Below are 50408 nucleotides of genomic sequence, written 5' to 3'. Positions count from 1 at the left end.
CCCCGCAACCAAAAAAAATCATTGACTTGAATTGAATGTTATAGTAAAATAATATTCGTCTTGTTGAAAAATGTTTGTACAATGGTCCCGTGGTGTAGCGGTTAACATGCCTGCCTGTCACGCAGGAGATCGCCGGTTCGATCCCGGTCGGGACCGCCATATGTTGTGGCTCAGTAGCTCAGTCGGTAGAGCAAAGGACTGAAAATCCTTGTGTCGGCGGTTCGATTCCGTCCTGAGCCACCTTATTATTTTATAAAAGTTAATGGCGGTTGTGGCGAAGTGGTTAACGCATCGGATTGTGGTTCCGACATTCGTGGGTTCGATTCCCATCAGCCGCCCCATAATGTGCGGGTGTAGTTTAATGGTAAAACCTCAGCCTTCCAAGCTGATGTCGTGAGTTCGATTCTCATCACCCGCTCCATTTTTTTATCTAAATGGGCCTATAGCTCAGCTGGTTAGAGCGCACGCCTGATAAGCGTGAGGTCGATGGTTCGAGTCCATTTAGGCCCACCATATTGTTATTCCGCAGTAGCTCAGTGGTAGAGCTATCGGCTGTTAACCGATCGGTCGTAGGTTCGAGTCCTACCTGCGGAGCCATTTTTGGGGAAGTACTCAAGTGGCTGAAGAGGCGCCCCTGCTAAGGGTGTAGGTCGCGTAAGCGGCGCGAGGGTTCAAATCCCTCCTTCTCCGCCATGTTGATTTTAAATAAATTATATAATCTGGCCCGTTGGTCAAGCGGTTAAGACACCGCCCTTTCACGGCGGTAACACGGGTTCGAATCCCGTACGGGTCATCAAGCGTTATGAGAATTTCTCATGGCGTTTTTTTATTGTTTAACCGAGTCATACAGCTAACTAATATAGGAGATCCCGAACCCGCAAACACAAGAAAAAGAAAAAACACCTGTTGCCAGGTGTACTAATCTTGGGGTATGGTATCTTCTTCAATTTTTTGGGCTGGGTTGTCTAAATCAACATCAGAAAAGATACCGGGGGATATCCCGCGAAACATATCAAAAGCAAGGATTTTATCGTCTGGCGCATCAAATAATGGAGCTTCACCGTTAAAATCTTCAACATCTTTTTTTCGTGTCATCTTTTTACACCTCCATTATTATCCTCCCAGTTCTTGCTTAAAATATTCTTTTAATTATTATCCCCATTCAGAAGATTACCGAGACCTCCTAGAATACTTCCTTCACCAGTGCTGCCACCATTTTTTGGCGCACTCGCAAAGATTCGGTCTGCAAGACGGCTGAACGGTAATGACTGTACCCAAACCGTTCCAGGGCCTCTAACAGTTGCGTAGAATAAACCTTCACCCCCAAAAAAGGCTGTTTTAATTTTACCTACATACTCGATGTTATAATCGACATCCCTAGTCATTCCCACAAGGCAGCCCGTATCGATTCTTAGGATTTCACCAGGTTGGAGTTCTTTTTTATGTATGGTACCGCCTGCATGTAAAAACGCTAAACCATCTCCTTCTAATTTCTGCATGATAAAACCTTCTCCTCCAAAGAATCCAGTTCCTAATTTTCGTTGGAAATCAATTCCGACTGAGACCCCTTTTGCAGCACACAAAAAAGCGTCCTTTTGGCAAATTACTTTGCCATCAAGCAAACTTAAATCAACAGGAATGATTTTACCTGGATAGGGTGCAGCAAAGGAAACATGTTTTTTGCCCATGTTGCTATTAGTAAATACTGTCATAAATAAACTTTCTCCTGTTAGAACTCTTTTCCCTGCCCCTAATAGTTTTCCTAGAAGACCACCACCAGAAGAACCTGAGCCGTCGCCAAAAATCGTTTCCATCGAAATGCCATCCTCCATCATCATCATAGCACCTGCTTCCGCAATGACACTTTCACTTGGATCTAATTCGATTTCAACAAACTGCATATCGTCTCCATAAAGTTTATACTCAATCTCATGTGCGTTCATTTCTATCTTCCTTTCGATTTAAATAAATACAATGAAGTAATTCGGCATTTATTAGTATCTTCCTTTTAACAATGCTAAGAGAATGAAAAAAATGTTAATTCTACTCAATGACAAACTAAGATAAGAATACTATAATATATTTAGAATTTTCTTGAAATAATGTATTTTAAAGGGGGATTATATGAGTTCGGAAGTCGTAGTGAAAAGACAGTTATGGCCGAGGAAGAAACGCTTTAGAGTTATATTACTGACAGGAATAGTTATCATACTCCTTCTTTTAGCATGTATTATAGTAGGTTATTTATTTTTGAAAAAAAGTTTACCGGTGATTGAAGGACAGATTCAAGTTGAGGGTTTAACTGAAGATGTTGAAGTTACTCGCGATAATAATGGGGTCCCACATATTGTAGCAAAAAACACCCATGATCTGTATTTTGCGCAAGGATATGTTACGGCGCAGGATCGTTTATTTCAAATGGATTTAAGTCGTAGACAGGCTTCTGGAGAGCTTAGTGAAGTGATTGGTGCCTCGCTCGTGGACCAGGATAAATACTTTAGAACACTTGGTTTACGAAGAGCTGCTGAAGCCTCATACGAAGCTTACTCTACCGAAGCAAAAGATGTGCTTCAATCTTATGCAGACGGGGTTAATGCTTTTATTAAGGAAGCAATCGAGAAGAATACACTACCCGTAGAGTTTTCACTAGCAGGATATGAGCCGTACATGTGGAGTCCAATCGACTCGCTCACAATAGGAAAATATATGGCTTACGACTTAGGTGGACATTATAAAGGCCAAGCATTCCGTTACTATATGGCACAGCATGTTTCAGAAGAAAAATTGCTAGAGTTGTTTCCTACATACCCTGAAGACGGTGCAACTGTTATACAAGCAATGAAAGAAAACTCGATTGATATTTCTAAAAGCATTGCAACTGCTCCCTTTCCAAATGAGTTTAATGGGAGTAATAACTGGGTTGTTAGTGGTGAAAAATCAGAATCAGGAATGCCAATTCTAGCGGATGATCCACATCTAGCATTAGCGACTCCATCGATTTGGTATGAAACTCATTTGCAAAACGATGAGGTAAATGTAAGTGGTGTGATTTTTGCAGGTGTCCCAGGAATCATATTAGGTCGTAATGAATATATTGCTTGGGGAGTAACGAATGTGGGACCAGACGTACAGGATTTATATATTGAAAGAAGGAATCCTAATAACCCAAATCAGTTTGAGTACATGGGGGAATGGGAGGATGCGACAATTATTGAAGAAACAATAGAAGTAAAGGATGAGGAAGCAATTCCTTATCAGGTTCAGGTTACTAGACACGGCCCAATTATTTCTGAATTTACCCATGACCACAAAGAGGAAACAGCTTTAGCATTAAGATGGACTGCACTTGATGCTTCGACTGAGCTAGAGGCCGTGTTAATGTTTAATAAGGCAAGAAATTGGGATGAATTTAAAGAAGCTCTTACATATTTTCATACCCCTGCTCAAAACTTTGTTTTTGCCGCTATAGATGGAACAATCGCTTACCGGGCAAACGGGTTAATTCCAATTCGAAAAAATGGAGATAGTTCCGTTCCAGTTCCAGGATGGACAGATGAGTACGAATGGGAAGGGTATATTCCTTGGAATGAACTCCCTACCGTTGTGAATCCGAAGGAAGGGTTTATTTCAACAGCAAATAATAAAATCGCGCCAGACGACTATCCATATCACATTACGAATACGTGGGCACAGCCTTACCGTCAGCAACGAATTCAAGATGTTTTATCTAGTAAAGATATTTTAACGGTAGATGATTTGCTGCAACTTCAATTTGATCAACATAATTTGCAGGCTGAAGAGTTTGTTCCAATTTTTCTAGATGTGTTATCGAACAATTTCGACCAGTTAAGAGAAATTGATAAAACTGTATTAGCCGATTTTCAAGACTGGGATTTTGTGGACAGTATAGAAGATGGAGAGCCATTGGTATTCCATCAATGGATGGATGAATTTGCAAATGTGCTATTTGAGGAATCTGTTCCACAGGAAATTGATAAATTGTTTGAAGGAAAATCTCAGATAGTTGACCAAATGATTCGAGATGCAAATAATGGACATGAAAGTATTTGGATTTCTGAAGCTGGCGGTTTAGAGCATGTAACAGTTGAGTCTTTTAAAAGAGCTGTAGATTTTGCAGTTAAAAAACAAGGAAATAATCCAAATAAATGGGCCTGGGGTAAATTTCATCAGGTACCGTTTAACCATCCATTATCAGCAATTTCACCGTTAAATTATTTATTTAATAACAATGAAGCTGTACCTATGGGTGGGAGTGGGATTACAGTTGCAGCTGCAAGCTTTAATCATCATTCAGGTGCAATTACCCACGGAGCGGCTTGGAGGTCAGTCATTGATTTATCAAACATGAGTGAAAGCTATAATGTGGTTGGCCCAGGTCAATCCGGTCATGTATTAAGTTCTTTTTATCATGATCAAATTTCTGATTGGACTACAGGTAAGTACCATATCACATATACTGATAAGAGATATAGGATTAAAAGCTATACGCTTGTTTTACAACCTGCCAACTAAAAATAAAAGCAGTGGTTTCTCATTCCACTGCTTTCTAAAATTAATCTTCAGCTTCATCTTGTGTATAGGGTTCTTTTTCATAGGGAGGGAGGTCACCGAACATCGTCATAATTCCTTCTTCATCTAGAACCTCTTCATATTGTTCATGCTGGTTATTTGGATAGATGATAATTTCTTTTCCTTCGATATCTGTTGCAACAAAGTTCTCATAATCCTCAACATATCCAACATTTTCATCTGCTTCGATAAATGCTTCATTATAGTTATCAACCGCATCAGTAAAATCTGAAGGTGATTCAGATGTTCCATACCTTGCAACATCCTGCCAGGAATCCTCTGCATCAAAAGCTACATTGTCTTCCTCATCAACAAACTTGCCGAATGGAGGCATTAACACACCCTCTTCAATTGGTCGATTATGGGAAACGACCTGGTTTGGACTATGTTCCACACAATAGGTAGTGGTCGGAATCGCATCTAGACGATCAAGAGGTATGTCTTTACCGCATTTTTCACACTTTCCATAACGTCCCTCATCAATCGCTTGCAATGCGTATTCAATGTCTTTTAACTGTTTTTCTATATGTTCATTAAGGGCAATGTCTTTTTCTCGTTCGTACAATGCAGATCCCTCGTCTGCAGGATGATTATCATAAAGGGAGAGTTCTCCCATGGATTCATGCCAGTGACCCTTCTCTAAATCAAAGTGGTCCCCATCATCCAATTGTTCTTCAACCTCTTTTTTTGCGTTTATCAACTGTGAACGGAAGGTTGATAATTGCTCATTTGATAACATTGTAAGCACTCCTTCCAAAATGATTTCGTAACGAATCTTGTTATGTATTATTTACATAAACACGAAAATCATAAATGTAAAAAAGTGCATGTATGAGGACAAAGAAAAAACACGACATAAAAATCGTGTTTTTAAAAGAAATAACTGATAAAGATTCCAATGGATAAAAGGAATCCAAAAAACGTATTTGTTTGGGCGGTTGCCTTCATAGCTGGCATCATTTGAATTGGCTCTGATTTACCAATAAATCCAATTATCGCTTGAACAGCTTTTGGAACACTTGCCAGTACAAGAAGGCTCCACCAAGATGCTATCCCAAGAAACGCCATTGCAATAATCCAAACATATGAAATAATAAACAATCCTGCTAAAAACTTAATCGCGTTATCTCTGCCTAATAAAATCGGTAAAGTGCGACGTCCGTTCTTTTTATCGCCATCCAAGTCACGAATATTGTTTGACATGTTAATTGCACCAACAAGAATCATAATCGGAATTGAGATTAAAATACTTGTTGTCGTAACAGTGCCCGTTTGGATGAAAAACGATATTAAAATAATAATCATGCCCATAAAGAAACCAGCCGCTAGCTCTCCAAATGGTGTAGATGAAATCGGAAATGGACCACCAGTGTATAAATACCCAACTGACATACAAATAGTCCCAACTAATGCTAACCACCAGCTGCTATTCATACAAATATAAACACCCAAAAGAGTGGCAATCCCCATAAACGTAAACGCCAAGTTAAGGATCACCGTTGGCTTTACTCCATCTCTAACAATCGTACCGCCAATTCCGACTGATTCAGCAGTATCGAGTCCGCGCTTGTAATCAAAATACTCATTTATCATATTAGTTGCTGCTTGAATAAGTAGACAAGCGAGTAACATTGTTAAGAATAGCGCCATATTAATAGATGTTTCTAATAGAGCAAGAACTGTCCCTAAAATAACTGGCACAAATGATGCAGTGAGTGTATGTGGACGCATAAGTCTCCACCATACTTGAAAACCACTGGAAGGCTTTTTCGAAAGCTTCTGATTTGACTGAAGTTGTGTTTGCATAAGACCTCTCCTCTCACGAAAAGCTCATTCTATCCACAGTACAGTTTAGTGAATTGGACAAGTACTGTCAATGGTTTAAAGTAACAAATGAGATTTAATCATACTTTTAAACGCAAACTAACATTTCTTATATAATAGGAAGAAAGTGGTCAGTTTATAGTTAGGTATGGTAGAATCAAGTTTGTTGACAACTATTACTGATGAGGAATATCGTAGAGGCTTTGTTGAATAAAGTAAACAATTCATTTTAATGATATAATATATATATTTGGTATTTTTATTTAAAATTTATATGTGATAAATTTTCGGGGGGATAAAAGTTGGTAATGATACACCAAAAGGGATTGAATGATTACATAGAAAAAGGAATAAACCGTTCAAAGGAGCTTTCTATGCCTGTTCTTATTAGTCAGGTAAAAGAAATTGAGAACATAGACCCCCTATTGTTCTTTTCTGCTGGAAAAAGAGAACCTTTTGAAACGCGTTGTTTCTGGTCAAATCCTACAAACGATACGATTATAGTTGGACTTGGGGAAGCCTATACAATTCGCGATAACGAGTCTACTGAGCGTTTTGAAGCTATTGAAAAAAAGTGGAAAAGACTCGTACAACATACCACCATTGTTGATAATTTTGCACCGTATTCTACTGGTCCTATATTAATGGGAGGATTTTCATTTGACCCATTAAAAAAGAGAACTGAGCTGTGGGCTCATTTCGATGATGCAAAATTTGTATTGCCTTCAATCATGCTTTCTTCCTATAAAGGAAGAACTTATTTAACAACAAATATCATTTGTGAACCTATGGGTACATCTATTGTTGAATCCGATTTGGAACAATTGGAATGGCTGCTTGAGGAAAGTCATCAATATCAAAGTATTGCCTCGTTTACAAAAGAGGAAGTTCAACCACAGGAATGGATGGAATCTGTTCGAAATGCAACAAAAAAGGTACAATCCGACGAGGTTGAAAAGGTTGTATTAGCAAGAGAGATTAAACTGCATTTTGACGACCCAATTGAAGCCGACGCTGTCTTGGCACGTTTAAAAGAAGAGCAGCCGATGAGCTATTTATTTGCAATTGAATATGAAAACTCATGCTTTATCGGAGCGTCTCCCGAACGGCTTATTAAGAAAAAGGGAGAGGATTTCTTAACAACTTGTCTTGCAGGTTCCATTCGCCGCGGTAAGACACCTACAGAGGACGAGCAGTTAGCAAATGAGCTACTAGGTGACCCTAAAAATCTATATGAGCATGACGTCGTCGTCCAAATGATTAAACATGAAATGAAAGAGTCTTGCACAAGTATCTCTTCACCATCAGAGCCGGGTATTTTAAAAATGCGAGATATCCAGCATTTATACACTCCTGTAAAAGGAGTGGCAAAAGAAGACGTGTCATTACTTACTGTTGTGAATCGATTACATCCAACACCTGCTCTGGGAGGTCAGCCTAAACAAAAAGCCTTTGAAATTATTCGTGAGCTTGAAATTCTCGATCGTGGTTGGTACGGAAGTCCGGTGGGATGGTTAGATACGAATGATAATGGGGAATTTGCCGTTGCTATTCGTTCTGGTTTACTAAATGGTAATAATGCATCCTTATTTGCTGGCTGCGGTATTGTAGGAGATTCTGAACCAGAAAGTGAATATACAGAAACGATGATTAAGTTTAGACCGATGCTATCTGCATTAGGAGGATTAGATAATGAATAATCAGGCATTAACTCGGTATGTAGCATCATTTGTTGATGAATTAGTGCGTGTGGGGGTTACAGAGGCCGTAGTAAGCCCTGGTTCACGATCAACCCCGATGGCGATTTTAATGGCGGAACATCCTAAAATGAATGTTACAGTCAATATTGATGAACGTTCGTCTGCCTTCTATGCGCTTGGAGTGGCTAAAGCAACGAAGAAACCTGTAGCGATTTTATGTACATCTGGTACAGCAGCAGCGAATTATTTTCCGGCAATTGTGGAGGCCTATTATTCAAGGGTTCCACTTATTGTGTTAACAGCAGATCGGCCGCACGAATTACGGGATGTAGGAGCACCTCAAGCGATTAATCAAAACCAGTTATATGGAAATCATGCGAAATGGTTTGTTGAAATGGCACTGCCAGAAGAGTCAGAGCAAATGCTATCTTATGTTCGAACAATGGCAGGAAGAGCTGCGGGTACTGCGCTAATGGCACCAGCAGGGCCTGTTCATTTGAACTTTCCTTTCCGTGAACCTCTTGTACCGAACTTAAAGTTAGAAAACTTGTGGGGGACAAAAGAAAACCTACGTAAAAATGTGAATGTTGTCGTTGGAAAACCGAAAATGGATGAAGAGCAAGTTCAACTTATCTCTGAATTAGTTAGCAGTAAAACGAAGGGAATCATTGTTTGTGGTTCACATGATGATGAAGAGTTTGGACATGCAGTCGCAAGCTTAGCAGAAACACTTCAATTTCCTGTCCTGGCTGATCCACTATCACAACTAAGAAGCGGCGAACATCCGAAATCACATATTATAGATGGATATGATGCTTTTTTACGAGATGAAGGTTTCCGAGAAGCATTTACCCCAGATATTATTATTCGTTTCGGGGCAATGCCTGTTTCTAAAGCGCTTCTTCAGTATATTCAAAAATATAAGAATACAACTCAAATCATTGTAGATGGGGATGGAGGCTGGAGAGATCCAACCTTATCAGCAAACGATATGGTGTATTGTGATGAAACCTGGTTTTGTCAGATGATTATTGGACGGACTGAGAAACGTACAGATTCAACTTGGGTACATTCATGGATTAAGATTAATGACCTCGTAAAAGCAAATGTGAACGCGGTACAAAAAGAAGAAACCTTATTTGAAGGAAAGGTATTTACAGAACTTCAGGAACTTCTTCCAGTTGGTTCAACCTTGTTTGTTGGGAATAGTATGCCAATACGTGATCTGGACACCTTCTTTACTAATAATGAAAAGTCGATACATGTTTTAGGAAACCGCGGTGCAAATGGAATCGATGGTCTTGTATCAACCGCGATGGGCATTAGCTCACAAAATGAACATACTGTTTTAGTCATCGGTGACCTGTCCTTCTATCATGATTTAAATGGATTATTGGCTGCAAAGCATCACCACCTAAATATTACGATTGTTTTAATCAATAATGACGGTGGTGGTATTTTTTCTTTCTTACCACAATCACAAGAGGAAAAGCATTTTGAAACTCTTTTTGGAACTCCAATTGGTCTCGATTACGAACATGCAGTAAAAATGTACGGTGGGAAATTTACGAGTATTATGGATTGGCCAGAGTTCAGTAAAGCCATCACTACTTCATTTGAAGAAAAAGGATTACATGTTGTAGAGGTAAGAACAGACCGCCAAGAGAATGTCATGATTCATCGAAAAATGTGGAATAATGTTTCCCAGGAAATAAATGAAACGCTAAAAAGGGAACATTAAAAATGTTTATTTCGACAAATGGGGTTACCTACCATGTTAAAGTAGTGGGTGAGGGAGTACCAATTGTATTCCTCCATGGTTTTACTGGGAATTTGACAACTTGGAATCAAACATTAGAGATACTTAAACAACATTTTCAATGTGTTCTCATCGACATAATCGGGCATGGGGAATCTGATTGCCCCGATGATTTTGCTAGATATCAAATTGAAAAAATCGCTCATGATATCATGCATATATTAGACGTTTTGGAAGTCACGAAAACACATATTTGCGGTTATTCAATGGGAGGAAGATTGGCTTTGGCATCGGCCATTCTTTATCCTACTAGGGTTGATAGCCTTATTTTAGAAAGTAGCTCACCAGGGCTAAAAACTGAGGAAGAAAGAGTTGCCCGAAGAAAATCAGATGAACAATTAGCAAATCGAATTGAACAAGCGGGAATTGCCCGGTTTATTGATTTTTGGGAGAACATTCCCCTATTTTCTTCACAAAAATCACTATCAAAAGAGAAGCAATTAGAAATTCGTAGACAGCGTCTTGAAAACAATCCAATCGGGTTAGCTAACAGCTTAAGAGGGATGGGGACAGGTGCACAGCCCTCATACTGGGATAGACTTAATGAGCTAATATTCCCAACTTTATTGTTATGTGGAGAGCTTGATCAAAAGTTCTGTCAAATTGCAGAAGAGATGAGTTCAAGCATTCAGAAAGCAAAAGTTGAAAAAATAGTAGACGCGGGACATGCAATTCATGTGGAACAACCGCATTTTTTTGGTAAAATAATAAGTGAGTTTGTTTCTGATCATTTTTCGATCTGATCAAATATACATACAAACATATATAAAAGGAGGACAAGCTAATGGCTGCAGTTGAATGGGTTGCAGAACGTAAGTATGATGAAATCTTATATGAAACATACAATGGCATTGCAAAAATCACGATTAACCGTCCGCATGTTAGAAACGCATTTACTCCGAAAACAGTGGCAGAAATGATTGATGCCTTTGCTTACGCAAGAGATGATTCAAACATTGGTGTTATCGTTCTTGCTGGTGCAGGAGATGAAGCATTCTGTTCCGGTGGAGACCAAAAGGTTCGAGGACATGGTGGTTATGTTGGGGATGACCAAATTCCACGTTTAAATGTTCTTGATTTACAACGTCTTATCCGTGTTATTCCAAAGCCAGTAGTTGCAATGGTTTCAGGCTATGCTATTGGTGGAGGCCATGTGTTACATGTTGTTTGTGACTTAACAATTGCTGCAGATAATGCCATTTTTGGACAAACTGGTCCGAAGGTTGGAAGCTTTGATGCTGGTTATGGTTCTGGATATCTTGCACGTATCATCGGTCATAAAAAGGCACGTGAAATCTGGTACCTATGTCGTCAATATAATGCACAACAAGCATTAGACATGGGTCTTGTAAATACAGTTGTTCCTTTAGAACAGCTTGAAGAAGAAACAGTTAAGTGGTGTGAAGAAATGCTCTCAATGAGTCCAACAGCCCTTCGTTTCTTAAAAGCAGCAATGAATGCTGATACAGATGGATTAGCAGGTCTTCAACAAATGGCTGGCGATGCTACTCTTCTATACTACACAACAGATGAAGCAAAGGAAGGGCGCGACGCATTTAAAGAAAAGCGTAAGCCAGACTTTAAGCAATTCCCACGTTTCCCTTAATATTTTATTTTCAGCTTGATGAGAAATTCATCAAGCTGTTTTTGCATTTTAGTTCTACGCAAGGAGATTTGAAAAAGATGAATTCTACAGAAATACCAAATTGGCTTAAGCAACGTGCGTTTTTAACACCTAATCGAATTGCCATAAAAACCGAATATGAAGAAATCTCATTTTTAACTTTACATAAAAATGTAGTAAAAAAGGCTAATCAATTATCTTTTACAGGGATTCAAAAGGGAGATTTTGTCTCTATCCTCATGAAGAATAGCATAGAGATGGTTGAAGTTATTCATGCACTAAAATATATTGGCGCGGTTACGGTACTCTTAAACAATAAATTAACAAGCAGCGAGCTAGAGTACCAATTAAGTGACTCTGGAACGAAATGGATCATAACTGAAGATGCATTGATTGAGAAAGTAAATGAAATTAGCATCGAAAAAGTGTTGGTTAAAGAACTAGAACAATTCCCTGAAAAACAATGCGAGATTCAAGAGGACTTTTCATTGGACCAAATAGATACAATTATGTATACATCAGGGACTACCGGGAAGCCAAAAGGAGTGATTCACACTTATGGCAACCACTGGTGGAGTGCGGTTGGTTCTAGTTTGAATCTAGGGCTGCGTCATGATGATTGTTGGTTACTAACGGTGCCTATGTTTCATATTAGTGGATTATCGATTTTATACCGAAGTGTTATTTATGGAATTCCTGCTGTCATCCATGAAAGCTTTGAACCGAAAAAAGCCAATGAAGCAATCATGAATCAAGGTGTTACCATAATGTCTATTGTGAGCGTTATGCTAGCAAGGATGGTTGATGCACTGGGAGATGGAACATATCCGGACAGATTTAGATGTATGCTTTTAGGGGGAGGACCAGCACCGAAACCTTTATTAGAAAATTGTATTGCGCATAATATCCCTGTTTTCCAAACGTATGGGATGACCGAAACAGCATCACAAGTAGTTACTTTATCTCCTGAGTACAGCATATCAAAGCTTGGTTCAGCAGGAAAACCTCTTTTTCCAGTACAAATTAAAATTGAAAAAGAAGGTTCACTAGCTAAACAAAATGAGGTAGGGGAAATAGTCGTAAAGGCACCAAATGTAACGAAAGGCTATTTGAATCGACTGGATGCAACAAGAACGTCCATTGTTGATGGATGGTTATATACAGGGGATATTGGCTATTTAGATGAGGAAGGCTTTCTTTTTGTGAAGGATCGTCGCTCTGATTTGATTATATCAGGGGGAGAAAATATATATCCGGCCGAACTAGAAGCGGTTTTATTGGCACATCCGGACGTTATAGAAGCGGGAGTAACAGGCGTGGATGATAAAAAATGGGGACAAGTACCAGCTGCTTTTGTCAGGAAGGAAACAGAGAGCAGTGTAACCGAAGCTGAAATCATTGCATTTTGTTATGAAAAACTGGCTCGGTTTAAGGTTCCCAAATCAATTTATTTTGTCGATCATCTTCCACGTAATGCTTCTAATAAATTAATGCGCCGTAAATTAATTGAGCTATTAAGGGATGAAAATAATGATTAAAATAAATAAGATTACACTCCATCTCATTGAACAAGAGCTACTCTCGCCATTTATAACAAGCTCGGGGAAGGTTGGCAGAAGAGAGAGCATACTTGTTGAAGTGGAGGATATTGATGGAGTTGTTGGTTGGGGAGAGGTTGTTGCTTTTTCGTCACCATGGTATACCGAGGAAACGATAAAAACTTGTTGGCATATGCTTGAAGACTATTTAGTGCCGAAGATTTTAAAAGAAGAATATGAACACCCAAATCAGCTACAGAAAAGCTTTCAATTTGTAAAACGTAATCATATGGCTAAGGCCAGTCTTGATATGGCGATTTGGGATTTATATTCCAAAAAACAAGGAATCTCGCTATCTAAAGCTTTTGGAGGAACGAGAGAGTTTATTGATTCGGGCGTAGTTGTGAGCATTGATTCGATTGATCGGGTTTTGCGTAAAATGGAGGAGCATGTGAAATCGGGCTATAAGCGTATCAAAATAAAAATCAAGCCTGGGCAGGACTATGAGCTTCTTAAACAAATTAGATGTCATTTTCCTACCTTGCCGTTAATGGTGGATGCCAATTCTTCCTATACACTAAAGGATATTAGTAAACTCCAAGCATTGGATGAGTTTGATTTAATGATGATTGAACAGCCATTAGCGGAAGATGATATGCTTGACCATGCGAAGCTGCAGAGAGAACTTTCCACACCGATTTGTTTAGATGAAAGTATTACGTCAGCTGAGGATGCAAGAAAGGCAATTGAAATGGGGAGCTGTAAGGTAATCAATATTAAAATTGGGCGAGTAGGCGGTATCACCGAGGCACTCAGGATACATGATATTTGTAAATCACATGATCTTCCTGTGTGGTGCGGAGGGATGCTTGAAACCGGAATATCAAGAGCCCATAATATTGCCTTAGCAAGTCTTCCTAATTTCTCGATTCCTGGAGATATCTCAGCATCCTCAAGATATTGGACGAAGGATGTCATCATTCCGGAAGTTATGATAGAAAATGGCTGCATTGCCGTTCCAGATGAACCTGGAATTGGATATCAAGTCAACCGTGATTGGATTGAGCAAATAACCAAGCAAAAGAAGATGATACAATAGTTTCAGTCCGGCAATGCACCTTTTCAATTATTTGATAAATAATAATAAACTTAAAGCCATGACAGCCATCCCTGCAATTAATCCGTAAATGGATAAGTGTCCACTGTCATAACGTTTGGATGCTGGAAGTAATTCATCCAGTGAAATAAACACCATAATTCCTGCCACAGCGGCAAAAATTATCCCGAACATCACATCATTTAAAAATGGCATTAATATCACGAATGCAACGATTGCCCCAACAGGTTCAGCTAAACCAGAAAGGAAAGAGAGCTTAAAGGCTCTTTTTTTATCCCCTGTTGCAAAATAGACCGGTACGGCAACAGCAATCCCTTCAGGTATATTGTGAATCGCTACAGCGACTGCAATGGCGATTCCAAGCCCCGGGTCTTGAAGAGCAGAGGTAAAGGTAGCAATTCCTTCTGGAAAATTGTGAATGCCGATTGCGAGTGCTGTGAATGTTCCCATTTTTAATAATGCAGGGTCATTGACTTTAGATGAAGCGAGATTCATATCTTCAACTTTTTTTACCTCGTGCGGGTTGCTACTTTCAGGTACAAATTTATCAATTAACGCAATTAATAGCATTCCTCCAAAGAAGCCCAATACTGTCATCCAGTTTCCCATGTGATTACCTAATTCAGATGTTAAGGCAATTTTTGCTTTGACGAAAATCTCGACCATCGATACATAAATCATGACACCTGCTGAGAAACCGAGTGTCCAGGACAGAAATTTTGTATTTGTTCTTGATGTGAATAGGGATATTAAACTGCCGATTCCGGTTGCAAGACCGGCAAATAATGTTAAACCAAAAGCGAGTAATAAATTATCATACATCGCTATTCTCCTCTCAAGCTTTCTTTTTTTGTCTAAATGAATAAATGTTTCCTTTGTGCAACTTTTAAAAGTATCATATGTTCATTTTTTAAATTTGTCAATTATTTTAATTCAAAAAATTCGACATGTTAAAAAGAATATGCGCGTTTAATTACAAAATAAAAGACAGCTGAGTAATCAGCTGCCTTGGTAAAATATCTTTATATTTCGCCTTCTCGAACGAAGGTTTTACAATCGGTTTCTGTTTGTTCTGATGCCGTTTTCCCTGAGTGGCTAACGACATAAATTGATTCAGCACTGCATTTATTCCCTTTTGCCCAGTAGTGACAATTATTCACTTCACATAACACATCTTGTGCCAATGTACTACACCTCTTTAGTAAGAATATAGTCAAGCATCCTTATTTTCTCCACGAAAAGAGGCGTAGATTCAAGTAACATATCCCAAAGATGGTTTTAACTATATTCAGAAGTGATTGAAATTATGGAACTCAGACTAAGAACGCCACATCCTGATGTCTTCGTCTTTATCACCCACTTCCTGTGGGCCTAAATAATCGGGCGCAAATACGCTAAGGCGTATTTGATTTTAATGCCGTTTTTAATGTTTTTAAATTTTGCCTCATTAAGCTAAAATAATCCTCTTTGCTTTCAATTTCCTGTTTTGTAACGGCCTCTAAATTATGAAGGGTTAAACTTTCTGTCCCAGTTTCTTTTTGAACCGTTTCGGCAATTTTTGAGGATATATTTTGTTCGAAAAGGATATATTTAAGATTGTGTTCCTTTACTACTTCAATAATCTTTTTGAGTTCTTTTTGAGATGGCTCATTCGTTGGGGAATATCCAGTGATACTAATTTGCTTGATCCCATAACGTGCTTCCCAATACCCATAGGCAGAATGGGCAACTAAAATTTCTTTACGCTTAGCGGATTTGGCAACTTCCATGAATTCCTTATTTAGCCCTTCTAGCTGCTCTTTTAATGCATTGAAATTTTTTTCGTACTTATCTTTACCAGAAGGATTTAAATCAGTAAGGGCATTTTTAATATTTTCAGCAATTTGAATGGAGTAGATGGGATCCAACCAGATATGTGGATCGATATTACCATGATTATGCTCATCATCGTGATGGTCATTGTCTTCCGTGTGTAAAAACTCAATTCCAGATCCTGCTTCAATTAATGAGACTTTTTCGTTTTTCAGTGTTTTTTGGGCAGTTGTTACAAAGCCCTCTACACCAACACCTGTATATATAAAAGCATCTGCACTCGCAATATCCGTCATATCTCTTGGAGTAGGCTCAAATGAATGGGCATCTGACCCCGGTGGGTAAACACTTTTCACAGAAACATCCTCGCCACCTATTTTTTGTGCGAAATCCGTTAACGGGAATACAGTTGTATAAACTGATAGTCTACCTTCTTCATTTGCAACATTATTTTGATCTGCTCCGCAAGCCGAAAGTATGCTGATTAATAAAAGGAGCACAAAATAGCCGCTTGTTTTTTTCATGTAAAGACTCCTCTCAAGTACCAATAAGGCAACAGTTTAAAATCCTTTCATATTATATCGTAATTATTACGATTTGAGAACAAAAAACTTTTTCTAGTATTTTTAGTATCTCAGCCTAACTAAAAACCAATTACAAAAAAGTTATTAATAAAGACCAGTTTTTGATAAAATAAAATGAAATAAAAGAAAAAGGTGATAAAATGTCTCTGCTGGATAATATATTGGACTTCAATAAAGAGTTTGTAGAAACAAAGGAATATGAAAAATATCATACAACAAAGCTTCCAAATAAAAGAATGGTAATCGTTACATGTATGGATACTCGACTCATTGAGTTGTTACCAAAAGCAATGAATATGAAAAATGGAGATGTAAAAATTTTAAAGGTTGCTGGCGCAATTGTTTCTCATCCGTTTGGAAGTGTAATGAGAAGTATTTTAGTTGCTGTTTATGATTTAAATGCAGATGAAATTTGCATCGTTGGTCACCATGATTGCGGAATGAGCTCACTTGATGCAGATTCGATTATACATAAAATTAAAGATAGAGGCGTTACACAAGCAAAAATTGATACGATAAAATATTCAGGAATTAATCTCGAAGAATGGTTTCAAGGTTTTAGCAGTGTAGAGGATAGTGTCCGTCATAGTGTCGAAATGGTTGAAAATCATCCACTTCTCCCAAATGGAGTTCCAGTTCACGGGCTTGTTATTAACCCTGAAACCGGAAAATTGGATGTTGTTCTTAATGGCTATAAATAAAATCAAGAGGTCTTGTTGACCTCTTTTTTGAATTTTAGATGTTAAAACAATGCTGTCATTGGTTAATATGGATAATAGCTGAATGTCATAAAAAAGACACAGGAATAAATGGTCAATTGTTGTACCATGTAGTTGAGGTGAAGGTAATGAGAAAAGGTATCCTATTTCTTTTCATTGCGGCATTAATAACGCTTGCAGCATGTAATAATGAAACGGACACGAAAAACACGAATACGACAGAATTAATCCCCATTACAGTTGATGTAAAGATTGATCCTGAAAAAATAAATCCCGGCGAAGAGGTAACTCTCCATGCATTTGTAACACAGGGTGAAGAATCGGTAGAGGATGCGGATGAGGTTCAATTTGAAATTGTTCAGAAAGGTAGTGAAGAAAGCGAATTTCTAGATGGAAAGCATACTTCTGAAGGAGAATACACAGCTGTTAAAACATTCGATACAGATGGTGTCTATTTTGTCACAGCACATGTAACTGCTAGAGGCATGCACACAATGCCGAAGGTTGAAGTCGTAATTGGCAATCCAGATGTTAGTGAAGAGCCTGCGGAAGAAGGAACAGAAAACAGTGACCATCATGAAGGTGAACATCATCATGGAAATGGACAAGTTACAATCGATTTTCCATTACATGCTGATTATTCAAAAGGGAAAACATCTACGTTTCAAGTGTCTTTTGAAGAGTCAGGGACTCCATTGACTGAAGCAAAGGTTCGATTTGAGGTCTGGAAAGATAGCGAAGAAAAGCACGAGTTTATCGATGCAAACGAACTGAAAGATGGCGTCTATCAATCTGATTATACATTTGCTGAAGCAGGCAAATATAACATTCAAGTTCACCTAGAAAAAGGAGAAATCCACGAACATCTTGAAAAATCAACAAACGTTAAATAAAGTAAGGAAGGCATGCATCAATGGTGATGCTTACCTTCCTTTTTTTCGGGAACAAAATCAATTCCACCTGGATGTAGGGGATGACATTTTAATAATCGTTTAATCGTTAACCAGCCACCTTTAATAGCCCCAAAGCGTTTGATTGCTTCAAGCCCATATTGTGAGCATGTCGGGTAAAAGCGACAGGTCGGCGGCTTTAACGGAGATATAAATTTTTGATAAAAACGGATGATTCCTATAAATAACGCTTGAAGCAATTTTTTCTACTTCCCTTACTTAGATTAAGTACTTATACTATACAATAGGAAGTGAATAAAAGCATCTTTAACGTTAATTCAAATTAAATTGATGAAAAAAATCGGAATTAGCGTTATGATAAATATAGAAAAACTCAGGGAGTGAAGAGAATGCCATCAGTAGAAAGCTTTGAACTTGATCATAATGCAGTTAAAGCCCCATATGTAAGACATTGTGGAGTCCACAAGGTTGGGACAGATGGATTTGTAAATAAATTTGATATTCGTTTTTGTCAGCCAAATAAACAAGCAATGAAACCGGATGTTATTCATACACTTGAACATTTATTAGCTTTTAATCTTCGTGAGCATTGTGAGAAATATGACCATTTCGATATAATTGATATTTCTCCAATGGGATGCCAAACAGGCTATTACTTAGTTGTAAGTGGAGAGCCTACCGTTTCGGAAATCATTGATTTACTTGAAGCTACGATGCAAAGTGCAGTAGAAATTACGGAAATTCCAGCTGCAAATGAGACTCAATGTGGGCAAGCAAAGCTTCATGATTTAGAAGGGGCAAAACGCCTCATGCGTTTCTGGTTATCCCAATCAAAAGAAGACCTTCATAAGGTTTTTGGGTAAGAAAAAAAACCTCAGCCAAAATGGCTGAGGTTTTATAGTTTAGGTGGAATTCGATAGTTTGTTCCTTGCTCAAAAGAATAGGCTAATTTAATCAATAAGGTTTCCGAGAACGCGGTACCGGTGAATGTAATTCCAACGGGTTCGCCTTCCGGCGTGTACCCAGCAGGAACTGTAATTGATGGATAGCCAGCTTTAGCCGGAATACCTGCTCCAATATTATTTGGAAACACAATTGCATCTAATGCATGTTCTTTCAAAACAGAATCAATTCCATTCTCCGTCGAGTGATAATGGTCGTTTTCAAGTGCCGCAAGATACTCTTTTTCAGTCAAAGTTCCACTCGTTTTTTCTGCTTTTTCTAAAATAATTTGGCCGTATTTTAGCATTTTTTCATCATTTTCTTTATTAAATTTGATAAGGTCTGCTAAATTACGGACTTTCACTGATGGGTCTAATTTACGTAAATAATTGTTTAGGTCTACCTTAAATTCGTAGGTTAATACATCATAGCTCCATTTATTTTTGGAAGAAGGAATTTGTACGGTCTCTACAACAGTTGCCCCTAGTTCTTCAAGCTTTTTAACGGCATTATCCATAACTGCTCGTTTGTCTTCACTAAGATAGTCAAAATAAACCTCTCTTGCAATCCCAATCCGTGCACCTTTTAAACCATTAACATCTAAATATTTTGTAAAATCAGTAGGATGTAACGTTCTGCTCGTATACGTGATTGGGTCACGTTCGTCTACTTCAGATATGACTGATAACAGGTAAACAGCGTCCTTCACTGTACGAGCCATTGGGCCTGCTGTATCCTGTGTATGGGCAATCGGAATAATCCCCGCACGACTTACTAATCCAACTGTCGGCTTAATACCAACAAGTGAATTTTGACTGGAAGGACTTAGTATTGAGCCTGATGTTTCTGTACCAACTGCAACAACTGCAAAATTCGCGGCAATGGCAGAACCCGAACCTGCGCTTGATCCGCCAACATCAAATTTACCTGGTCCATATGGGTTTAGTGTTTGGCCCCCCCGTGAACTGTAGCCACTTGGCATTCCTTCCGTCATGAAATTTGCCCATTCTGTCATATTTGTTTTACCTAAAATAATTGCCCCAGCTTCCCTTAGGAGATAAGCAACATATGAATCCTCTGGAGCATATGAATCCGCTAATGCAAGTGAACCGGCTGATGTGTGCATCTTATCATTTGTATCCAGATTATCTTTAAGTAAAACAGGAATTCCGTGAAGCGGGCCACGGGGACCGATTTCCTTTCGTTCAGCATCCAGCATCATGGCAATTTGAAGCGCATCTGGGTTGACCTCAATAATTGATTTTAATTCTGAGTCAAAGTTTGAAATTCTATGTAAATACATAAGCACTAATTGTTTGGCAGTTAGTTCGTCTTTTTCATATTTTTCTTGAATGGAATCAATCGTTGTCTCAATTAACCAATCATTCGCTAAATCTTGAAGAATTTTATTTTCCATCTGGATTCTCCTTATTTTCAAGATGATCAACATCTTCTAAGTCATCTACTGTATGTTTATACTGATAGGCTTTTGATGTCGTAACAACGGCTAATAATATGACGACAAACACAATAATCATTGAAATAATTAATACTATAAACATAGCAACCTCCTCTTTTTCTCCTTTAATATTAACATGGTACGAAGGTAGAAGGTATTGATATTCACTTAAAATTGCAAAAGTAAGAAATATGTTAAAAAACAATCGAAAAAATGTTGTTTCAGTGTGATATAAAGGGGGTATGTTAACAATAAGGAGGAGATTTTTTATGTCAGCACAATTAATCGAAATCGTTAATAAACAAGTTGCAAACTGGAGTGTAATGTACATTAAGCTACATAATTACCACTGGTATGTGAAAGGATCAAACTTTTTTACACTTCATGTAAAATTTGAGGAATTGTATAATGAGGCTGCTGTTCATATTGATGAGCTAGCGGAACGCCTACTCGCTATTAGTGGACAACCCGTTGCAACAATGAAGGAAATTCTTGAATTGTCTTCGATACAGGAAGCAAACGGTAATGAAAATGCGGAGGAGATGGTAGCAACCATTTCTAATGATTTTTCGATTTTAACCGGGGAGTTAAAGGAAGGGATGAAGGTTGCTGCAGATGCGGATGATGAAACAACAGGGGATATGCTACTTGCGATTCATCAAGCACTTGAAAAGCATATTTGGATGCTCCAATCCTTCTTAGGAAAATAAAAAAAGTTTGCCCTTCTTTCTTGTCGAAAGAGGGGTTTTGCTTTATTTTTATTTATAAGGAGAGTGAGAGCGATGATCGATTTACGAAGCGATACAGTTACAAAGCCCACAGCTGAAATGAGAAAAGCAGCCTATGAGGCTGAGGTTGGGGATGATGTTTATCAGGAAGACCCTACGGTAAAAGAGCTTGAGCGCACAGCCGCTGAGATGCTTGGAAAAGAAGCAGCATTGTTTGTGACAAGTGGAACTCAAGGAAATCAAATTGCCGTGTTAACTCATACAAGCAAAGGAAATGAAATCATTGTAGAGCAGGATTCTCATATTTTTAATTACGAAGGTGCTGCGATTTCTGCATTTGCTGGGGTACAGCCTCGAACCATTCAAGGAAAAAGAGGAGCAATGGATCCTGCTGAAGTAGAGGCTGCTATTCAAGAGGAGGATGTACATAACCCTGAGACGGGCTTGATTTGTATAGAAAATACACATAATCGAGCGGGGGGAGCTGTGATTGCACTTGATAATATGAATGCGATTTATCAAATTGCATCTGCAAATCAGATTCCTGTCCATTTGGATGGTGCACGCCTATTCAATGCAGCTGTGGCACTGGGGCGTCCGGTTAAGGATATTGCTCAATATACAGATACCGTTCAATTTTGTTTGTCAAAAGGTTTAGGTGCCCCAGTTGGTTCAATTATTGCTGGAAGCGAGAAATTTATAAAACAAGCGAGAAAATGGAGAAAGCGCCTAGGCGGTGGATTAAGACAGGTTGGCATCATTGCAGCGCCAGGACTTGTCGCATTGCGGACAATGGTAGACCGACTAGCAATCGATCACGAAAATGCTACGTTCTTAGCGGAAGGACTCGGCAATATTAATGGATTGAACGTCGTAAATCAGATTGATACCAATATTATTTTAGTGGATGTAAGTGAAAGAGGCTTAACCTCTAGTCAGTATGCCGCATTATTAAAAGAACATGGAGTATTCGTTTCAACTTTTGGACCTAAACTTGTAAGGTTTACGACTCATTATGATGTCAATCGGGAGTCAATTGAAGACGCATTACAAATTGTTAGTAAACTTTAATGCGAATTAAGGATTGTCAAAGCTGACAATCCTTTTTTTATGGATTTTAGTGGATATCCCTCAACTCATCGACAGTCATCATCTTTGATTGGCCGATTCCATCACGTGCCATCTTCGCTTTAAGGTTTTCAATCATATAAAAACCGACTAAATTACGTAACTCCTGGTCGGGTAAATCACTTAAAAGGTCGATCAAATCTTCACGTTCAAATTGTTCAAGCACGGAGAAAGCAATAATGTCCGCATCTTCTTCGTCACCCGTTAACTTATTACGGTACATGTCATAAATTTCATCAATAATTTTCATAAATGTTTCCCCTTTATCTGCTTATTTCACAGGCTTTCTTGGAAATTAGTATATGGGGGAATGTATCAAAAGATACTAATGTATTAAAAATAGTCATAAATCAGCTTTAGGAGCGTGAATATTTTTGATACTGAAAGAAAAAGCTAAACAGACGGAATCATATCGTTAGGAGTGAAACATGTTGGAACAGGAGTCAAGGAAAACTTATTATATCTCTGTTGGAACTGGCGAAATATCTCAAGTGAAGTCTGGATCTACGTGGGAGTATAAAATTGAAGCTACCGAAGAAGAAGTTCGGCAATTGAGAAACCTGTTTGATGCAAACTATTCGAATGAGGTTGAAAACTTTTTACGTGCTCACGTGCCTTTTGTTGAATATCATTATGATTCTTCCAATGACAAATATGACTTGAATATGCTAAAGATTTATCAAATAATTAATCAACTGGGAGACCAGGAGGCAAAGGATTTCATTCAATCCGAAGGAATACTTGATGTATTACGTACCATCGATTAAGCCACTTCTACATGAAGCGGCTTGTTTTTTTATGGTATGATGAAAATAAATTAATTCGTAATGGAGAAAAGATAAAATGATTGTATTTCATGATATGTATCATAATGAAGTGAATTTATCGTTTACACCTGATCCATTTTCTACTCATCCAATGCATGTATGGGTAATCTGTAGGTATGAGGGCCAGTGGCTGTTAACCAATCATTCTGAACGCGGGCTTGAATTTCCAGGGGGGAAGGTAGAAGAAGGAGAAACACCAGAAGCTGCTGCTATTCGAGAGGTTATGGAAGAAACGGGAGCAGAGGTTTCAGAACTCGATTATATTGGGCAATATAAGGTTATTGGCAAAGGAAAAACGATTATTAAAAATATTTACTTTGCCGAAATTGAACGGCTCCTTAAGCAAAAGGATTATTTTGAAACAAAAGGTCCTGTTTTGTTAAAAGAAATTCCTTTAGATACGGTTAAGTCTGACCGCCGCTATAGCTTTATCATGAAGGATGATGTCTTAACTCATAGCATAGATTATGTAGAAAAATACATAAAAACGAAGAAAGCTCTCTAGCATCCACTAGAAGAGCTTTTTATTTGGTGTCTTTTATTAGCTTTCTTTCAAGGAACTCGACGCCTTGGTACATAAGTGTTGCACAAATAGCGATTAATAATAAGCTTAGGAAAATCAATGTGAAATTGAATACTTGAAATCCATAGATAATTAGATAGCCTAAGCCCTGCTTGGAAACGAGAAATTCGCCAACGATGACCCCGACCCATGATAATCCCACATTTACTTTTAATGTGGAAATAATCGCTGGAAAGGAGGAGGGAAGGATGACGTTTCGGAAAATTTGTTTCCGGTTTGCTCCAAATGTCAACAGGACTTTAATATAATTGTAATCCACTTCTTTGAACGAGGTATATACGACAATCGTCGTGATAATGATGGAAATAATCGCTCCCATCGCAATGATTGAAATATAACCTGTTCCTAATGCCACAATTAAGATGGGGCCAAGCGCAACCTTTGGCATCGCATTGAGAACCACTAGGTATGGATCAAGGATATTTGAAAGGCGTTCAGACCACCATAATATCGCTGCAATCAATGCCCCTAAGACCGTTCCTAAAATAAAGCCAAGGACTGTTTCAAATAATGTGACTGCAAGATTGTTAAACAAAGTTCCATCATTGATTTTGTCTAAAAACAGAGTCCAAATTTTTGAAGGAGCACTAAAGATTAAAGGGTCAATCCAATGATACCGACTCGCAAGCTCCCATATTCCGAAAAAGACAATAAAAATCAGGATTTGATAAGAAAGAACTAGTTTTTTCTCTTTTTTGATTGATTGCAGGTAATTTTTGTGTAGGTCTTTAATGTTCAGATTTTGTTTCAAGTTTATCTAACTCCTCCCATATTTGCTGAAAGATGTTCGAATACTCTGGGTGTTGTCTTGCATTAAATGGAGTCTCATTCCGTAAGTTTTCTGGGATATCAAATACTTTTGCGATTTTTCCTGGACTTTTCGAAAGGAGGTAAATCCGGTCACTCATAGCAATGGCTTCACCAATATCATGTGTGACAAGGATGGCTGTTTTACGATATTCCTTTAATGTATCTGAAACGAGATCTTCTAATTTTAGCTTTGTTTGAAAGTCTAATGCAGAGAACGGTTCATCCAGCAGAAGAATTTTGGGGTTTGTCGCAAGGGTTCGAACCAAAGCAGCTCTTTGTCTCATCCCACCTGAAAGCTGGTTTGGATATGCTTTTTCTACTCCCTTTAATCCGATTTCCTCAAGTAGGGCTAATGTGTTTTTTCTTGTTTGAACTGTTTCTTGATTCATGATTTGTAACCCAACAAGAATGTTCTCCTCAATCGTCTTCCACGGAAATAAGTAGTCCTGCTGTAGCATATAACCAATATCGGACTTTGCCTTTTCAACTGTTTTACCTTCTATTAAAACCTTCCCATATGTCGGTTTTAATAATCCAGCAATGATGGAGAGTAAAGTCGTTTTACCACACCCACTAGGACCGAGGAGGGAGATGAACTCCCCTTCCTCGATTGTGAGTGAAATGTCTTCGAGTGCGGACGTTGTAGAATCCTTTGTAAAATAAACATGGTGGATATCTTTTACTGACAAAAAGTTCATAGTAACACTCCTATTTTGAGATGACTTTTTCTGCAATACTTGTGTTCACAAGTGTGTTATAGTCGATTCTCTTCGGTAATTCTCCTGCTTCATCCATGATATCCTGTAAGTTATTCCAAGCTTCCTCTGATAAAACAGGATTTGTTGCGTATGATCCTTGGTTCTTGTATCGTTCAATAGAGGATGTGATTAAATCAAGTGGTGTATCTGGGAAGAATTCTTGCACTGATTTTGCAATTTCTTCAGGGCTATGTGAATCGACCCATGCTTGCGCCTTATAGACTGCACGTGTGAATTTTTCAACGGCATCAGCGTTGTCATCAATAAAGCTTTGCTTTGTCATAAACGTTGTATATGGTACCTTGCCAGATTCTTCACCGAAAGAAGCGACAATATATCCACGTCCTTCTTTTTCAAACAAACTTGCAGTTGGTTCAAATAATTGGACAAATTCACCTGTGCCTGAAGCAAAAGCACTTGAAATATTTGCAAAATCAATGTTTTGGATTAGATTTAAATCGCCATGTGGATCAATATCATTCTTCTTTAATACAAATTCCCCAACCATTTGTGGCATACCGCCTTTACGTTGGCCAAGGAATGTACTATCTTTAACTTGGTCCCAACTAAAGTTTTGAATATTTTCTCTTGCCACTAAAAACGTACCGTCCGTTTGTGTAAGGGCCGCGAAGTTAATAACCGGGTCGGTTGAGCCTTGTGCTTCCACATAAATGGATGTTTCAGAGCCTACTAACGCTACATCAGCACCTCCGGAAATTAAAGCAGTCATGGTTTTATCTCCACCAGGAACGGTTGTTAATTCAATCTCTAAGCCCTCTTCTTCAAAAAATCCTTCTGTAATTGCTACATACTGAGGTGCGTAAAACACAGAACGGGTTACCTCGGCAATTCGGATTTTTTGAACCTGGTCATTATTACAAGCGGCTAATGGGATAATAAGCAGTAATGCAAACAGGCTAGCTAAAAAACGGCGCATGTATTCATACCTCCTTGACAGATATTCTGTCGGCTATAGTCATTTCTAAGATAGATTATGAAACGTGACAAAAATGTGTGAATGCCTATTTTTAGTTTTTATAAGTGGATTTTTAAAAGGTTTTCGAAAATAATGATGTAGAGAGGATGGATAAAATGGAGGATGGCACAATTATCGAAAAGCAAAGATTTCCGTCTCCTAATCCAGCAATCAATCTTTATTTAATTACATATTGGAGTAAAGGATTAAAAATTAAAGGCTATCTTGCTGAACCAAAGGAAGACGGATTGTATGACGGCTTTTTATATTTGCGCGGTGGGATTAAAAATGTAGGAAAGGTTCGAATTGGTCGGATCATTCAATTTGCCTCAGAAGGCTTTGTAGTGATGGCTCCTTTTTATCGAGGAAATCAAGGGGGAGAGGGGAACGAGGATTTTGGCGGACATGACAGATATGATGCGTTCTCTGCAGTTAAAGTATTAGAGGAACATGAAAAGGTAAACCCAACTCGGATCCATGTCTTTGGCTTCTCACGAGGAGGAGTGATGGCTCTTCTTACAGCCATTCATCAACCCCAGGTTTGTTCGGTCGTCTCATGGGCTGGAGTAAGTGATTTGAGCTTAACATATGTGGAGCGCAATGATATGAGGAGGATGCTAAAGCGGGTTATCGGAGGAACTCCAACTAAATATCCAGAACGATATAAATGGAGAACACCTTTATATGAAATTGAAAAGCTTGAAATCCCCTTACTTATTATTCATGGTGAAAAGGATGAAAATGTATCTGTCGAACATGCATATCGACTTGAAAAAAGAGTTAGGGAGCTTGGAAAACAGATAGAAAGCTGGTATTTTCCACAATACACTCATTTTTTTCCACCCCATGATAATCGGGAAACAGTTAGACGGTTAACGGAATGGATGAAAACGAGGGAGTCGAATACGAAAAAGCTCGAGGTTTGATTTTTCTCGAGCTTTTTTGCTTTATGCAGTTTATATTCTTGGTCCGCCCAATAATTCAATTTCCTTTGGAACATTGGAGAATTTTTTGAAGTTTTCTTTGAATTTTACAGCCAATTCTTTTGCTTTAACATAGTACGTACTTTGATCTGCCCATGTTTTTGCTGGCTGAAGCACATCATCAGGAACACCCGGAATGTGAATTGGAATTTCTAAGCCGAAAATATCATTTTTCACCGTTTCTGCATGAGTAAGTTCACCTTCTAAAGCTGCTTGAACCATTGCTCTTGTGTATGACAGCTTCATGCGGTTCCCCACACCATACTCTCCACCAGTCCAGCCAGTATTTACTAAAAACACTTGAACATTATGCTCGTCAATCTTTCTTCCTAGCATTTCTGCATACTCAGTTGCAGCCAGTGGAAGGAAAGGAGAGCCAAAGCAGGTTGAGAATGTTGCTTCTGGTGCTGTTACACCACGCTCTGTTCCTGCAAGCTTACTTGTGTAGCCACTTAAGAAATGATACATGGCTTGTTCTTTTGTTAGTTTACTAATTGGAGGGAGAACACCGAAAGCATCTGCTGTTAGGAATACAATTGTGTTCGGATGACCCGCAATACTTGGTACAATAATATTATCAATATTGTCAATTTGGTATGCTGCTCTTGTGTTTTCAGTCAATGCATTGTCATCATAATCTGCAATTCTTGATTCTTCATCTACTATTACATTTTCTAAAACAGAGCCGAAGCGAATAGCATCAAAAATTTGTGGCTCCTTCTCACGCGAAAGATTGATGGTTTTAGCATAGCAGCCACCTTCTATATTAAACACGCCAGAGCTAGCCCAACCGTGCTCATCATCTCCAATTAGTCGACGTTTTGGATCGGCAGAAAGAGTTGTTTTGCCTGTTCCAGACAGACCAAAGAAAAGTGCAACATCTCCTTCTTGACCTACGTTAGCGGAGCAGTGCATGGAGAGAATATTTTGCTCAGGCAGTACATAGTTCATTACAGAGAAAATCGATTTTTTAATCTCACCAGCATACTCAGTTCCTCCTATTAAAACTGTTCGTTTTTCGAAGGAAATAATGATGAAGGTTTCGGAGCGTGTGCCATCTACTTCAGGGTCTGCTTTGAAATTTGGTGCGCATATGACTGTGAATTCAGGTTGATGTGTTTTTAAATCCTCTTCAGTTGGTCGAACAAACATTTGTTGGGAAAATAAATTATGCCAAGCATATTCGTTAATCACTTGGATGGGCATACGTACTTTTTTATCGGCACCTGCATATCCATTGAATACATAAATTTCTTCTTTTTCTTTCAAGTATGAAAGCACCTTTGTGTAAAGGTTTTCAAATGTAGCTTCAGAAATTGGTTTGTTCACCTTACCCCAGTCAATTCTATCTTTAATAGATGCTTCTTCTACGATGTATTTGTCTTCTGGTGATCTTCCTGTGTATTTCCCTGTTGTTGCACATACAGCCCCAGTCGAAGTAAGGATTCCCTCTTGTCTTGCGAGTACTTTTTCAACTAAAATAGGAACAGATAGATTATGAAGTACGTTTTTTCCATTCACTAATTCCAATAGCTGCTCATTTGAAACTTCAACTGAATTCATGTAAAACCATCCTTTATCATTTTTTATATAATCAAATTTTACAATTAGTATAACACATTGAAAAAAATAGTCTATACTATTAAACGTATTTTACGTAATATATCTTAAAAAGTGCGTACATATTCAAAAATAGTCCTTTATAATACTTCCATTTTCGAAGATTGTCTGTTTCGTGAAAAAAGTGGACATACTTCGATATGATTTTTTTGAAATTATATTGACATGAAAAGGTTTACTGCGTTATGATAATTCATTGAACGGATACTCTCTTATCCCGAGCTGGCGGAGGGACAGGCCCAATGAAACCCGGCAACCATCACTTTTCTTATATATCAAATAAGTTTTTGTGGAACCTATACAAAGTAGGTCTCTCATTTGACAAAAAGTGATAAGGTGCTAACCTGAGCAAGGCATGACCTTGATCGATAAGAGTGAAAGGCGAGATAAATGATAATACCTTTCCTCAAATAAGTAGGGAAGGTTTTTTATTTCTTAAATGAGAACATTCATGGTTTCAAGCATGTTACTTAAAGCGTTTATATGTGTACATCACAGATAACTAGTCAATAAGGATAGAAAATCGTGAAGGTAACAATACTAAGGGAATGAGTACCGTATCAATGAATGTCAGAATTTGAGTATAATTGAATTCTGAATCGAAAAAGGAGGAAGCGTTTGTGACAACTAGACGCCGTTTATTTACTTCTGAGTCTGTTACGGAAGGACATCCAGATAAAATCTGTGACCAAATTTCAGATTCTATTTTAGATGCCATCTTAGCAAATGATGCAAATGCACGCGTAGCGTGTGAAACTTCTGTTACAACAGGTCTTGTACTTGTTGCGGGAGAGATTACAACCTCTACATATGTAGATATCCCAAAGATTGTCCGTGAAACGATTAAAGAGATTGGTTATACTCGTGCAAAATACGGATTTGACTACGAAACATGTGCTGTATTAACATCGATTGATGAGCAATCTCCAGACATTGCGATGGGGGTAGACCAAGCGTTAGAGGCTCGAGAAGGTCAAATGACAGACGAGCAAATTGAAGCGATTGGAGCAGGTGACCAAGGCTTAATGTTCGGTTATGCTTGTAATGAAACAAAAGAGTTAATGCCTTTACCGATTTCATTAGCTCATAAGCTATCACGTCGTTTAACAAAGGTTCGTAAAGATGAGATTCTTCCTTATTTACGTCCAGATGGTAAAACGCAAGTGACAGTTGAGTATGATGAGAACAATAATCCTGTTCGTATCGACACAATTGTTATTTCAACTCAGCACCATCCGGAAATCTCACTAGAACAAATTCAACGAAATCTTAAAGAACATGTCATCAATCCAGTTGTTCCAAGTGAACTAATTGATGAAAATACGAAATACTTTATTAACCCAACTGGCCGTTTTGTAATTGGTGGTCCACAAGGAGATGCTGGTTTAACTGGCCGTAAAATCATTGTTGATACGTACGGTGGTTATGCAAGACATGGCGGTGGCGCATTCTCTGGTAAGGATCCAACTAAGGTTGACCGTTCTGCTGCCTATGCTGCTCGTTATGTTGCGAAAAACCTTGTGGCAGCTGGATTAGCTGATAAATGTGAAGTACAGCTTGCATACGCAATCGGTGTTGCCCAACCAGTTTCTATTTCTGTTGACACTTTTGGTACAGGAACAGTATCTGAAGATGTTCTTGTAGAGCTAGTTCGTGATAATTTCGATTTACGTCCTGCTGGAATTATTAAGATGTTAGACCTTCGTCGTCCAATTTATAAGCAAACTGCTGCATATGGTCACTTTGGTAGAAACGATCTCGATGTACCATGGGAGCGTACTGACAAAGCAGAAACACTTAAATCACAAGCAAAATAAGATAAAAAAAGCTCGCCAATTTTGCGGGCTTTTTGTTCGTATTTAGTTTTCAGTGTCTAGCTCAAGGCGCCATCGGCTCGAGGTCACAAGCCAATCGCTTCTGAAGGCTTAAAGCGCCTTCTGTCAGCGCTCGTCTTGTGCTTGTCGCCGATAGTCGGGCGTCTTGAGTTTTTCTTTTTGTAATTGTTTATAATGCTGTCCTTTTTCGACATATTCACGGCGAATTCTAGCCATGTCTTTTTTATCCTCTTCGTTAAGTTCACGGATCACTGTTGCAGGCCTTCCAAAGGCAAGTGTGTTCGGAGGGATTTTTTTACCCTGTGGAACAAGGCTGCCAGCACCGATAAAAGCACCTTCACCAATTTCAGCACCATCAAGAATAATTGTCCCCATCCCTATTAGGGCGTTTTTACGGATAATTGAGCTATGTAGGATAACCTGATGTCCAATTGTGACATCATCTTCAACTATCAAAGGATTGTTTGGACTTTGGTGCAAGGTTGAGTTGTCCTGAATGCTCACTCTTTTTCCGATAATTGTCGGTGCCACATCACCTCGAATAACGGTATTAAACCATATATTTGTGTCCTCGCCGATTCTAACGTCACCCGTAACGGTTGCATAGTCAGCAATGAATACAGAGTCCGCAATTTCAGGATATTTTCCTTTGTATGGATAAATCATAACATGCACATCCTTTCCTAATTGTTTGATATTCGCTGGAAAATCATATAAGGTAAGTGTATCAACTTTCATATTTTACGTAAATCAACATGTTCATAAATCGAGGTGATATCTATGGTACCTACACAACCAATAAGTTTAATGAAGAAAGTGTATCGTGAGGTATTTCCGATTGTACATCGTGAATTAGCGGTTTGGAAAAAGAAAGCGGAGGAGATTCCAAACGAAGAGCTTCGGAAGCAGGCCTTGGCTAGTATTCATTCCAAAACATTTCACTGTGAAGGTGGAGCCATCCTTGCCTTATTAGCAGAAGGGAAAATGGAGGAATGCATCCGTTTTATTGTTGCTTATCAAACGATTAGTGACTATTTGGATAATCTTTGTGATCGCAGTACCTCATTAGATCCCGTCGATTTTCGCTCGCTTCACGATTCCATGCCAGATGCATTACGACCAGGACAGCCAACAAAAAACTATTATCAACATCGTGATGAACAGGATGATGGTGGCTATTTAGAAAGCCTGGTTAGAGCCTGTCAGGAAGTTCTCCAAAACATGAATCATTATGATAAAATAGCTGATTATTTACAGGAATTAGCAAGCTATTATTGTGATCTGCAAATACATAAGCATGTAAAAGTAGAAGAGCGTGTACCAAGGCTCGAGAACTGGTTTAAAAGTCATCAGGAGCATCTTCCAAACATGGAATGGTATGAATTTTCGGCTTGCTCAGGGTCTACATTAGGCATTTTTTGTTTAGTTGCTTATGCGTTTCATGAGGAATTCAATAAAGAAATTGCGGTTAAAGTTCGAAATGGGTATTTTCCATATATACAAGGCCTCCACATCCTACTTGATTATTTCATCGATCAAGATGAGGATCGTCAAGGTGGCGACTTGAATTTCTGTTTTTACTATCCACATGAAAATGAACTTGTGGATCGCCTAAAGCATTTTATTATAGAAGCAGATAAGCATACAGCTGGATTGCCAAATGAAAAATTTCATCGAATGATTAATCGTGGATTATTAGGCCTCTACTTATCAGATGAAAAGGTTCGAACACAGCGAAGTGTCTTAAAAATTGCAAAGAAAATGATTAGACTTGGTGGAAAGACATCCTTTTTCTTCTATGTGAATGGACGGGCTTACCGCAGATTTCAGCATGTATTTGGATAAGGAAAAGATAGAGCGGTGTAGGCTCTATCTTTTATTTTTGGGCAGGCTTTGAACAAGCTCTTCCAGACTGACTTGAAAACGCTTGTCAGACAAGGCGCGCAGCTGAGCAAAGACGCGAATAGAAGTTGCCGAATGAGCGCAACGAGCAAGGCAAGCAGCGAAGTATACGAGCGTTTTTCAACAGTCTGGGCGCTATCTTTTTTCAATGGCGATGATAAAAGGTGGATTGTTTATTTGATTCATAAATCGGTACATTATTACATGGGCTCGGTTTTGATCAAGCGTTGAACAATACTTCATCAGTTGATCTCGTTCGACGACCCCTTCTTCATGACCGTGATACACGACAAGTACGATAACACCCTCAGGCTTCATGAGAGATAGTAATTGCTCAATCGATTCAATCGTGGAATCAGGCTTTGTAACAATATCTTTATTTCCTCCAGGTAAATATCCTAAATTAAAGATAGCACCAGCAATTTTGCCATGGGCTTCGATTGGAATTGTGGTTAAAAGCTGATTATGGCTTTCATGAAACAAACGAACACGCTCAAATAACCCACGCTCTTTCAGACGTAAAGTTGTACTTTCAATCGCTTCAAGTTGGATATCAAAGCCGAATACATGCCCACTTTCACCAACTAACGAAGCAAGCATTACTGTGTCATGGCCATTTCCAATCGTTGCATCAACTGCATAATCCCCTTCATGAATAGTCAGTTGAAGTAGCTTCCGTGCAAATGGAAGAATCCGATCTAGTTTCATACGTTTTCCGCAACCTTTTGATAATATTTTCCTTGATAGCTGTCACGACGTTTTAGTTCAGCATCAATTGTATTTAGAACCTCCCACTTATTCACACTCCACATCGGTCCTACCATTAAATCGATTGGACCATCTCCGGTAATCCTGTGAACTATCATTTCAGGGGGTAAAATTTCAAGTTGGTCACAAACTAATTGTACATATTCATCAAAAGACAGAAATTCCAAAAGACCTTTTTCATATTGCTTTACCATTGGGGTTCCTTTTAATAAATGTAACAAATGAATTTTGATTCCTTGTACATCAAGTTTTGCAACTTCTCTAGCTGTTTCCATCATCATCTCTGGTGTTTCCTGTGGGAGTCCATTAATAATATGGGAGCAAATCCGAATATTGTGCTTGCGAAGCTTATTGACTCCATCTACATAACATTGAAAATCATGAGCACGATTAATGAGCTGGGCTGTTTTCTCATGAACGGTCTGCAAGCCAAGCTCGACCCAAAGATAGGCCCGTTCATTTAGCTCTGCTAAATATTCAACAACTTCATCTGGAAGACAATCAGGTCTTGTTGCAATCGAAATGCCGACAACACCTTCTTGATTTAAAACGGGCTCGAATCGTTCGCGCAATACCTCTACAGGTGCATGGGTATTAGTGAAGGCTTGGAAATACGCCATGTATTTACCATCTTTCCATTTATCATGCATTTTATTTTTTATAGTATGGAACTGTGTGAGGATGTCATCTGCACGATTTCCTGCAAAATCACCAGATCCAGCTACACTACAAAAGGTACAGCCACCATGTGCAACTGTACCATCTCGATTTGGGCAGTCAAATCCTCCATCAATGGCGACTTTAAATACTTTATGTCCAAATGTATGACGTAAGTGGTAATTCCATGTATGGTATCTTTTATTATCAGTTGAATAATGAAACGGATTAACCTGAGGCATATTTTTGCCCCTCCTAACTAAGAAAATTCCTATGTTAAATATTATCATGTGGGTTTCTAGTAATACAAATGAAATTCGACTTGTTCATAAATTGGTAATAACTTTGTCGAAAGAAGAAATCAAGGATGAACACACTATAAAAGAGAAAGCTTTAGCTTCTCATTTCGAATGTAGGAGGGGGAAGAATGGCTACTCGACAATCTGTTGAGGCATTTTTGCAGCGCTGTGAAGACACTCTTCGTAATGCCCAAGAACAAATTACCACTGCCAGAAGACAGGAAGCTTATAATGAAACGGAGTATACGGATGCACAAATGCAGTTGGAGGAAGTTACAAACGAATTGGCCAAGCTTGCCATGAGCTGTAATGGTCAGCAACGTGAACAATTGCACCGAATGAGATTACAACTGCAGCAACTCCAAAATGATATGACTCTAGATGCGAATATCATTCAAGAGTATAAGATGTAGGGGATGAAAATATGAAAAAGCGTTCAGATCAAAACAATCCTGAGCAAAAAACGAAAAATGGGATTAATAGCAATGATGTGGAATTCGGACAGGACTTTGATCCCGTTAAAAAATCAAAGCAAAAATACCTAAAAAAAGGGCAACCCGTTAAATCAAAGCAGCGTCCTGAATAAACATGAACCGACAAGTGAAATTTGCTTGTCGGTTTTTATTTTAGTCTATTGTCGGTCAAGCGTGTACCGTGAGATGGTTCTAGAGGTACACACTCGCAAAGAAAATCCCAAAGCGTGTACCGTGAGATGGTTCTAGCGGTACATGCTCGCAAAGAAATCCCCAAAGTGTATACCGTAACCTGGTTCTCAAGTTACACGCTCGCACAAAACTCACCTGAGCATGTACCACAACCAGGACCATTGTGCTACACAATCGTACTTAATTCCCTTAAGTACGTAAACACAACCTATACTTTTACTTATCCAGTTATCCGAATACTTTTTTTAATTGATTAAATTTGCGGCAAGGAATAGAATAATTTTGATATGTAGAAAAGGAGGTACCCGTATGCCTAGATCTCTTTGGATGATCATCATTGGAATGGTTATTAATGTAACTGGTTCATCTTTTTTATGGCCGTTAAATGCAATCTATATTCATGGTCATCTTGGAAAATCGTTATCTGTTGCAGGACTGGTGTTAATGGTAAATGCGGGTGCAACCGTTATTGGAAATTTAGTGGGTGGCATCCTATTTGATAAATTTGGCGGTTACAAGTCGATTTTAACAGGCATCTTAATTTCGTTAGTAGCTCTTACTGGACTAACCTTCTACCATGGTTGGCCACATTATGTTATCTTTCTTACCATTATTGGCCTAGGTACAGGGATGGTATTTCCGGCAATGTTTGCGATGGCCGGAGCCGTTTGGCCAGAGGGTGGAAGAAAGTCGTTTAATGCCGTTTATGTCGCTCAGAACCTTGGTGTTGCGATAGGGTCAGGTCTTGGAGGCTTTGTTGCTTCTTATTCATTTGATTATATTTTTATGGCAAATACATTCATGTATGTCTTGTTCTTCCTAGTGGCATTATTCGGGTATCGTGGAATTCACGCGGAAAAAGGAACACAAAAAAGCATCCTTGAACAAACAAAGACAGTAAAAAACCGCTCAAAATTAAATGCTTTGTTCATTCTTTGTATTGGGTACGTTTTGTGTTGGGTCGCCTACGTGCAATGGCAGGCCACAATTTCAAGCTATACACAGGATATCGGAATTACGTTAAAGCAATATAGCTTATTATGGACAGTGAATGGAGGCTTAATTGTTCTCGGACAGCCATTACTGTACCTGGCAGTAAAATCTTTTGCAAAATCCTTAAAAAAGCAAATTATCATTGGAATTCTTATTTTTATTTGTTCTTTTCTTATTGTTTCAATGGCAGGCTCTTTTAGCGGATTTTTAGTAGCTATGATTATTTTAACGGTTGGCGAAATGTTTGTCTGGCCAGCTGTTCCAACGATTGCAAATGACCTTGCACCAAAAGGAAGAGAAGGTTTTTATCAAGGAATTGTTAACAGTGCTGCAACCGGCGGCAGAATGATTGGACCTGTTCTTGGTGGTTTGCTCGTTGATTTATGGGGAATGAGCATGTTATTCACAGTACTAGCAGTCTTACTAATCGTTTCTATTTTTACAACGGTTATCTATGACAAAAAGCTCAAAGAAAAAAGTAATGTTGTACTAAGTGCAAAGGCCTGATACATATTAGTGTATCGGGTCTTCTTTTTTACCTTCTTTGAACGGCTGCTTAAAGGAATATTCTGACTTTTGTCGAAAGGTAAGTATAGAATATACAAATTTTTGATAAAGAATCTTAAAAGGGGCGGTTTAGGCGTGATTAATTATCTTCAAGAATTAAAATATACCCTTAATCTGCTTGAGCAAAAGGAAAAAGAGGTAGAACAATTAAAGGAAATAATCGAACTGTTATATGACGGGGTTATCATGATTGATAGGCAAGGGGTAATCACAATGATGAATCAGACATACGGTGAGTTCCTCGGTGTTAAAGTTGAAGATGTGATTGGCAAGCATGTCAAAGAAGTAATTGAAAATACACGTATGCATGTTGTTGTGGAAACGGGACAATCAGAAATTGGCTCATTTATGATCGTAAAAGATAAAAGTATTATTGTTATGCGTACCCCTATTTGGAAAGAGGGGAAGGTTGTTGGGGCTATAGGCAAGGTTTTATATACAGATATTAACGAGTTAAAATCTTTGGTTCAGCGCCTAAACGTAGTTGAAGGAAAACTGGATTTTTATAAACCGGAATTGAAAAAAGTGCAAGGATCCAAATATTCGTTTGAGCAGATTATAGGCGAGCATGAGCGGATGAAAGAAGTAAAGGATTTAGCATTGAAAGTGGCACCTAGTCGCTCAACAGTATTGATTCGAGGTGAAAGTGGAACAGGTAAGGAATTGTTTGCTCATGCCATTCATGAAGCCAGTAACCGTTCTGATGGACCGCTTATATGCCTTAATTGTGCCGCCATACCGGCTAATTTATTAGAATCTGAACTGTTTGGTTATGAGGATGGGGCATTTTCAGGAGCGAAAAAGGGCGGAAAACCTGGAAAGATTGAACAAGCCCAGGGTGGAACATTATTTTTAGATGAAATTGGGGATATGCCTTTCGATATGCAGGTAAAGCTATTACGAGTCTTACAGGAAAAAGAAATTGAAAGAATTGGTGGCAGTCAGACTAATCAGATTGATATCAGGTTAATTTCAGCAACAAATCGTCCTTTAGAGGAAATGGTTAAAAAAGGTGAGTTTAGAGAAGACCTTTATTACCGCCTAAATGTGATTCAAATCATGATTCCACCTTTGAGGGAGCGGGGCAAAGATATCATCACTACCGCGCATCTAATTTTGGGTAAATTAAATAATGAGCTCGGAAAAAGCATAAGTGGCTTTCATCCACATGTAGAAAATTTATTTCGTCGTTATCAGTGGACGGGTAACGTGAGAGAGATGCAAAATGTTATTGAACGTGCTCTTCATACCGCAGATAACGGTCCGGAAATCTGTTTAGAAGACCTTCCCCCTTATTTATTAGACCATAGTAAAAGTTATACAGATGTTTCATCCTTTTCACTTGAAGAGGTGGTAGAAAATGCTGAAAAAGCTGTAATCATCCGTGCATTAAAGGCAAGTGAAGGGAATCGATCTGAAGCGGCAGAAATGCTTGGCATACATAGAGCAAGCTTATATCGAAAGATGGAGAAATATGGTTTATTAAGGCTTCAATAAGTGTTGCAAAAATGAGACGTGTCGCATTATTGAGACATAATGTAAGCGCTTGCCAAATGGTGGTATTAACAAAAACAACGTTGCAGTTTTGCGACGTTATTTTTGTTAATTTTCGATATTTTCTAAATTAAACACCGATACTATTAAAAATATAGAAAAAAATGATAATTAAAAATTAAAAAAATGGGACATTTACAAGGGTTCAGAGATCCTCCCAAAAAGTTGGCACGAATTTTGCAAATAAAAAAAGTAGGTTGAAAAAGTACTAACAGGAAGGAGAAAACTGAAATGAAAGCTTTATATTCTGTCCAGGACTGAAATGAATCATTCGTGCACAATTTTAAATGATTGTTAGCATTCCAATGGGGGGATTGTTGATTTGAATCAAAATAAAGAAAAAACTCTTGAAAATAAAGTAGCTCTCATTACTGGGGCGGCTAGTGGAATAGGTTTAGATTTAGCCCAAGCATTTGCTAATGAAGGTGCAAAAGTAGTAATTAGTGATCTGAATGAAGAAGCAGCAAAAGAAATTGCCAGGTCGATGCAGGATGATGGATTAGAAGTTGTGGGGGTTGGATGTGATGTAACCAAAGAGCAAGAAATCATATCTTCAATAAATCATACCATTAATACGTATGGAAGTATTGATATTTTAATTAATAATGCAGGGTTACAGCATGTATCTAATATTGAAGATTTTCCTACTGAACGCTACGAATTAATACTTAAGGTGATGCTAACAGGTCCATTTATTGCGACAAAGCATGTATTTCCTGTCATGAAAAAACAAGGATTTGGTCGAATCATAAATATCTCCTCTATTAATGGTTTAGTTGGTTTTGCTGGAAAGGCTGCGTACAATAGTGCGAAGCATGGAGTGAATGGTTTGACGAAGGTTGCTGCATTAGAAGGGGCAGAATACGGAATCACTGTTAATGCCATTTGTCCTGGGTATGTAGACACTCCGCTTGTGCGAAATCAATTAACAGACTTAGCAAAGACAAGAAATGTAGAGTTAGAAAATGTACTTGAAGAAGTCATTTATCCACTTGTACCACAGAAGCGCTTATTACATGTCGAAGAAATCTCTGATTACGCCGTTTTCTTAGCAACTGAAAAAGCAAAAGGAATTACTGGACAGGCGATTGTTATTGATGGTGGCTACACAGTCCAATAAGAAAAAGTGGTGATAAATGGTATTTTTCTTTCATCACATTGGTTTTAACTTGAGGTTTATTAAAAAGGGAGGGAATTAGTTTGAAAAAAACAGCTGTATTTTTTCTAGTGGGTTTTATGTTATTATTTACACTTTTAGTAGGATGTAGTCCAAAGATCGAAGAAACAGGTTCCACAGGAGATAGTGATTCTGGGGATTCTTCAGCTAAGGATACTTTTAACGTAGGTTTAGCTATTTCTATGACGGGTGGAACAGCTCTTTTTGGTGAAGGAGTAAAAAGGGGCGTGGAGCTAGCAATCAAAGAATTTAACGATGATGGTGGCTATGAAGGACAAAATGCAAATCTAGTACTCTATGATGATGAGGCTAAACCAGAAAAGTCTGTAGAGATTGTTCAAAAATTAATTAATCAAGATAAAATTGTAGCCCTAGTAGGACCTGCTAACTCTGGGAATGCCATGGCTCACATTCCATTTACTCAAGAGGCAAAAATACCTGAAGTTATACCAGTAGCTACAGGGACACAAATCACACAAGAGTATAAAGATGCTGATAAAAACTATATTTTCCGTGTGGCTCCTCTTGATGGGGTTCAAGTGTCCGCAATTTTAAAGGAGCTTATCGATAAACAAGGCCTTACGAAACTTGGTGTCATCCATGATACGGAAGGGTACGGGCAAGGTGGCAGGGAAGATATTGTTAAGCAAATGAAGGAAGTTTACAATATGGAACCGACCGCCATTTCAGCCTTTGATCCAAAGGAATTGAATCTTGAGCCTTCTATTCGTGATATGAATAATGCAGGGGTGGAGGCAGTTGTCTTCTACGGGCTTGCACCACAGTCCGCAAAGTTACTTGAAGCTCGTTTCAATGAAGGGTTGGATGCTCCTATTTACGCGACTTGGGCTACAGGTGACCCTACCGTTTTAAAGCTAGTTGGGGATCTAGTGAAGGAAGATTTATTTTTTGTACAGTCATATACGATTGATCAAAATGAAGCAGCAAAAAAATTCCATAAAAAAGTAGTGGAAACGTATGGGGAAGACGTGTTCCCTATTGCTACGGCACAAGGATATGACAGTGCAAAACTTATTTTAGATGCTATAAAAAAGGTTGGCTTAGATAGTGAGAAAATTCGTGATCAAATTGAATCATTTACGGACTTTGAAGGTGTAACAGCAATTAAACCAGCAGCTTTCACTAAAGATAACCATGAAGCATTTGGTATTGACGAAGTATTTATTGCCAGATATAACGACGATTTGCAAATTGTTGCAGCCGATTAAAAGAGTCTTAATTTTCTAACTGGTGAAAGGGCGAATCCAAATGAGGATTTCCCCTTTCACCATAGCTTGTTTAGCCTAACACAAGGGGGGCGTTTGCATTGGAATTATTGGATGTATTAAAAGCCATAATTAATGGGTTAGTGTACGGAAGCATTTATGCGATCATTGCCCAAGGATATTATATAACTTTCATCACAACTAAAACGATGAACTTTGGTCAAGGTGACTTTGTCATGCTTGGTTCACTTATAGGATTATCCACCTTTACGTCAATAACTGCTTCAGGTGGTGGTGTTTGGCTTGCCTTTATAGCATCATTACTGCTGGTTATCGTCGTACTAGGTATTTCTGGTTGGGCATTAGAACAAGTTGCCATCCGACCGTTAAAAAGTTGGCATTCCATTGGTTGGATTTTAAGTACTGTGGCCGTTGCAATGATAGTGAGAAATATAGCTATGCTTATATGGGGAAGAGATGTTTTGATGGCCCCGTCTCCATTTGGACGCGCTATTTTAGATATAGGGTTATTTAAAATCCGCTATCATGAAATATTTGTACTAGTTAGTGCTGCAGTTATTATGTTACTTTTATACGCCTTCTTAAAGAAATCATTATTTGGAAAGGCGCTTGAAGCAGTTGCTTTTAATAGAGAGGCTGCTTCATTAATGGGAATTAATCCCCGATTAATGGCCTCTATTGCTTTTATAATTGCAGGGATCTTAGCGGGAGTAGGTGGAGTTTTAGTCGGACCGATGGTACATCCAGGTGCATTTATTGGTCTTTTCCTGGGATTAAAAGCATTTGCGGTTGCAATTATTGGTGGTATTGAAAATCCACGTGGTATTTTTATCGGAGGACTTTTACTTGGTGTTTTAGAAAATCTCTTTACTTTATATAGTACATCCATGAAAGAAGCTGCTGCGTTCTTTTTAATACTTGTCATATTAGCAGTCCTTCCTCAAGGATTATTTGGAAAACGAGTAAAGGAGAAGTTTTAATATGATAAAAGCAAAATGGTGGATTTATCAAATTGTGATCCCACTCCTCCTCATATATGCGTTTCCATGGGTTTTTAACAATGCTCATACCATTCATGTTGCCCAGACATTTTTGATTACCTACATTGTCATCGTTGGGTTAAATCTACTTGTGGGTCTCTCCAATCAGCTTTCCTTAGGACATGTAGGATTTTATGCAATTGGAGCCTATTTATCCGTAATACTTACCATGAAAGTGGGATTGAATTTCTTCGTAAGTATAGTTATCGCTAGCTTAATAGCTGCCCTATTTGGGGCAATTGTAGCTCTTTTGTCGTTACGAGCGAAAGGTCCTTATCTAGCAATGGTCACAATAGCGTTCGGTGAATTGGTTAGTATTATAGCCAACCGCTGGGTAGATGTCACGGGCGGTCCTGCAGGAATCAGAAGTTCGGTGCCATCCCTATTTGGTCTTGAGCTTGGCCCAGTCCAATATATGTGGTTTATTGGCCTATTAGCAGTGATCATTACAGCAGGCGCAACGAATATCTTTAGAGGCCGTTTTGGAAGGACCTTTACTGCTTTTGGAAATAGTGAAGTTGCTTCAGAGGTGTTAGGGATTAATGTTCGCAATTGGAAAATACTAGCTTTTTCCGTTTCTGCCTTTTTAGCTGGTATAGGTGGAGGGCTGTTTGCTTTTCAAAATCAGTTTATTAGTAGTACAACGTTTGATTTGAATTTATCGATTATGTTCCTTATTGCGGTAATTATCGGAGGATCGGGAACTAAGATAGGTCCTATTATAGGTACGGCGATTATCGTTGGGTTACCGCAATTCCTTCACGACTTTGTCGATTATCACTTAATGATTTTTGGTGGAATATTATTAATCGCACTTATCCTTTTACCTGATGGTATCGTGGGTGCCTTCAACAATCTTACTTTCTTTAAAAAGTTTTCTAGTAAAAAAGTCAATACTAAATTAGGAATCTTACATGACGAGCGGAAGGCAACATTAGATTTACCTGAAGGGATAAATGGTAAGGTTTTAGAACTCCAAAATATTTCGATGCATTTTGGTGGATTAAAAGCGATTGACGAACTTGAAATAGAGGTTTTAGCTGGAACTGTTCATGGAATTATTGGTCCAAACGGTTCGGGTAAAAGCACTACAGTTAACATCCTAAGTGGGGTCTATATGCCAACTGGAGGAAGCATGCTTTGGAAAGGAAAGAACATAACAAAATATGCTCCCCATAGCATTGCGCAGGAAGGAATTACGAGAACATTCCAAAATCTACAGCTGTTTGAGGATCTGAGTGTTTTACAAAACGTCATGGTTGGTTTTCATCGTCACTTCAAAACAGGTTTCCTGAAAAACCTATTATATCTAGGTCAGGTATCGAAGGAAGAGCAATACTATGCGCAAAAAGCCTATGATTTATTACGAATTGTTGGCTTAGAAAAAAGGGCCCATGAAAAAGCATCTGACTTGCCATATGGAGAGCAGCGATTAGTTGAAATAGCAAGGGGGTTAGCTCTAAAACCAACTTTACTCATTTTAGATGAACCGGCAGCAGGGGCTAGTCCTAAAGAAATTGAAAAAATTATGGATGTGATCCAGCGTCTGAAGAAGGCAGGATTGTCTATTATCTTGGTTGAGCATCATATGGATATTGTCATGAATATTTGTGATTATATTACAGTATTAGATTTCGGTAAGAAAATTTGTGAGGGAAATCCACAAACGATTCAAAACGATCCAAGGGTAATTGATGCATATCTTGGGGGAGAAGAGGTGAATCAGCTTGTTGCAGGTACAAAATCTATCAGTTAGTTATGGTCATGCATCCGCTTTAAGCAATGTGTCAATGGAAGTAAATGAAGGTGAAATCGTTGCTGTTATCGGTCCCAATGGGGCTGGGAAAACCACTCTATTAAAAGCGATTACAGGGCTGATGAAGGTGAAGGAGGGGACGATCCGTTATAAGGATAATGTGATTAATGGTACGCCTGCCCATAAAATTTTAGGGTATGGTATATCTCATGTCCCTCAAGGTCGTCAGGTCTTTGGAGATCAGTCGGTAGAGGATAATCTAATTTTGGGTGCATTTACAATTAAAAAGGAAAAACAAAAAATTCAAGAGCTTATCGAAAGAGAGTACGAAAGATTTCCAAGACTAAAGGAGAGAAGAAGGCAGCATGCTGGTACATTAAGCGGTGGAGAGCAACAGATGCTAGCTGTATCAAGAGCACTCATGTCTGATCCTGATTTTGTTATTCTTGATGAGCCATCTATGGGTTTATCACCTATATTTGTAAAACAGATATTCGACACTCTGTTAGAGTTGAAGAAATCTGGAAAGACGGTAATGGTTGTCGAGCAATTAGCCATGGCTGCCTTAGCTATATCTGACCGTGCTTATGTTTTACAAGCAGGTGAGGTGAAGCTAAATGGAGAATCACGAGATTTATTAAGGGATGACAGTCTGGTAAAAACGTATTTAGGTTCAGCTTAAGCAACTTAAAAAAGAATCCCGGAATTCCGAGATTCTTTTTCTTCTATTTTTCTATTTATATCCCGCATTAACGGGCAGTAAGAACCCCAAGAGAGTTCAACTGCCCGTAAAAGCCCGATTGGTTCAACTAACCATCAATAAGGGATGAAGATAACCCTTATTGATGGAAGTTTCACTTTATGTTAAACTTTATTTAGACGTTTTTTGTTGACCTTATAAAAGAGTGCTGTTTGTGTGCTTTTTTATATGGTCTTTTTTTAATGGCCAGCTGCTGCACCATCATCTTTTCCATCTGCAGTTACCTTTAATAATGCTGCTGCTCCTTTTTCAACGTGGTTAAATTGATGAGTAACGATTGTATATGTTCCTTCTTTTATTACCGTGAATTCGACAACTGCGCCACCGCTTGCAGGAAGCATAACTGTTTGTAGTCCTTCCATATGATTGTATGGGTTACCGTCGATATACACGTCATCAAATATGGTTCCAACTACGTGGAAAGAGCTCACTTCATTTGGACCTACGTTATTAATGTAGAGTCTAACTTTGTCGCCCACTTTTGCAAGTAATGGTGTTTCTTTTAATGAGAAAGTATCACCATTTGTATTTAAGTCCCCTTCTTTAAGAGCCTTTGTTGAAAATACGACTTGGCTAGGTACACCGTTTGTCATGTCATCTAAATCATTGTATTTATACCATTCGTTTTGAATGAGAAGGTATTCTCTATCAATCTCATTATCTGTTGGGTAACCATCTTTCGGTTTTACAATAATGGTTCCGTGCATTCCGTTAGCAATATGTGATAACACAGGTTTTGTACCACAGTGATACATGAAAACTCCCGGTTTGTTTGCAGGATAAGAGAATGTTCCACTCTCGTCTGGCATAACATCAATGAAATCTTTTGACGGAGCTGCGTGTACAGCGTGGAAGTCCATGCTATGTGGGATAGCGGGATCCATGTTTTTAAGTGTAAAGTTAATTGTGTCACCTTCATTTACAACTACCACAGGTCCAGGTGCTTCACCATTAAAGGTCCAAGCCTTATACGTATAGCCTTTGTCAATTTCAATATCAGTAATTTGTGCAGTCATTTCAACGTTTACAACATTTTCTGAAACTCGTTCTACTTTTAATGGAACAGGTTCTTGGTTAAGATCTTTGTGTGGGGCGATGATATCCCCAGCTTTTGTTTCTGAAGCAGTTGTTTGTGCCTCAACCTTCTTTTCTAATGCTACGTCTTGCTTTCCACAACCAGCTACAATAATTGAAGTTCCAATCAAAGATGCGACTAACCATTTCATTTTCTTGTTCATAATTTTTACCCCCTTGAACTTGGTTATTAATTTGGTTATTGATTACTTTCTACACCTTTATCATATTAAGACGGGGGACCCCAAAGAGTGATATAAATCACGTTTTTGACGGTAATCTGTGTACGGTTTGTGAAATGGTGAACATATAAGCAACTTTCCAATAGTGATAAGGGTTTAAACGTCTTTTTTTTGCCCGTTTTGGACATTAATCCTTCACATCTTTTTGTTTGATTGAATATGTTTAGGTAACGAAAACTTGGGAATAATGGTGGAGGAAAAGCCCAAATTTCCTATTTTACTTGCAGTTCTTACACAAATTTTATACAATACTGAATATAATCAATAAAATGAAGCGTTGATGAGGAATAGTAATGTTCTATACACGTATTAGAGAGTTGACGGGTGGTGCAAGTCAATCGTTGATGAACATGAACTCGCCTTTGAGCAATAAGCATGAAATGCCAAGTGTAAACTAGTGCTTATCGTCAGATCCGCGTTAAGGATTAATGAAGTGAGTGCACAATTTGTCACTAATGTGGGTGGTACCGCGGGAAGAATACATATCCTCTCGTCCCTTTTTGGGATTAGAGGTTTTTTGTTTTATATTAGGTTTTTTAGGATTATTTAAGGAGGCAGTCTTATGAGTTTCAATCACCAACAGATCGAGAAAAAATGGCAGCAGTATTGGGAACAAAACAAAACATTTAAGACAACAGAAGACAAAGGAAAGCGTAAATTTTATGCGCTAGACATGTTTCCATACCCATCTGGTGCTGGACTACATGTAGGTCACCCAGAAGGCTATACGGCTACTGATATTTTGTCAAGAATGAAGAGAATGCAAGGGTACAACGTCCTGCATCCAATGGGATGGGATGCATTCGGATTACCAGCTGAGCAATATGCGTTAGATACTGGAAATGATCCAGCTGAATTTACAGAGAAAAATATCAATACCTTCCGTCGTCAAATTAAAGAACTTGGATTTTCATATGATTGGGACCGTGAAGTAAACACAACTGACCCAGCTTACTATAAATGGACACAATGGATTTTCACAAAGCTATTCGAAAAAGGATTGGCATATGTCGATGAAATTCCTGTAAACTGGTGCCCAGCATTAGGAACTGTACTTGCAAACGAAGAGGTTATCGATGGAAAAAGTGAACGTGGTGGCCATCCTGTCGAAAGACGCCCAATGAGGCAGTGGGTACTTAAAATCACAGCATATGCTGAGCGTTTACTTGAGGATTTAGAGGAACTTGATTGGCCAGAGAGCTTAAAAGAAATGCAACGCAACTGGATTGGTCGTTCTGAAGGAGCACATGTAACGTTTACGATTGATGGACATGATGATAGTTTCACTGTTTTCACAACGCGTCCGGATACTTTATTTGGTGCTACCTATGCCGTTCTTGCACCAGAGCACCCATTTGTTGATAAAATCACTACTCCTGAGCAAAAAGAAGCAGTTCATGCGTATTTAGAAAAAATTAAGAGTAAGAGTGATCTTGAGCGAACAGATTTAGCAAAAGAAAAAACAGGTGTATTTACAGGAGCTTATGCTATTAACCCTGTAAACCAAGAAAAAATGCCAATTTGGATTGCTGATTATGTCCTAATGAGCTATGGAACAGGTGCAATTATGGCAGTTCCAGCCCATGACGAGCGTGACTATGAATTTGCCGTGAAGTTTGAATTACCGATTAAAGAAGTAGTTGCTGGTGGAGATGTTTCTAAGGAAGCATATACCGGCGACGGTGAGCATGTAAATTCAGATTTCCTAAATGGTTTAAATAAAGAAGAAGCCATTACCAAAATGATTGCATGGCTTGAGGAAAAGAAGCTTGGTAAAAAGGAAATTACCTATAAGTTGCGTGACTGGTTATTTAGTCGCCAGCGTTATTGGGGTGAACCGATTCCAATCATTCAATGGGAAGATGGAACAATGACTACCGTTCCGGTGGAAGAGCTTCCACTTATGCTTCCAAAAACGAAGGAAATTAAACCTTCTGGAACAGGCGAATCACCACTTGCCAATATCACGGAATGGGTAAATGTGGTTGATGAGAAGACCGGTAAAAAAGGACGTCGTGAGACAAACACAATGCCACAATGGGCAGGTAGCTGCTGGTACTATTTACGTTATATTGATCCACATAATGATCAAGCCTTGGCAGACCCAGAAAAATTAAAGGAATGGTTACCGGTTGATATTTATATCGGTGGTGCTGAGCATGCAGTGCTTCACTTGCTATATGCAAGATTCTGGCACAAGGTTCTTTATGATATTGGCGTTGTTACAACCAAAGAACCATTCCAAAAGCTTTTCAACCAAGGGATGATTCTTGGCGAAGGTAATGAAAAAATGAGCAAGTCAAAAGGAAATGTTGTCAATCCTGACGACATCATTGAATCTCATGGAGCAGATACTCTTCGTTTATATGAAATGTTCATGGGACCATTAGATGCTTCTATCGCTTGGTCAACAAATGGCCTTGATGGTTCTCGTCGTTTCCTTGATCGAATTTGGCGTTTACTTATCGATGACAATGGAAACATTTCACCAAAAGTAAAAGCCGATTCAAATGATACTTCACTTGAGCGTGTGTATCACCAAACAGTTAAAAAGGTGACAGAGGATTACGAAGCCTTACACTTTAACACTGCGATTTCACAATTGATGGTATTCATTAATGATGCATACAAAGCTTCTGAAATGCCAAAGTCATTCATTGAAGGTTTTGTAAAACTTCTTTCTCCAGTTGCGCCACATCTCGCTGAAGAGCTTTGGGAGAAGCTTGGTAATTCAGGAACGATTGCTTATGAATCATGGCCAGCATTTGATGAAGCAAAATTAGTGGAATCTGAAATTGAGATTGTGATTCAAGTGAATGGAAAAGTCAAAGCGAAGCTTCATGTTCCTGCAGATGCTACAAAAGAAGTGCTTGAACAAATAGCAATGGGTGCAGACCCAATCAAGGAACAAATCGAAGGTAAAACAGTACGTAAAGTAATTGCGGTACCAGGAAAGCTTGTCAATATTGTAGCGAATTAATAAAAATAGCCCCTCACATTTTGTGGGGGCTATTTTTTATGTTAGTAATTCCAACTATTTTTGGAATACTGTCACTATCCCGCCAATACTGTCACTATCCCAGGAATACTGTCACTATCCCAGGAATACTGTCACTATCCCAGGAATACTGTCACTATTTTAAAAATACGGTCACTAGCAAAAAAACTTAATTGGAATCTTTCCTTCACAAAAATAGGGTACCCCTTTGGAGTACCCTAAAAAATCAATCAACCATTTCAGATTGTAGATAATGATAAATAAGCTTTGTTGTAGTTTCGATAGAATCCTTATGTGTACGTTCAAATGCATGAGAAGAGTCAATTCCAGGACCGATTAACCCGTGGATGATATCATGACCAGAACGAATCGCTGCAGATGCATCTGACCCATAGTAAGGATAGATGTCTAGCTTATAGCCAATCTCATGCTTTTCAGCAAGCTGGACAAGTTTTTTACGGAAAGCATAATGATATGGACCGCTTGCATCCTTTACACAAATGGAAACCGTATATTCATCTGTTGATTGACCATCACCCATTGCTCCCATATCCACTGCTAAATATTCCACCGTTTCAGGAGTTATATTGGAGTTTCCGCCATAGCCGATTTCCTCATTATTTGAAATAAGAAAATGGGTTGTATATGGAAGCTCAATGTTCTCATCTTTGATTTGTTTAATCAATTGAAGCAGAATGCCAACACTTGCTTTGTCATCTAGATGACGGGATTTGATAAAGCCGTTAGGTGTGACCTCAACTCGAGGATCAAAGGAAACAAAGTCACCAACCTCAATTCCAAGCGCTCGAACCTCATCGGCATTTTTTACTTTTTCATCGATACGGACTTCCATGTTTTCTTGGTTGCGCTCTGCTTTTCCTGCATCCTTGTAAACATGTACGGATTGCTGATGCATCAGGATTGTACCAGTATAAAATTTACCGGTAGATGTCTCGATTCGGCAATACTCCCCTTCAATCGAGTTATATTTAAATCCACCAATTAAATCAAGCTTTAATCGACCACTTGGTTTAATTTCTTTTACAATCGCGCCTAACGTGTCCACATGGGCTGTTAGCATTCGATGTTTTTGTGTGTCTTTTCCAGGAAGGGTAGCAATAAGCCCACCTTTGCGATTTCTGTATGTATCCACATTTACTTCTGCAAGAAGCTTTTCTACATATGTAATCACTTCATTTGTGTTTCCAGATGGACTCGGAATTGAAACTAATTCTTTAATCAGCTGAATGGTTTCATCGGTATTCGGATAAGTCAACTTCTTTTCCCCCTTGGTTTTAAACTAGTTATAGCATACTCCTTTTTATAGAGAAATTCTAGTTTTGAAAAACATGGAAATTAGCGTTTTGGAAAATTGTATTGTGTATTTTGTCTTTGCTATAATGGTCGAGACGGACGTGAAAGGATGGGACCAAATGATTGAAGAAATCACAACAGAAGAATTGAAACAAAAGCTTGAGAATGGTGAAAAATTAGAGCTTGTCGATGTTCGTGAAGATGAAGAAGTAGCAGGGGGTATGATTCCTGGTGCGAAGCATATAAAAATGATGGAAATTCCAAATAACCTTGATTATTTTGACAAAGACACAGAATACATCATTATTTGCCGGTCTGGTGGTAGAAGCTTCAATGTCTGCGCATATTTAGATGACCAAGGCTATAAAGTCCGCAACATGGTCGGTGGAATGATGAATTGGACAGGTGAAACGAAGTAAAGAATTGCAAGGCTCCGAAAAATAGACAAAAAGCGTGAATTCTCATAAGAATTCACGCTTTTTCTTTGTTTGAAAGTTACTAAAACAAT

At 38.5% G+C, this 50408-nt stretch carries 48 protein-coding genes, 8 tRNA genes, 1 riboswitch and 1 other annotated feature; of the genes, 36 read left to right on the top strand and 20 right to left on the bottom strand.

Features of this window, described 5'->3' with window-relative positions:
• Positions 1–83 precede the first annotated feature (83 nt).
• The 8 genes from V7112_RS10410 to V7112_RS10375 all read left to right on the top strand — a co-directional run bounded on the left by V7112_RS10410 (position 84) and on the right by V7112_RS10375 (position 793).
• A tRNA-Asp gene (locus V7112_RS10410) sits at positions 84–159 on the top strand.
• A gap of 8 nt (positions 160–167) precedes the next feature.
• Positions 168–240: transfer RNA gene (locus V7112_RS10405), tRNA-Phe, on the top strand.
• Positions 241–265: 25 nt separating this feature from the next.
• A tRNA-His gene (locus V7112_RS10400) sits at positions 266–341 on the top strand.
• A 6-nt stretch (positions 342–347) separates the two neighbouring features.
• A tRNA-Gly gene (locus tag V7112_RS10395) sits at positions 348–421 on the top strand.
• A 15-nt stretch (positions 422–436) separates the two neighbouring features.
• Positions 437–513: transfer RNA gene (locus V7112_RS10390), tRNA-Ile, on the top strand.
• A gap of 9 nt (positions 514–522) precedes the next feature.
• Positions 523–597 (top strand) — tRNA-Asn (locus V7112_RS10385).
• A 5-nt stretch (positions 598–602) separates the two neighbouring features.
• Positions 603–693 (top strand) — tRNA-Ser (locus V7112_RS10380).
• Positions 694–721: 28 nt separating this feature from the next.
• Positions 722–793 (top strand) — tRNA-Glu (locus V7112_RS10375).
• 125 nt (positions 794–918) lie between these two features.
• On the opposite strand, the gene V7112_RS10370 is transcribed toward V7112_RS10375, so the two are convergent.
• Positions 919–1095: a hypothetical protein gene (locus tag V7112_RS10370; protein WP_335418740.1), complete on the bottom strand. Its 177-nt coding sequence runs from the start codon at positions 1093–1095 to the stop codon at positions 919–921.
• Positions 1096–1145: 50 nt separating this feature from the next.
• On the bottom strand, positions 1146–1943 hold the full coding sequence (locus tag V7112_RS10365) for a TIGR00266 family protein (RefSeq protein WP_335418736.1): 798 nt from the start codon (positions 1941–1943) through the stop codon (positions 1146–1148).
• A gap of 181 nt (positions 1944–2124) precedes the next feature.
• Between V7112_RS10365 and V7112_RS10360 the strand changes: the two genes are divergently transcribed.
• Positions 2125–4533: a penicillin acylase family protein gene (locus V7112_RS10360; protein WP_335418734.1), complete on the top strand. Its 2409-nt coding sequence runs from the start codon at positions 2125–2127 to the stop codon at positions 4531–4533.
• A gap of 40 nt (positions 4534–4573) precedes the next feature.
• Here V7112_RS10360 and V7112_RS10355 read toward each other — a convergent pair whose 3' ends face one another.
• Positions 4574–5329: a TraR/DksA C4-type zinc finger protein gene (locus tag V7112_RS10355; RefSeq protein ID WP_335418731.1), complete on the bottom strand. Its 756-nt coding sequence runs from the start codon at positions 5327–5329 to the stop codon at positions 4574–4576.
• 131 nt (positions 5330–5460) lie between these two features.
• Positions 5461–6396 (bottom strand): 1,4-dihydroxy-2-naphthoate polyprenyltransferase, encoded by a 936-nt coding sequence (locus tag V7112_RS10350; protein ID WP_335418728.1) that lies wholly within the window; start codon positions 6394–6396, stop codon positions 5461–5463.
• A 326-nt stretch (positions 6397–6722) separates the two neighbouring features.
• Here V7112_RS10350 and V7112_RS10345 point away from each other — a divergent pair, with 326 nt between their 5' ends.
• The 6 genes from V7112_RS10345 (at position 6723) to menC (ending at position 14194) form a co-directional block, all read left to right on the top strand.
• Positions 6723–8114 carry an isochorismate synthase gene (locus V7112_RS10345; RefSeq protein WP_335418743.1) on the top strand — a complete coding sequence of 464 codons (1392 nt, stop codon included), beginning with the start codon at positions 6723–6725 and terminating at the stop codon, positions 8112–8114.
• Positions 8107–9855 (top strand): 2-succinyl-5-enolpyruvyl-6-hydroxy-3-cyclohexene-1-carboxylic-acid synthase, encoded by a 1749-nt coding sequence (menD, locus tag V7112_RS10340; RefSeq protein WP_335418725.1) that lies wholly within the window; start codon positions 8107–8109, stop codon positions 9853–9855. The genes V7112_RS10345 and menD overlap by 8 nt, the downstream gene beginning before the upstream one ends.
• 2 nt (positions 9856–9857) lie before the next feature.
• A complete protein-coding gene (menH, locus tag V7112_RS10335; protein WP_335418722.1) occupies positions 9858–10676 on the top strand; it encodes a 2-succinyl-6-hydroxy-2,4-cyclohexadiene-1-carboxylate synthase in 819 nt (272 codons plus the stop codon).
• Between the two features lie 41 nt (positions 10677–10717).
• Entirely contained in the window at positions 10718–11539 is an 822-nt protein-coding gene (gene menB / locus V7112_RS10330) for a 1,4-dihydroxy-2-naphthoyl-CoA synthase (RefSeq protein ID WP_335418718.1), read from the top strand.
• A gap of 77 nt (positions 11540–11616) precedes the next feature.
• Positions 11617–13095 (top strand): o-succinylbenzoate--CoA ligase, encoded by a 1479-nt coding sequence (locus V7112_RS10325; protein WP_335418715.1) that lies wholly within the window; start codon positions 11617–11619, stop codon positions 13093–13095.
• Positions 13088–14194, top strand: a complete 1107-nt coding sequence (gene menC / locus V7112_RS10320; protein ID WP_335418713.1) for an o-succinylbenzoate synthase — start codon at positions 13088–13090, stop codon at positions 14192–14194. Before V7112_RS10325 ends, menC begins: the two co-directional genes overlap by 8 nt.
• 27 nt (positions 14195–14221) lie before the next feature.
• Here the strand turns inward: menC and zupT are convergent, their stop codons facing one another.
• The 3 genes from zupT to V7112_RS10305 all read right to left on the bottom strand — a co-directional run bounded on the left by zupT (position 14222) and on the right by V7112_RS10305 (position 16548).
• Positions 14222–15034 (bottom strand): zinc transporter ZupT, encoded by an 813-nt coding sequence (gene zupT / locus V7112_RS10315; RefSeq protein WP_335418709.1) that lies wholly within the window; start codon positions 15032–15034, stop codon positions 14222–14224.
• Positions 15035–15234: 200 nt separating this feature from the next.
• Entirely contained in the window at positions 15235–15396 is a 162-nt protein-coding gene (locus V7112_RS10310; RefSeq protein ID WP_335418706.1) for a DUF1540 domain-containing protein, read from the bottom strand.
• A gap of 210 nt (positions 15397–15606) precedes the next feature.
• The gene (locus V7112_RS10305; protein WP_335418703.1) at positions 15607–16548 is read right to left on the bottom strand and encodes a metal ABC transporter substrate-binding protein; all 942 of its coding nucleotides are present in this window, start codon (positions 16546–16548) and stop codon (positions 15607–15609) included.
• Between the two features lie 200 nt (positions 16549–16748).
• On the opposite strand from V7112_RS10305, the gene V7112_RS10300 reads away from it, so the two are divergent.
• A complete protein-coding gene (locus V7112_RS10300) occupies positions 16749–17309 on the top strand; it encodes a beta-class carbonic anhydrase (RefSeq protein WP_335418700.1) in 561 nt (186 codons plus the stop codon).
• Between the two features lie 146 nt (positions 17310–17455).
• Complete coding sequence (locus tag V7112_RS10295; protein WP_335418697.1) at positions 17456–18220, top strand: FixH family protein; 765 nt, start codon at positions 17456–17458, stop codon at positions 18218–18220.
• A gap of 17 nt (positions 18221–18237) precedes the next feature.
• Here the strand turns inward: V7112_RS10295 and yidD are convergent, their stop codons facing one another.
• Positions 18238–18477: a membrane protein insertion efficiency factor YidD gene (gene yidD / locus V7112_RS10290; protein ID WP_116351848.1), complete on the bottom strand. Its 240-nt coding sequence runs from the start codon at positions 18475–18477 to the stop codon at positions 18238–18240.
• 150 nt (positions 18478–18627) lie between these two features.
• Between yidD and V7112_RS10285 the strand changes: the two genes are divergently transcribed.
• A complete protein-coding gene (locus V7112_RS10285; RefSeq protein WP_335418693.1) occupies positions 18628–19101 on the top strand; it encodes an S-ribosylhomocysteine lyase in 474 nt (157 codons plus the stop codon).
• 32 nt (positions 19102–19133) lie between these two features.
• Here the strand turns inward: V7112_RS10285 and V7112_RS10280 are convergent, their stop codons facing one another.
• Entirely contained in the window at positions 19134–20597 is a 1464-nt protein-coding gene (locus tag V7112_RS10280; RefSeq protein ID WP_335418690.1) for an amidase family protein, read from the bottom strand.
• Positions 20587–20742, bottom strand: a complete 156-nt coding sequence (gene ytzI / locus V7112_RS10275; protein ID WP_335418686.1) for a YtzI protein — start codon at positions 20740–20742, stop codon at positions 20587–20589. The genes V7112_RS10280 and ytzI overlap by 11 nt, the downstream gene beginning before the upstream one ends.
• A gap of 166 nt (positions 20743–20908) precedes the next feature.
• On the opposite strand from ytzI, the gene V7112_RS10270 reads away from it, so the two are divergent.
• Together V7112_RS10270 and ltaE are read left to right on the top strand one after the other, a co-directional pair.
• Positions 20909–21349 carry a Dps family protein gene (locus tag V7112_RS10270; protein ID WP_335418682.1) on the top strand — a complete coding sequence of 147 codons (441 nt, stop codon included), beginning with the start codon at positions 20909–20911 and terminating at the stop codon, positions 21347–21349.
• A 72-nt stretch (positions 21350–21421) separates the two neighbouring features.
• Complete coding sequence (gene ltaE, locus V7112_RS10265) at positions 21422–22438, top strand: low-specificity L-threonine aldolase (protein WP_335418678.1); 1017 nt, start codon at positions 21422–21424, stop codon at positions 22436–22438.
• A 46-nt stretch (positions 22439–22484) separates the two neighbouring features.
• Here ltaE and V7112_RS10260 read toward each other — a convergent pair whose 3' ends face one another.
• On the bottom strand, positions 22485–22745 hold the full coding sequence (locus V7112_RS10260) for a DUF6154 family protein (protein ID WP_335418675.1): 261 nt from the start codon (positions 22743–22745) through the stop codon (positions 22485–22487).
• Between the two features lie 178 nt (positions 22746–22923).
• Here V7112_RS10260 and V7112_RS10255 point away from each other — a divergent pair, with 178 nt between their 5' ends.
• Positions 22924–23262: a hydrolase gene (locus tag V7112_RS10255; RefSeq protein WP_335418673.1), complete on the top strand. Its 339-nt coding sequence runs from the start codon at positions 22924–22926 to the stop codon at positions 23260–23262.
• A gap of 76 nt (positions 23263–23338) precedes the next feature.
• Positions 23339–23827 (top strand): RNA deprotection pyrophosphohydrolase, encoded by a 489-nt coding sequence (ytkD, locus tag V7112_RS10250; protein ID WP_335418670.1) that lies wholly within the window; start codon positions 23339–23341, stop codon positions 23825–23827.
• A gap of 19 nt (positions 23828–23846) precedes the next feature.
• On the opposite strand, the gene V7112_RS10245 is transcribed toward ytkD, so the two are convergent.
• From V7112_RS10245 to V7112_RS10235, 3 genes are read right to left on the bottom strand one after another with little or no spacing between them, the layout of a single operon-like run.
• A complete protein-coding gene (locus V7112_RS10245; RefSeq protein ID WP_335418667.1) occupies positions 23847–24656 on the bottom strand; it encodes an ABC transporter permease in 810 nt (269 codons plus the stop codon).
• Positions 24634–25413 (bottom strand): ABC transporter ATP-binding protein, encoded by a 780-nt coding sequence (locus V7112_RS10240; RefSeq protein ID WP_335418663.1) that lies wholly within the window; start codon positions 25411–25413, stop codon positions 24634–24636. Before V7112_RS10240 ends, V7112_RS10245 begins: the two co-directional genes overlap by 23 nt.
• A 10-nt stretch (positions 25414–25423) precedes the next feature.
• A complete protein-coding gene (locus V7112_RS10235) occupies positions 25424–26410 on the bottom strand; it encodes an ABC transporter substrate-binding protein (protein WP_335418659.1) in 987 nt (328 codons plus the stop codon).
• 155 nt (positions 26411–26565) lie between these two features.
• Between V7112_RS10235 and V7112_RS10230 the strand changes: the two genes are divergently transcribed.
• Positions 26566–27375 (top strand): alpha/beta hydrolase family protein, encoded by an 810-nt coding sequence (locus V7112_RS10230; protein WP_335418656.1) that lies wholly within the window; start codon positions 26566–26568, stop codon positions 27373–27375.
• Between the two features lie 30 nt (positions 27376–27405).
• Here V7112_RS10230 and pckA read toward each other — a convergent pair whose 3' ends face one another.
• Positions 27406–28995, bottom strand: a complete 1590-nt coding sequence (gene pckA, locus V7112_RS10225) for a phosphoenolpyruvate carboxykinase (ATP) (RefSeq protein ID WP_335418653.1) — start codon at positions 28993–28995, stop codon at positions 27406–27408.
• 266 nt (positions 28996–29261) lie between these two features.
• Positions 29262–29427, top strand: a riboswitch (SAM riboswitch).
• Between the two features lie 245 nt (positions 29428–29672).
• Between pckA and metK the strand changes: the two genes are divergently transcribed.
• On the top strand, positions 29673–30869 hold the full coding sequence (metK, locus tag V7112_RS10220; protein WP_335418650.1) for a methionine adenosyltransferase: 1197 nt from the start codon (positions 29673–29675) through the stop codon (positions 30867–30869).
• Between the two features lie 123 nt (positions 30870–30992).
• Here the strand turns inward: metK and V7112_RS10215 are convergent, their stop codons facing one another.
• Positions 30993–31553 carry a gamma carbonic anhydrase gene (locus V7112_RS10215; protein ID WP_335418647.1) on the bottom strand — a complete coding sequence of 187 codons (561 nt, stop codon included), beginning with the start codon at positions 31551–31553 and terminating at the stop codon, positions 30993–30995.
• 114 nt (positions 31554–31667) lie between these two features.
• Between V7112_RS10215 and V7112_RS10210 the strand changes: the two genes are divergently transcribed.
• On the top strand, positions 31668–32732 hold the full coding sequence (locus V7112_RS10210; protein WP_335418644.1) for a tetraprenyl-beta-curcumene synthase family protein: 1065 nt from the start codon (positions 31668–31670) through the stop codon (positions 32730–32732).
• Positions 32733–32924: 192 nt separating this feature from the next.
• Here the strand turns inward: V7112_RS10210 and V7112_RS10205 are convergent, their stop codons facing one another.
• Complete coding sequence (locus V7112_RS10205; RefSeq protein WP_335418642.1) at positions 32925–33497, bottom strand: class I SAM-dependent methyltransferase; 573 nt, start codon at positions 33495–33497, stop codon at positions 32925–32927.
• Entirely contained in the window at positions 33494–34456 is a 963-nt protein-coding gene (locus V7112_RS10200) for a TIGR01212 family radical SAM protein (RefSeq protein WP_335418639.1), read from the bottom strand. Before V7112_RS10200 ends, V7112_RS10205 begins: the two co-directional genes overlap by 4 nt.
• 185 nt (positions 34457–34641) lie before the next feature.
• Between V7112_RS10200 and V7112_RS10195 the strand changes: the two genes are divergently transcribed.
• From V7112_RS10195 to V7112_RS10155, 9 genes are all read left to right on the top strand, one after another.
• The gene (locus V7112_RS10195; protein ID WP_335418636.1) at positions 34642–34926 is read left to right on the top strand and encodes a YtzC family protein; all 285 of its coding nucleotides are present in this window, start codon (positions 34642–34644) and stop codon (positions 34924–34926) included.
• An 11-nt stretch (positions 34927–34937) separates the two neighbouring features.
• A complete protein-coding gene (locus V7112_RS10190; protein ID WP_335418633.1) occupies positions 34938–35099 on the top strand; it encodes a glycogen biosynthesis protein GlgD in 162 nt (53 codons plus the stop codon).
• Between the two features lie 388 nt (positions 35100–35487).
• Positions 35488–36678: an MDR family MFS transporter gene (locus V7112_RS10185; protein ID WP_335418630.1), complete on the top strand. Its 1191-nt coding sequence runs from the start codon at positions 35488–35490 to the stop codon at positions 36676–36678.
• 135 nt (positions 36679–36813) lie between these two features.
• Positions 36814–38235 (top strand): sigma-54 interaction domain-containing protein, encoded by a 1422-nt coding sequence (locus V7112_RS10180; protein WP_335418627.1) that lies wholly within the window; start codon positions 36814–36816, stop codon positions 38233–38235.
• Between the two features lie 379 nt (positions 38236–38614).
• Complete coding sequence (locus tag V7112_RS10175) at positions 38615–39412, top strand: 3-hydroxybutyrate dehydrogenase (protein WP_335418623.1); 798 nt, start codon at positions 38615–38617, stop codon at positions 39410–39412.
• An 80-nt stretch (positions 39413–39492) separates the two neighbouring features.
• On the top strand, positions 39493–40698 hold the full coding sequence (locus V7112_RS10170; RefSeq protein WP_335418621.1) for an ABC transporter substrate-binding protein: 1206 nt from the start codon (positions 39493–39495) through the stop codon (positions 40696–40698).
• Positions 40699–40796: 98 nt separating this feature from the next.
• The gene (locus V7112_RS10165) at positions 40797–41696 is read left to right on the top strand and encodes a branched-chain amino acid ABC transporter permease (RefSeq protein WP_335418618.1); all 900 of its coding nucleotides are present in this window, start codon (positions 40797–40799) and stop codon (positions 41694–41696) included.
• Between the two features lies 1 nt (position 41697).
• Entirely contained in the window at positions 41698–43512 is a 1815-nt protein-coding gene (locus tag V7112_RS10160) for a branched-chain amino acid ABC transporter ATP-binding protein/permease (RefSeq protein WP_335418615.1), read from the top strand.
• A complete protein-coding gene (locus tag V7112_RS10155; protein WP_335418612.1) occupies positions 43484–44194 on the top strand; it encodes an ABC transporter ATP-binding protein in 711 nt (236 codons plus the stop codon). Before V7112_RS10160 ends, V7112_RS10155 begins: the two co-directional genes overlap by 29 nt.
• A 257-nt stretch (positions 44195–44451) precedes the next feature.
• On the opposite strand, the gene V7112_RS10150 is transcribed toward V7112_RS10155, so the two are convergent.
• Positions 44452–45510 (bottom strand): multicopper oxidase domain-containing protein, encoded by a 1059-nt coding sequence (locus tag V7112_RS10150; RefSeq protein WP_335418609.1) that lies wholly within the window; start codon positions 45508–45510, stop codon positions 44452–44454.
• A gap of 346 nt (positions 45511–45856) precedes the next feature.
• Positions 45857–46089, top strand: a binding site (T-box leader).
• A 61-nt stretch (positions 46090–46150) separates the two neighbouring features.
• On the opposite strand from V7112_RS10150, the gene leuS reads away from it, so the two are divergent.
• Entirely contained in the window at positions 46151–48568 is a 2418-nt protein-coding gene (gene leuS / locus V7112_RS10145) for a leucine--tRNA ligase (RefSeq protein WP_335418606.1), read from the top strand.
• A 244-nt stretch (positions 48569–48812) separates the two neighbouring features.
• Here leuS and V7112_RS10140 read toward each other — a convergent pair whose 3' ends face one another.
• On the bottom strand, positions 48813–49862 hold the full coding sequence (locus V7112_RS10140) for a M42 family metallopeptidase (protein ID WP_335418603.1): 1050 nt from the start codon (positions 49860–49862) through the stop codon (positions 48813–48815).
• Positions 49863–50019: 157 nt separating this feature from the next.
• On the opposite strand from V7112_RS10140, the gene V7112_RS10135 reads away from it, so the two are divergent.
• The gene (locus tag V7112_RS10135; protein WP_335418600.1) at positions 50020–50319 is read left to right on the top strand and encodes a rhodanese-like domain-containing protein; all 300 of its coding nucleotides are present in this window, start codon (positions 50020–50022) and stop codon (positions 50317–50319) included.
• The last annotated feature ends 89 nt before the right edge of the window (positions 50320–50408 follow it).

The organism is Bacillus sp. JJ1566, from assembly GCF_036962685.1.
GTDB lineage: Bacteria > Bacillota > Bacilli > Bacillales > Bacillaceae_L > Ferdinandcohnia.
This window is presented reverse-complemented; position numbering and strand designations above follow the sequence as displayed.

What these genes read in the sequence shown, in the direction of transcription:
- V7112_RS10370 (WP_335418740.1), bottom strand. Translation starts at nt 1,095, where the DNA reads ATGACACGAAAAAAAGATGTTGAAGATTTTAACGGTGAAGCTCCATTA.
- V7112_RS10365 (WP_335418736.1), bottom strand. Translation starts at nt 1,943, where the DNA reads ATGAACGCACATGAGATTGAGTATAAACTTTATGGAGACGATATGCAG.
- V7112_RS10360 (WP_335418734.1), top strand. Translation starts at nt 2,125, where the DNA reads ATGAGTTCGGAAGTCGTAGTGAAAAGACAGTTATGGCCGAGGAAGAAA.
- V7112_RS10355 (WP_335418731.1), bottom strand. Translation starts at nt 5,329, where the DNA reads ATGTTATCAAATGAGCAATTATCAACCTTCCGTTCACAGTTGATAAAC.
- V7112_RS10350 (WP_335418728.1), bottom strand. Translation starts at nt 6,396, where the DNA reads ATGCAAACACAACTTCAGTCAAATCAGAAGCTTTCGAAAAAGCCTTCC.
- V7112_RS10345 (WP_335418743.1), top strand. Translation starts at nt 6,723, where the DNA reads ATGATACACCAAAAGGGATTGAATGATTACATAGAAAAAGGAATAAAC.
- menD (WP_335418725.1), top strand. Translation starts at nt 8,107, where the DNA reads ATGAATAATCAGGCATTAACTCGGTATGTAGCATCATTTGTTGATGAA.
- menH (WP_335418722.1), top strand. Translation starts at nt 9,858, where the DNA reads ATGTTTATTTCGACAAATGGGGTTACCTACCATGTTAAAGTAGTGGGT.
- menB (WP_335418718.1), top strand. Translation starts at nt 10,718, where the DNA reads ATGGCTGCAGTTGAATGGGTTGCAGAACGTAAGTATGATGAAATCTTA.
- V7112_RS10325 (WP_335418715.1), top strand. Translation starts at nt 11,617, where the DNA reads ATGAATTCTACAGAAATACCAAATTGGCTTAAGCAACGTGCGTTTTTA.
- menC (WP_335418713.1), top strand. Translation starts at nt 13,088, where the DNA reads ATGATTAAAATAAATAAGATTACACTCCATCTCATTGAACAAGAGCTA.
- zupT (WP_335418709.1), bottom strand. Translation starts at nt 15,034, where the DNA reads ATGTATGATAATTTATTACTCGCTTTTGGTTTAACATTATTTGCCGGT.
- V7112_RS10305 (WP_335418703.1), bottom strand. Translation starts at nt 16,548, where the DNA reads ATGAAAAAAACAAGCGGCTATTTTGTGCTCCTTTTATTAATCAGCATA.
- V7112_RS10300 (WP_335418700.1), top strand. Translation starts at nt 16,749, where the DNA reads ATGTCTCTGCTGGATAATATATTGGACTTCAATAAAGAGTTTGTAGAA.
- V7112_RS10295 (WP_335418697.1), top strand. Translation starts at nt 17,456, where the DNA reads ATGAGAAAAGGTATCCTATTTCTTTTCATTGCGGCATTAATAACGCTT.
- V7112_RS10285 (WP_335418693.1), top strand. Translation starts at nt 18,628, where the DNA reads ATGCCATCAGTAGAAAGCTTTGAACTTGATCATAATGCAGTTAAAGCC.
- V7112_RS10280 (WP_335418690.1), bottom strand. Translation starts at nt 20,597, where the DNA reads ATGGAAAATAAAATTCTTCAAGATTTAGCGAATGATTGGTTAATTGAG.
- ytzI (WP_335418686.1), bottom strand. Translation starts at nt 20,742, where the DNA reads ATGTTTATAGTATTAATTATTTCAATGATTATTGTGTTTGTCGTCATA.
- V7112_RS10270 (WP_335418682.1), top strand. Translation starts at nt 20,909, where the DNA reads ATGTCAGCACAATTAATCGAAATCGTTAATAAACAAGTTGCAAACTGG.
- ltaE (WP_335418678.1), top strand. Translation starts at nt 21,422, where the DNA reads ATGATCGATTTACGAAGCGATACAGTTACAAAGCCCACAGCTGAAATG.
- V7112_RS10260 (WP_335418675.1), bottom strand. Translation starts at nt 22,745, where the DNA reads ATGAAAATTATTGATGAAATTTATGACATGTACCGTAATAAGTTAACG.
- V7112_RS10255 (WP_335418673.1), top strand. Translation starts at nt 22,924, where the DNA reads ATGTTGGAACAGGAGTCAAGGAAAACTTATTATATCTCTGTTGGAACT.
- ytkD (WP_335418670.1), top strand. Translation starts at nt 23,339, where the DNA reads ATGATTGTATTTCATGATATGTATCATAATGAAGTGAATTTATCGTTT.
- V7112_RS10240 (WP_335418663.1), bottom strand. Translation starts at nt 25,413, where the DNA reads ATGAACTTTTTGTCAGTAAAAGATATCCACCATGTTTATTTTACAAAG.
- V7112_RS10235 (WP_335418659.1), bottom strand. Translation starts at nt 26,410, where the DNA reads ATGCGCCGTTTTTTAGCTAGCCTGTTTGCATTACTGCTTATTATCCCA.
- V7112_RS10230 (WP_335418656.1), top strand. Translation starts at nt 26,566, where the DNA reads ATGGAGGATGGCACAATTATCGAAAAGCAAAGATTTCCGTCTCCTAAT.
- pckA (WP_335418653.1), bottom strand. Translation starts at nt 28,995, where the DNA reads ATGAATTCAGTTGAAGTTTCAAATGAGCAGCTATTGGAATTAGTGAAT.
- V7112_RS10215 (WP_335418647.1), bottom strand. Translation starts at nt 31,553, where the DNA reads ATGATTTATCCATACAAAGGAAAATATCCTGAAATTGCGGACTCTGTA.
- V7112_RS10210 (WP_335418644.1), top strand. Translation starts at nt 31,668, where the DNA reads ATGGTACCTACACAACCAATAAGTTTAATGAAGAAAGTGTATCGTGAG.
- V7112_RS10205 (WP_335418642.1), bottom strand. Translation starts at nt 33,497, where the DNA reads ATGAAACTAGATCGGATTCTTCCATTTGCACGGAAGCTACTTCAACTG.
- V7112_RS10200 (WP_335418639.1), bottom strand. Translation starts at nt 34,456, where the DNA reads ATGCCTCAGGTTAATCCGTTTCATTATTCAACTGATAATAAAAGATAC.
- V7112_RS10195 (WP_335418636.1), top strand. Translation starts at nt 34,642, where the DNA reads ATGGCTACTCGACAATCTGTTGAGGCATTTTTGCAGCGCTGTGAAGAC.
- V7112_RS10190 (WP_335418633.1), top strand. Translation starts at nt 34,938, where the DNA reads ATGAAAAAGCGTTCAGATCAAAACAATCCTGAGCAAAAAACGAAAAAT.
- V7112_RS10185 (WP_335418630.1), top strand. Translation starts at nt 35,488, where the DNA reads ATGCCTAGATCTCTTTGGATGATCATCATTGGAATGGTTATTAATGTA.
- V7112_RS10160 (WP_335418615.1), top strand. Translation starts at nt 41,698, where the DNA reads ATGATAAAAGCAAAATGGTGGATTTATCAAATTGTGATCCCACTCCTC.
- V7112_RS10150 (WP_335418609.1), bottom strand. Translation starts at nt 45,510, where the DNA reads ATGAACAAGAAAATGAAATGGTTAGTCGCATCTTTGATTGGAACTTCA.
- leuS (WP_335418606.1), top strand. Translation starts at nt 46,151, where the DNA reads ATGAGTTTCAATCACCAACAGATCGAGAAAAAATGGCAGCAGTATTGG.
- V7112_RS10135 (WP_335418600.1), top strand. Translation starts at nt 50,020, where the DNA reads ATGATTGAAGAAATCACAACAGAAGAATTGAAACAAAAGCTTGAGAAT.